Here is a 57671-nt window from a genome sequence, read left to right on the forward strand (position 1 = left end):
ATTCGCGCTGGAATCCGGCCGCGCGAGGCGGATCATGATCTCCTCGAAAGGAATGCCAAAGTGCTTGAGCACGAGCCACGGCCGCATGGACCACGACGACACATTCTTGTCACCAATAACGAGTTTCATCGCAAATATTTTTGGTTAAGGCACTGCTTAAGGAACACAACATTCAACGCCCGGCCGACGCGCGAAACGTATTGAAGCGCGAACGCGACGACGAACCCGTGAGGTACATGGGCGCAATGGCTTCAATACTCGCCGGTTCAATGCCGAGTTCCGGCGCCATTGGCCCGCTTGCTATGTTGGGCGTTTTCATCGAATCGAGATTATCGCGCGACATCATGGGTTCACCGGGCGCGAGTTCTAGCGACATCGCCTGGAGACGGCCGAGGCTGTCGGGCAAACGGATAATCCTCGCGTTTTTGCCGATTGCCGCGCCGCTGAACCGGACCAGTTCTTCGAGTGTGTACACCGTCGGCCCGGCAAGCTCGTATACACGGCCGGCGGCGGCATCGAGATCGAGCACGTTGGCGAACGCCTTGGCTACATCGCCTACAAAAATCGGCTGGAACTTTGCCTGCGAACACGCCAGAGGAATCACCGGAAAAATCCGCTCGAGAAACGCGAACTGGTTCAGGAAATTGTCTTCGGGACCGAACACCACGGAGGGACGAAAAATCGTGGTCGCCAGATTCGATTCGCGCACCGCCTTTTCGCCGTCGCCCTTCGAACGCAGATACATGCTCGGCCCTTTCGGATCCGCGCCTAGCGCGCTCATGTGGATCAAGCGCCGCACACCTTTCCCCTGACACGCGGCCACAATCTTGTTGGGCAGCTCAACGTGCGCCTTGGCGAATTGTGGACCGTAAGGATCGCCGCGCTTGCCTTGCAGAATGCCGACCAGGTTGATGACTGCGTCGGCTTGGGAGACGAAGGCAGCAAGCTGGACGGGATCGTAGACATTGGTTTCGATCACATCCACAGGCAGCAGCGTCAGATGCGCCGCATTCTCGCGACGCCGCGTGGCAATGCGCACGTTCTTGCCAAGCTCGACAAGCGCATTCACCAGATGACTGCCGATAAACCCTGATCCGCCGATCAACGCAATGGTTTGATGTCGCATGTTCGCCTCTGTAAGTGGCGGTCCGCGAAAGCGTCAGGGCGGCAGCGCCGCGCGTGACTTTCGACTAACCGCATATACCGGAAAGCGAAACGCGCGGCGCCTCTTGTTGCAGGCCGCTTACGGCGCGATATAACCGAGCCGCGCTTTCAGCGATTGCGGACGGCCTTCGAACAACGCCGCGTAGTACACGGTGTTCGAGAGCACGTTCTTGACGTAATCGCGGGTTTCGTTGAACGGAATGGTTTCAGCAAAAATTGCGCCCTCCACCGGCGCGCTAAGCGTGGAACGCCACTGCGTCGGGCGTCCCGGGCCCGCGTTGTAGCCGGCGGTAGCGAGGACGGCGGAATCGTCGAACTGGTTATAGACCATGGCCAGATAATTCGTGCCGAGCAAGATGTTCGTGTCGAGGTCATTCATCTGTTCACGCGATATGGGTCCCATGCCGATTTTCTTCGCCACGAGCTGCGCGGTGCCGGGCATCAACTGCATCAAGCCACCTGCGCCCACTTCCGACTTCGCATTGATGATGAAACGCGATTCCTGACGAATCAAGCCATACGCCCATTCGACATCGAGTCCGGTGTTCTTCGACTCACGCTCGACCACATCACGATACGGCGCCAGATACCGCAGCGAGAAATCGTGTTCGGTCTTGGTTTTGTCCGCCGTGTTCACCGCGCGATCGAACAATTCGATGCTCTTTGCGTACTGCGCGGCCGCGATCAATTGCCGATCCGTCATGGTGCGCAGCGGCCAGTTCCATTCGCGGTTGCCTTCTAGCCGGAGGTTCATGGCGTAGAACTTCTGCGACAGCGCAAAACCCGGTACGGCTGAAGCCTGCGCAATTTCGGCGGCGGTGACTTCCGTGCGCGGCGGCACGGTGATCTTCTGGCCGAGTTCTTCAGACGCCAACTGACCGTAGAAGTTGAACTGATCCGCGATGCTCGTGAATTCCTGGTTGGCGGTAGCGGTGTCACCTGCTTGCTTCAGTGAGCGCGCGTGCCAGTAGATCCACGCGGGCTGATTGCGCAGCGTGGGCGGCATTTGTTCGATCGACCACCGCACCATGGTCCAGTCGCCGGCGAGCAATGCGCTGCGCGTGCGCCATTCATAGGCAGGATTCGACAACTGCGCATTCACCGAAAGCCGGTACCAGTCGACCGCGCTCGGCATGCGCTTCGCTGCGGCCTGAAAACCAATCGTGCCCCAGCCGACAGCGCGTTCCGACGGCGTCAACGCCGGCGCGACCGAGCTAAACGATGCTGCTGCCATGGCCGGATCGTTGCGCGCCATGCGCGTGATGGCGACGAGCGCCAGTTGATGCGACGACGTGTCACGGCCTATTCCGCGTGCGAGATACAGCGGCGGGGTGTTGGCGGCGCTGTCGAAGACGCTTTGATCCGGGCGTTGCTGGCCGAGCGCGTCCGCGATCTTGCTGGCGGTGTTCGTGTAGTTCTGCTCGTAGGCGAGGCGAATTTGCTGCCAGACGTCGTCGGATGTGAATTGCTGCGAGACGGCCAGTGCGTTGATCAGGTCGACGCAACCATCGCCATACCATTTGGGATCGACGAGCAAAGCGCGCGCGGCATCAGCGACATTTTCTCCGCGCGATGCCCGTGCTTCGAGCGCGTAGCATTTCACCTGCGTGTCGTCATTCAGTACGAAACGCGAGTATTGATCGAGGAAATTGCGCCAGTCGTGGCGGGCGCCGAGCACGGTCAGATAGTCGTTGCGCATGCGGTCGGCAATAGCCTGGCCGTCGTAGCGCTGCAGGAACGCGAGAACCGGTTCGTCCGGTGCGTCCACGCGCGCGTGTCCTTGCGAGTCGAAGAGTTGCGGCTTGATGGTGAAGTAATCGACATAACCCGGCGCCGGATAATTCGGAATTTGCGCGGCGAGTTGCATGGCGCGGCCGACGTCATTCGAGCGCGCGGCTTCGCGTAACTGGATGAAAATGCGGTCGTCGGACGAGAGCGAATAGTCAGCTGTCGGACGCACTGCGGAGGCGGTGCCGCATCCGAACAGCGTGATCGCAGCGAGCGCGGTTGCGGCTGCGAGATATACTCGTTTGAGACATTTTGACATCGTTATTTCTATCGTTATTTCTGGAGCGCGAAGTGATGCAAAGCATAGCACGCAACCCTCTGCTGGAAACCAAAAGCGCGCTGCGTGCGAACCTCCTTGCAACCCGCGAGGCGCAAGGCGTTCGAGCCGATCAGGACGCACGCAGTGAAGCGTTGGCGCGGCGCTTGATGGAAGCCGTCGCGCGCTATCCAAAAGCGTCATGCATTGGTTTTTATTGGCCGGTTGCCGGGGAGTTCGATGCGCGTGATGTGCTGACTGTCTGGCTGGCGCTGGATGCTTCGCGCAAGGCTGCATTGCCAGTGGTGGTTGCGCCGAGGGCGCCGCTGATTTTTCACGCGTGGCAGCCGGGCGCGGCGATGAAGAAGGGGCGGTACGGCATTCCCGTGCCGGCGGAGGAACGAGTGGTTGTGCCGGACTTGCTCGTCATCCCTTGTGTGGGTTTTGATGCGGATCGATATCGGCTGGGATATGGCGGCGGGTATTACGATCGGACGTTGGCTGATTGGCCAGGGGGCCTGACGCCGGCGACGATTGGGGTAGCTTTTGAATCCGCGAAATGCGATGCCCTGCCGCGAGGGGAATTTGATTTGCCCCTTGCGGCGATTGTGACCGAATCGACGGTTTATTGAGCGTTCGCACCGGTGGACGGTTTTGGGGTTTTGGTCGGGCGGGAGCGGTGGTCGGAGTCGATGCCGGGATGCCAGGGTCTTGCGTTAGCGTTCTGAGTCAATGCCGGGTTGTTGCTTTCGGCCTTAGCGGTCTGTATGAGTCGGATTTTCTCTCTATCACTATTAGCCACTGCGCGTGGCGGCGCGTCATTTCTTTGTCCAAAGCGACAAAGAAACGAAGCAAAGAAAACGCTTTCAGAACGAGGGCACATAAGTGTCCACAGCGTGCAGTTCCCGTTCATGGGTACCCCAAAAGCACGGTGCTCGCCAGAACCACGGATGTGTGAACCCCTCCTTCTCCGAACACGGATACCCACACGCTTCGCCACCAGTGACTGAACCTGCCCAAGGTTCACCCCGCGCTATCCGCGGACAACCGCCCTCAAGTAAGTACGCGCAACGGACCTCGCAGGCAACCCGCCTCCGAACCAGGCCACTCGGATAGATGAGGTTCTACCCACAAAAACAACCGTGCTGACTAGGCAGCTAACCCGCGAACGAGCGGAGCGGAAAATACCTGTGAGGTCGTGCTGGTTCCTGGGCGACTCGTGCTTGCCCGAGAGCGTTGGGGGCGAAGCGTGTGCGTGTAAGGATTCGCGAGAAGGAGGGGTTCACACATCCGTGGCTCTGGCGAGCACCGTGCTTTTGGGATACCCATGTATCAGAACTGCACGCTGTGGACACTTACGTGCCCTCGTTCTGAAAGCGTTTTCTTTGCTTCGTTTCTTTGTCGCTTTGGACAAAGAAATGACGTGCCGCCACGCACAGTGGCTAATAGTGATAGAGAAAATAGCTCACTCAAGCGGACCGCTAACCTTGAAAGCAGCAACCCGGCAATGACCCCGACCACTAACACTGAAAGCACCAACCCGGCATTGACCCAGACCGCTAACCCCGGAACCCCGAAACCCCGAACCCTGGCATCCCCCACCACCGCCAACCGCCCCCCCAAAAAAACCAGTGCGAACGAAAACCCTATAGCGAGGCTGCGGCCCGTGCCGCCGTATCGTAGAGACCGGACGCATTTCGCAGCAGCTGCGCCGCCTCGCCTATCTGCTCATTGGTCAGCCCGCTCTCCTTCAATGTGCTGATCAAACAACTCTCCCGCACTTCACGGTACTTCACGCACATCTCCCGCCCCGCCAGCGTTGCGGAAAAGAACACCTCCTTGCCCACTTTTTCGCTCTTCACATACCCCCGCGCCATCAGCTTCTTAATGGCATAGCTGGCGACGTGCGTGTCCTCTATATTGAGAACAAAGCAGATATCGGCAATCTTTTTCTTCCGGTCACGATGGCTCACATGATGCAGCAGCGATACTTCCACCGCCGTCATGTCTTTCGCGCCCGCCGCCGACATGCATCGAACCATCCAGCGGTTGAACGCATTGCTGGCCATGATTAAGCCGTACTCAAACTCGGACAGCTCGGCACTCGTTTCCGAGACGAGATGCTCGGACGAAACGATCTTGGTCGGATGACGGGGCATGGATATCTATACGGAACAATATGTCGGCGAGTGTAGCGTATTGAACGAAATTCACCTCTACGTCTAAATTCTTATTGATAATTTGTCGATAAATTATTGACAATGTACATTCCCGAGCTAGCGTCGAGACGGCTTCTTTTTCGCCTTTCGTTCAAGCGCGCGCTCGATTACCGGCAAAACCCAGCATGACACCACCCAAAATTCACCCACTCGGCGACACCGCGCTTGTTTGCGAAGCGCCGCCGCCCGCCACGCTGGAATGCCAGCGCCGCATATGGGCGCTCGCCGACGCGGCGCGCCTGTGGCCGCACGTCGTGGAAGTTGTGCCGGGCATGAACAACCTCACGCTCGTCTTCGATCCCCTCCAGGCCGACTCCGCCGGCCTCGCCCTGCAAATGAAAACTGCGTGGGAGCAAGCAGCCGAAGTCGACGTGGGCACCACCGAAATCAAAATCCCCGTGCGCTACGGCGGCGCTGACGGACCCGACCTTGCGTCGCTGGCGAAGTCGCTGAATCTGAGCATCGATGAACTCGTGAAGCGTCACACCCAAGCCGATTACATCGTATTTTTCCTCGGCTTTCAGCCCGGCTTTGCCTACCTCGGCGGCCTCGATCCCACGCTGCACGCGCCTCGTCATGCCAAACCGCGGCTGGAAGTGCCGGCGGGGTCGGTGGGGATCGGCGGGGAGCAGACGGGCATTTATCCGGCAGTGTCGCCGGGTGGCTGGCAACTGCTGGGACGCACGGATCTCAAGCTCTTCGATCCCGCCCGCAACCCGCCCACGCTCATGCAGCCCGGCGATCACGTGCGTTTTACCGCGCTGGAGGTGCTCGCATGATCGACGTTATTCGCGCCGGCATGCTCTCCTCCGTGCAGGATCTCGGCCGCACGGGGTATAGGCACCTGGGTGTCAGTTCGGGCGGCGCACTCGACGCGCTGTCGCTGGAAATCGGCAACCGGATCGTGGGCAACAAGCCCGACGCGGCAGGCATTGAACTGACGCTCGGACCCACCACCCTGCGCTTCACGCGCGCCACGCGCGTGGCGATCACCGGCACGGATTTCGCTGCAACGCTGGACGACAAACCCGTCTACTCTTGGTGGAGCCTGCCGGTGCAGGCCGGCCAGGAACTGACGCTGCGCGGCGCCAAGCACGGCATGCGCGGTTATGTGTGCGTGGCTGGCGGTATCGATGTCCTGCCCATGCTCGGTTCCCGCAGCACCGACCTCGGCGCGTGTTTTGGCGGTCTCGGCGGCCGTGCGTTACGCGACGGCGACCGTCTGGCTACCGGCGTGCCGCAGCCGAACAAGAGCGCGGTGTTTTCATCGGCGGGAACGGCCTTTGGCGTGAAAGCGCCCGCGTGGTGCAAGTTCGTTTATGTAGAAGAACCCGTGCGACGCGGCAAGCACACGCCGGGCAATTCATGGTCGCTGCCAATCCGCGTCCTGCGCGGTCCCGAATACGAGACTTTCACGCAGACCGCTCAGCGCGACTTCTGGAACGAGGAGTGGACGATCACGCCGAACAGTAACCGCATGGGTTTCCGGCTTGCCGGCACGGTGCTGGAACGCGGCGATAAAGCCGACCTGCTGTCCCACGCCGTGTTGCCCGGCACGATTCAAGTACCGCCGAACGGTCAGCCAATCGTGCTGATGGGCGATGCCCAGACCACGGGCGGTTATCCAAAAATAGGTTCGGTTATCAAGGCCGACTTGTGGAAGCTCGCGCAAGCGCGGCTCAACAGCGGTGTGCGCTTTATCGAAACAACGGTGGAAGCCGCGCGTCACGCGCTGGCGGAAGAGCGCATGTATGTGAAACAGGTCGAATCGGCTATCGCGATGCACGCGGAACGTCTCGACCGGTAAGTGAACAGGGAACGAAGATGGAAATCGATCTGAACGCCGATCTCGGCGAAGGCATGGGCACCGACGAAGCACTGCTCGATCTCGTGAGCTCCGCGAATATTGCTTGCGGCTGGCACGCGGGCGGAGCAACCGCCATGCGTGATTGCGTGCGCTGGGCGGTCGCGAAGGGTGTCGCCATTGGCGCGCATCCGAGTTTCAACGATCCCGCGAATTTCGGCAGGAAGGAGATGGATCTTCCCGCATCGGAAATTTACGCGGGCGTGTTGTATCAGCTGGGCGCGCTGGCCGCGATCGTAAAGGCCGAAGGCGGTCGCATGTCGCACGTGAAGCCGCACGGCGCGCTTTATAACCAGGCCGCGAAGAATCCGGAGATCGCCGAGGCAATCGTCGCGGCCATTCGCGATTTCGATCCTTCTTTGCTCGTGTTCGGGCTGGCGAACAGCAATCTAGTCGATGCCGCGCGCAAGGCGAACATGGTGGCGATCGAAGAGGTGTTCGCCGACCGCGGATACCGTGCAGATGGCTCGCTCGTCCCGCGCAAGGACCCCGGCGCGTTGCTCGAAGACGAGGAAGCCGTGCTCACCCGCACGCTGGAAATGGCAATGGAGCATCGCGTCCAGGCAGTCAGCGGGGAGTGGGTGCCGATCAATGCGCAGACGGTTTGTCTTCACGGCGACGGCGCGCACGCGCTCGCATTCGCCCGGCGGATTCGCGGGGCGCTTGAAACTGCGGGTATCGAAGTTCGCGCTGCGCACGCGGCCGAGGTTTGATGAGGGGTCTCTAGCGGTTTTTTGCCTCAATCGAACGGCTGACTCGCCGCCGCTTGCGCCAAGTCACGCAGCGAGTCGAACGGACACCTCAAGGAACCTGAATGCCTCGCGAATTGGCGGGGCGTTTTCGTAAGCGGCCGCCAGAGCCGTTTTATCAAGCCAATGGAACGGCCCGCTCGAAGCAAGCGGTCCGTCCAGCGGTGGAAGAAGCCCTTACCGGGGCGTTACCCCGACCACTTGGAGATCTTATGGGAACCGCTGTCAACCTATGGCCACTGATAGGTGTGGCCGTCATCATCGTGGGGTTTATCCTGCGCTTCAATCCGATGCTGATCGTGGCCGCCGCAGGCATCATCACCGGCCTGGCGGCGCATTTCCCCATCGATCGCATCCTCACCGCGATCGGTACGGGCTTCCTCAAGACGCGCAACATCCCACTCATCATTTTGCTGCCGCTGGCTGTGATCGGTTTGCTGGAACGGCACGGTCTGCGTGAACGCGCGCAAATCTGGATTTCGGGCATCAAGGCGGCAACCGTGGGACGTCTGCTGATCGTCTATTTGCTGATTCGCGAGTTGACGGCGGCAGTCGGGTTGACCGGTCTCGGCGGACATCCGCAAATGGTGCGGCCGCTGCTCGCGCCCATGGCCGAAGGCGCAGCGGAAGCACGCTTCGGCAAGCTCTCCGATGAAACCCGCTTCAAGCTGCGCGCGTATTCCGCCGCGACCGATAACGTCGGCCTGTTCTTCGGCGAAGACATCTTCGTCGCGTTCGGCGCGATTGTATTGATGACAACCTTCCTCAAGGAAGCCGGGATCGTGGTCGAACCGCTGCACGTCGCCGTCTGGGGCATCCCCACCGCGATCTGCGCCTTCCTGATTCACGGCTTCCGCTTGTGGCTGCTCGATCGACGGCTGAATCGCGAACTCGGCGCGTTGACCAAAAACGTTCGCGGAGAAACCGCATGACACTCACGCTCAACTATCTGTTCTATCTGCTGGGCATCGTGCTGGTGGTTGTCGCCGGGATGATCTACGTCGACAAGAAGCATCCGCGCCGCTTTTCCACGGGAACGTTCTGGCTCGTGTATGCGCTGATATTCCTGGTCGGCGACTGGCTGCCGGCCAATGTAGTCGGCGTGCTGGTGATTGCCATGGCCTTGATAGCAGGCTTTGGCGGCGTCACGGCCGGCAAGCCGAAAATGCTGTCCGATGAAGCGCGCCGCAACAGCGCCATGCGTCTTGGCAACAAGCTGTTCGTGCCGGCGTTGACCATTCCTGTGGTGACAGTGGTCTTGACGCTGGGAGCCAGTTACCTGGTGTTCGGCGGCAAGCCGCTGCTCGATCCGAAGAACGTCACGCTGATGGGTTTTGGCATCGGTTGTATCGTCGCGCTGGGCGTGGCCTGCGTGATGACGCGTGACACCGTCGGGCAATCGATGAAAGAAACGCGCCGGCTAGTCGACGCGCTTTCGTGGGCCGCCGTGCTTCCGCAAATGCTGGGCATGCTGGGTCTGGTGTTCTCGGACGCGGGCGTGGGCAAGGCGGTGGCGCACGTGACCACGGCCTATGTGAATCTCGACTACCGGCTGGTCGCGGTGGCCGTGTATTGCATCGGCATGGCGCTCTTCACGATGGTCATGGGCAACGGCTTCGCGGCGTTCCCGGTGATGACTGGCGGCGTGGGCGTGCCGATCCTGGTCGGCGTGTTCCACGGCAATCCGGCAACCATGGTCGCAATCGGCATGTTTTCCGGCTACTGCGGCACGCTCATGACGCCAATGGCCGCGAACTTCAACATGGTGCCGGCCGCGCTGCTCGAATTACCCGATAAAAACGCGGTGATCAAAGTCCAGATTCCGACGGCGCTGTCGATGCTGGTGGTGAATATCTTCTTGTTGAACTGGCTGATGTTTCTTTGAGCTAATGCGATTGCGACTCGGCCGGCTTGAAGATCTGACGACTCAAGCGGGCCGCGCAATCGCCCTGATTCCCTCGGGCTCAGCGAAGCCAAACGGCGCCTTCCAACAGTGCTGTGCAGAGAGTCACCCACACGGCAAGCATCCGAAGACGCTGTTGACCTAACCTGAATAGGTTGGTTGTGACGAGATCGATCGAAACGGGAATCCACATCGCGATAACGGCCAACGGGGTGAGGCTGATTAAGCTTGCCGCGACTGGAAGCGCAAACGCAAGCATTCCAACGGTCCGGCGCAACACGTCATCGAAGCGTGCAATGCGCATCAGGTACGGGTACACGAGCGAATAGCCGGAGCGCACCAATCGCTCGACAACCGCAAGCGCTGGCGACGCCGCCGCGATGTTCGAGACAATAGACGCCTGCATAAAAAAGAGTCCCGCGCTGGCCACGGGCAAAAACAGAAAAACATCGAGCGTTGAACCGCCAGTCCCGACGCCGCGCGCTAGTTCACGACCCAACGGTTGCCTTGCCCAGTCGTCGAAGTGAAACAGGTAAAGCGCGAGCGCGTAGAGAATGCCGGGAGCGAAGTACACCGCGAATGTCATGAATGGTGAAAGCGTCACGCCAATGCACACCGCGCAAGCAAGCAGCCGGGCGCCGACGAGCAAGACGACTGCCCGCTTTTTCGCCCCGAAAACGACCGGGAAATGCGCGGGCGTCAACAACGACGGCGCCACGCCGATCACCCATTTCCATTCCATCCATCCACAGGACGCGACCAGCGTCATCGCGAAAAGCACCGCCGCGCGCGCGGCAACGAGCGTGCGCGCCTTCACGGCCGACTGGAAGCCGATCCTGAACGCGATCGTCGCGAAAGTTGTCCCAAAGAACGCGGATGCCGTTTCGACGAACGCGATATGTGCGAGCGCCCCGTGTAGCGCGAACGCGCCAAACACCGCGAAGAGCACCTGACCCGACAGCCAGTTACCCACCTGGAACAGCAGCAGGTCGCTGTGAGACCGTATTGCTTTCGCCGATACCGCACGCAGCAACCCGTTCACTTCGCCGCACCGATGCGGCGCACGCAATACAACATAAAGCCGCAGATGATCGTAAGAACGGCGATCCTGTCGATGAGATACGTAAAGCTGGTTCGCGGCAGAAACACAATCTTGCTGACAATATCAAACAGCGCCAGCGAGAGCAGCACCGGCAATCGATACAAGCTGCGTGCGCAGGCCAGCAACGCGCCAATCACGATCGAGCCGGCGACGAGTGCCGCCATGCCACCGAGCACCAGCAAGTCCGCGACATAGACCGACCCGGGCCCTGTCAGCGAATAGAAGCCGATGCCCTCCAGCTCAGCGAATGCCCGGTCAAGCGTAAGGGGAGCGCCTTCCTGCCCCCAGATATCAATGCGCTCTTCCGCGGACAGCAAGTTCGGAGCAAACGGTCCGACCAGACCGGTCATCAGAAAATTGACGTTGGGATAGGCCTGTTCCACGTCTTCGACCTGCCCCACAAGATGCACCGGACCGCCTCCCGCGATGAAACGCAAGACACTCTCTGTGCCCTGGCCTCCCACGTCGTCGCCGCGAAGCCATGGTAGTACGAAATAGATGCAACCTGCGCCCAGGACGATGATCAGCACATGCCGCATCCGCACCATGACATTGCCGCCCACGAGCAGCGCGAAGACGAACGGCAGCATTGCCTGGCCGACGAAAAAACGGCCCCAGTGCGTCGCGATCAAAAGACGCGGCAGCAACACCGCTAGCGACAGCAGCAAGAAACGCCGGGACTTCACCTCTTTTTCGTCGACGAATCGAAGGTAAAAGAAGAACGTATAAAGATGCGCGTACAAGAAAATCTGGAAAACGTACGGCATGCTGTCGCCTTCGCCGTATTCGGTGCCCCAGCGCATGCCGATGAAAGCCACGGCGAGCAACATGCAAACAGGCGCGAGATAACCGATGACCCGCGCTGACAAGCGGAGTGCCACATCGCGATCGGCGGGTGGCCGCGTGTCGGCGGCCGTCCTGCCCAACCAGGCGGCAGCGAGCAAATAGCTCACGGCAACCACGCAAGCCGACAGTGCCAGGTAGCCGTATACGGCGTCGTCCTGGTACGTGTTGAAGTACACGATACGGATACCTTCCGGAACGACCCAGAAGGCCGCGACACCAATCAAGAAGATGAAAAGAGGATCAACGATCCGTGAACCCTTGATCACAGCGCACCCGCTTCGTTTGCGCGGGCGCGCACCAGGACGTAGAGACGGCGACGCACGCCTGCGGGCACGGATCGGAACAGCAGATACAGCATCGCAACAAGATAGAAACGCGGTCCGCCGGACAAAAGCCTGCGCTTCACGGCGTTCATGCGAAAGGCAAATTCGCGGCGGGCATAGCTCAGACCTCCTCGCCTTTGATAAAGCGCGGAAGAAACGCTGACTCGCACAAGTGGTACTTGAATACAGCGATAACGGACGCCTTGTGATGTCCATCGAAGGTGCAGCTCGTAATCTTCGAGCAGCGGCACAGTTTCATCGTATGCACCGTGCCGGCGAAAGACATCGGCGCGAATCATCATGCTTGGCTGGCAGATGGGATTGCGAAGCTGTAGCAGTGCATTTATCTGGTCAGCGTATTCGGGGCATTGATTGACCGCCACGATCTTTTTCTCATCGAGGCTGAAATCATGCTGCCACGCGGTAACAACGCCCACATCCGGATGCTCTGCCAAGACCGCTTTTTGCAGGCGAAAACGCTCTGGATAAGAGATGTCGTCCGCGTCTGCGCGTGCGATCAGCTCGCACCGGCAGCACGGAATGCCCTGATTCATGGCAGCCGCCACACCACGGTTTTCCGGCAACCGGAGCACGGTCATGAAGTCGGCTCCGCGACACGCATCGAACGCGACGCGCGCGTCTTCGAGCACCGTGTTTATTGCGTCACTGACCGGTCCGTCGACCACAACCACGAGCTGATCCGGCATGTCAGTTTGTCCAAGCACATTGGAGTGCAGCGACTCGCGGAAAAGCTCGGGATCGTCTTTGCCATAGACGGCGATCAGTACAGATATCGTGCTCATGAACGGCCGCCGTTTGCTTGCTGCGCAACGGCGAGATACTGACGCGCGATGAACTCCGGCATAAACTCCGCGTCGGACAAGTGCACGCACGGTGCGGCCAGCGCGGACGTAAGCGCTACTCGACAGGACTCGCGTGTGAAATTGGGGGATAGCAGAAAGGTCGTCTTGTTGATCGCGTCGAGGACAACTTCCACAAAGCCGCCCGAACCGGTCGTCACCAGATTGCAACCCGAGACAGCAGCCTCAAGCAGCGAAATGCCAAACGCTTCGGTGTCGCATCCGGAGAAAAACACTTTCGTTTTTCCCAGGACCTGCATGACTTCAGCGGAGGACATCGACGCGACGAAGTGCACGCGCGAATGTCCGTTCGCTATTTGCTTCAGTTCGGTTTCGCATTCTCCCGACCCAACGATCATCGCTTCGAGCGAGGCGTCGGCATCAAGTACATCGATCACCGCGGGCAAGAACTCGCTGACACGTTTGACCGGATGAAGGCGCCCCACGTACGTGATCAAATTTCGCATCGCGAAGTCATCACTCTGATGAGACGCCCAGCATGGCGGCAACGGATTGTGCACGGCAGCGGCGCACTGGATATCGAAAAGGCCGGCCAGATGCCGCTGCACATACGCCGACACAGCGACCAGTCGTGCGTACCGTTGCGCCATCCGGAAACTCGCGAGGATGGCAAGAAACTTGAGCGTGCCTTGCGCGTCGATTCGCGGGAAGCCATGCGCTACGCCGATCGCGTTGCGTGCAAACGGACACAGGAATATGGCCCAGGTGCTGAAAATCTTCAGCACTGTCGGATCGCGCAGGTCTTTCCAGCGCCGCAGCATGTCGAGCGGCCGGCCGACGACCTCTGCGGGAATGCCCAGTGCGTCGAATCCGGCTGCCACATTGGTCGCGAACGACTGCAATCCGCCGACTTCGCGGCCACCGCTCAGGCATACCCGCCGCACGCTCTGCACCGGACGAACGGTTGCTTGCCGGGCATAGGTCATGTGCGCTCTCCCGAAGTCGCTTGAGCGCGTGCTTGACGTGTAACGAACCATGCGAGCAGCGTCAATCCGATACCCAAGGCGAGACCCGTGCCAAGAACGAACAACGCGCTAGGCTTGCTCTTCTTTTGCGGTACGACCGGGAAATCGACGATTTGCAGTGAGCTGCCGTCGCGAGCTTCATCAATACGCGCTGACGCCAGTTGTGTGGCGAGCAGTTCGAGCAATGCGCCGTTGTACTTGTAATCGCGATAGAGCCCGGTGTATTCGTCGTCGACTGTATTCTTCGCACCGGCCTGCATTTCGCCCAGACGACGCCTGAGCGCGGCCAGCTCACTCTTCGCGGCCAGCGTCGCCGGATTCGCCTCGCCTGCCACGGAGCGTAATGTGGTCAGCTTGATGTCCTGCGCGACGATGTTCGCGTTCATCTGCGCGACCATACCGACGGCCGCGCCCGGTTCGAGCTGCGCAGCCGATGGGGACACGCCAGCGCCGCGCAACGACTTTTCGGCTTTATCAAGTGCTGCTCGCGTCTCGTCGACCTGCTTTTCGAGGAAGATACGGCGCTGCCTTGCATCCGTCACGGCAACACGGCCGAGCAGGTTAGTCAGCGACTCGACGTAATAGCTTGCCATTTGCGCCGCGCGCTGAGGATCGAGGTCATCGACGCTGACTTCAATCAAATCGCTTCGCGACGACAGGTACACATTCGTCTGCTGAGCGAGCTTGCGTCGCACGTCTTCGGGCAGCTTTAATCCGTAGACGCGCGGGAGATCGAATCGTGTTATTTGAGAGTCGGCAACCGACCGGCTCTTCAGCATGGCGACGTACTGCTCAGCCTGCGTCTTGGCTGCGCCCGCACCGCTGACACCAAGTGCATTCAACTGGTTAAAGAGCCCGGAAGCCGCACTGGGCGATTGAGCGGGCGGGAAAAAAGAGGTTTTTGCAGTGTACGTAGGCGGGATAGCGAAGAACACAGCCATGGCCGCAATGAACGCCGCGCACGGCAGCACAAGCACACGCCAGCCTCGCGCGAACCACGCGCAAGCCGATACGACGGATAAGGGAAGGAAGGTTGAGTTCACGGTATGGACTTCAGTTGATCAGGAATTTGAGCGCGGCAGCGCCCAGACCGAACTGGTAAAGAATCGTCGTAAGTTCCTTCGTGCCTTGCCACCAGGTGATGCGCTCGAGATCTTCAGGGACGAAAACGGTGTCACCAGGCATAGCCTCCAGGGACGAGATGGAGTTGAACCATCCTTGCTGGTTCGAGCGCGTTGTCCCGTTCGCACGCAACACGAACTCGCCGCTCTTATATGCCGTACGCTGCTCGCCGCCGGCGAGACTCAGATATTCGCCTAACTGCGCTGTCGGCTTGAAAAGGTAGGAACCCTGATTGAAAACGCTGCCGTATACACCCACGGTGGTGGGACGCGGCGGGATCACCAGCCGATCGCCATCTTCCAGCGTAAGCGGTGGCAAGCTCAGGTCGTCGGGTTTGGTTTCGAGAACGATTCGCCCGCTCGGATGAAGCTCGCGCATTTTTGCGATAAAGCGCTGGCCCGCTTCAAGTTGCTGCCGTTGGTCGGCGGTGTCTTCTTTCGCGTTCGCTTGTTGGGACGCCCGCGCCGTGACAGCCCGATCCATGTCCTGTAGCGCGCGCTCATAGTTCACCTGCTGCGTGCGGCGCACCGACTCGCGTACAAGCTCACTGCCGTACAGGAAAGCGTCGGCAGTCATTCCGCCCGCTCTCTCGATCAGTTCGGGCAAGGTCTCGGTACCTGCGACGAGATAGTCGCCGGGACGCGCTACTTCCCCTTCGATCCGTACCCGCCGCATTTGCCGGGCGATCGGGACCATGTAGTCTGCCGTGGAGTAGATGCGATATATATCGCCTGCGTCCAGCAATGCGTCGCTCCGGCTGCTGAGCGGGGCTTCTTCAACGCCAGTCGTCGCTCGTTGACGCAGCGTGGCGACCGTGATGCGCTCACTGTCGGCCACGGTATTGAGACCGCCGGCAAAACGGATCACATCGCGCACGTGCTCGCCGGGCTTCAGTTCAAAAATGCCCGGGGCGTTCACGCTTCCATAAATGGCCGCCTGCGGGCCGAGCGGTCCAATGTTGACGATGTCGCCTGGGCGCAGCGAGACGTCATTCGAACGGTCACCGCCAAGAAGTAACTGATAGCCGTCGAAAGTCGCGACGAGCGCGCCGCCGCGACGCAACTCGATATTACGCATGCTGCCGCCCGAGTCGGGCCCCCCTGCTTCGACGAGCAGATTCAACAGCGTTGCAAGACTGTTGACCACGTAGGCGCCCGGACGCACGGCGAACCCCGTGACGTACACCGTCACGCCGCGCAGGTTACCCAGTGAGACCGATAGATCAAAATTGGCGTAATAGCGGCCGATTTCCGAGCGGAAGCGGCTAGGCAGGTCAGCATAGTGCGCGCCCGACACGGCAATGCGGCCGACGCGCGGCACGTTCACGTAGCCTTCCCGATCGACCACGAGGCGCAAATCTGAATCGACACTGCCCCAGGTTCGCAGCAGGATTTCATCGCCGACATTGATTGCGTAGTCGGGCGGCACCGAATTCACCGAGGCTCCCGACAACCTGGAGCTTCCTGCGAAAAACGTTGCGCCGAAGCGCGGTAGCTTCTTGCCCGTTGCTTCCTCGACGAACTTCTCGTACTCGTTGCGCTCCGGCACCACGATCTTCGCATCGAGTGCGTCACGATCGGCCTTGTCCGGAAAGCTGGCCTGCTGGGCGGCAGGTGGCGCGACAGCTGCCGGAGCATTGACGCGCGGCGTCAGGCTCGAACTCCAGCTTTCAGCCTGAAGGCCGGGGACGCTCGGGATCGGCGGCACAACGGTAGAGGCGCTCAAGAGTGAATCCACTGTCTGGGGCGCCGCGTAAGCGCCATGCGACTGGGTCAGCACGAGCCCGACCGCAACGGCCAAGCGCGAGACAATGAACCGCGTTGGGCGCTTGCACGCCGTCACGGGCGCGAAAGGAACAAGAGTGTTACGGGTAGACACAGTGGATGACTCAATGGAAAAAGTAAGGATGGAGCTGATGCAACATGCCGAAACGCGAGCTGTTGGCAGCGCGGCAATATGGGTGTGGTGCGTCAGACGAGGGCTGGTAATAAGTACGACCTAGTAGGCGCCGTCCCGCTTGAACACCGTGCGCACCGTCATGAAGAGAATGGCAATGTCGTACCAGAGTGACCAGTTGCGCACGTACCACGCATCCAGATACACGCGGGTGGTGTAATCGGCGTCGTTGCGACCGCTCACCTGCCACAGCCCCGTCATGCCGGGCCGGGCCATCAGGTAATAGGGAACATCAGCGGCGTAACGCTCGAGTTCTGCTTGCACAATGGGCCGGGGACCGACCAGGCTCATGTCGCCACGGATCACGTTCCATAGCTGCGGTAGTTCGTCGAGACTCGTGCGCCTCAGAAAGCTGCCGATCCGTGTCACGCGCGGGTCGTTCTTCAGTTTGAAGTCACGCTCCCAATCGCGTTTCGCCTCAGGATCGCGCTCAAGCAATTCGGCTAGTTTCGCGTTCGCGTCCACGACCATCGAGCGAAACTTGTAGCAGTTGAAAGGGCGGCCATTGTGTCCGATACGCGGGTGGCCGTAGATCGCCCTACCACCGTCCTTGCGCACCTGCCACGCGATATAAAGAAGGAACGGCGCGAGCATCATCGAAATGGAAATCGCTCCCGCCAGGTCGAGGCAGCGTTTGAAAAAGCGGACGTGCCAGCGGCTCAGGTTGTCCCGAACCTGCATCAGCAGAAGTTCGTGCGACTTCACGTAAGTCGTGCGCATGCCGTGAAGCGGCACGCCGGGGACATCGGCCACAAGCACTACGCTCGCCGCCACTGAGCCGAGTGCGCGCAGCCAGGCTTGTTGCAAGACAGCGTCGTCTCGATCGAGGGCGACCATGACGACGGACCCGGCAAGCGACGGTGCATCGAGCGGACTCAGCGAGGCAACGCGCGCGTCGCGGGGCAGAAGGCTTTTTCCTGCCGGCACGAAGGCTTTCAGTGCCAGCCCCATGAGCAGTTCGGTCTCCACTGCGGTCGCGGCATCAAGCGCCAACTGACCGCTTCCGATCACATACAGATCGCGTTGCCAGAAACGCATCTTCATCAACCCGAGTTTGACCGCGAGCCGTGCGGGCGGCACCAGGGCGGCGGCATAGACCCACATCAACACCGCGGGTACGATCTCCGCCGCATAACCGCGCAGAAGCAGCAAACCAACATGGCAGGCGCAGCCGAAGATGAGCGTGCCAAAGAGTTCACGCAACTCGCGCAACATGGGCAGACGATTCGAGTAATGGCGCAGTGCCGCGAATCGCAGAATGGCGAGAGCAGCCGCGATAAACGCCGCAACCGGCGCGTGATCGAAGCGCTCGAATAAGTGAGAACCGGGCCAGGCACCCGGGCCGTTGAATACATGTCCGGCCACCGCAATGGCTAGTACATCCGATGCCGCCAGTGCGACCCCGCAAATTACTGCGTGCGCGTGGGCCGGATAAAACTCGGTGCGGTCCGTGGCTGCGGAATTGGTCTTGTCGCGATTCATGACAGATAGCTTGTGTGGTTCAGATGGGCTTATTGTGTTTACTACTGGATACGATTTTTGTTTTTAACGAAAACAAGTCATTTCAATAAATCACACGTTCGGCAAAGCATACAAACTCAATGCAAGAACGGAGATAGGGAAACTCTTAAAAAAGATTTTTAAACAATTCCGGATAATTCTTAATAATATTAATGAAGAATTAAAATTCAAAGCAATTTGAATTGCAGGCATCCTTGTCCGTACATGAGGAATCTTTTATTTTTTCGAACGAATAGAGACGCGCTTGCCGCGTGCCCACAGGCAGGTTCGCGAGCGTTTTGTACTGTCCTTGTGGGCGAAATATTCGCTTTGGCCAGGCGATTGATTTTCTACAAACAGCAATGTCTTGAAAAACGATCCCGGAAGCAAGCAGCCGGGAGGCCAGCGTGGCCCCAACCTGTTGACCACTGGGAACGAGCCGGATTGCCGGCGTTTCAAGTCATTTCATTAAATTACGCATTGCGCGAAGCATACAAACACAATGCAAGAACAAAAAATAGGTTTTTTCCTAAAAGCCTTTATACGATCTAAAATATTTCGAATTATATTAATTTTCGATTGAAAATTCGACATTATTTAATAATGCAAAATTATCACGCACACGTGAGAAATTTTCATTTTCGAGTAAATTTGAACACACGCGCCTTGCGCCGGCAGACAGCTCTGCGAGAATTTTCAGCTAGCCTGCGGGAGAAAATACTCGCCTCGGCAAATAATCGAAGTTCTGCAAGCCGCAATGTTTCGAACGATCCGGAGGCAAGTAGCCGGGAGAGCGGGGTGGTCCCAGCTATTTAGTCGACCTTGCTCCAATGGCGCCCAACTACTTGCGGGTATGCGCCAAGCGTTACTGTCTGTCGAACGCACGGAACTTCACGCCGGGTCCACCACGAACCCACGTTTTCTAAGCAACGCCAGCACCCCTCTTCGCCCCCCAAGATGCAACGCGCCGATAGCCACGAACACCGGCTTGTTCGGCGCGGCCATCGCCACCATCCGCGCCGCGAACCGATAATTCCGGTCGACCACCACGCGATTATCGATCTGCGTGGCAAGCTGCTTCGATCGCGCCAGTTTCTCCGTCTTGGCGTCGTCCCAGGCCTTCAGAGCATCGGCGTCGCCAATCCGCCATAAGCGGTGAAGCTCCTTCACATCGGCGACATTCTCCGCCGGCGTCTGCACCAGATCCTGCGCGAGCATTTCCCGCTGCTGCGCCTGCGTGAGCCGCGTGAACGCAGCAATCTGCTCGTTGAGCGTCTCCAGCCCGATCACCCGCCCGCGCGGCCGCAAATACACGTTCTGCAATTGCGTTTCCGTACCGAACTCAGTCTGGAATCCGGCCTTCAAGGTATCGACGGTTTCAACCAGCATCGACGCCAGCCACGGTCGCGACCGGCTGATATCGGCAAGCATGGCGGGGTTGCCATGCATACGTGTTTCGAGCTTTTTCCACAGCGCATCGGGCAGATATCGCGACAAGCACGGCGTCCGGCACGCACCGTATTTGCTGACTTCATCCGCCGAAACGAGCAGGTCGTCGGGCGAGACTTCCAGCGCGAGAATAGGCGATGCGTCGAGTGCGCCGAGAATCGGCTTGCGAAATGGCTGGCTGGCGGGATAGTCGTCGGCATAACCCACGTGCAGCGTACCCAGCACGTAGATGGTGACCTGGCCTTTGGTCGCGACGTAAAACGGCATATGCGCCGGCTGCGCCTGCACCGGACCACTGGCGGTGGTTCCGTCGGAACGGTCTGTATCTGGAGGAGCCGGACGCGCAGGCGGCACGCTCAAGCCGGGCAACGAGCCGGAAGGCGTGGGCGGCGTCGCGGCGCCCGGCGGCGAGCGCGCGCCGGTCACAGCGAAAGCTAAACGCGGCGCAAGGCAAAAAACGGCAAGGGTTGCCGCCACTGCCACCGCAAAACGGCGCGCAAACTGCCGCGCCGTTTGCGTTTCAGGCGTCAATCTCCCCGACTTCCTCGGCGCGGTGACAGGAGACGTGCCGCCCATCGACGAAACGCAGCGCCGGTTCTTCCACGCGGCATTTATCGATTGCATACGGGCAGCGCTGATGAAATGTGCAACCTGATGGAGGGTTAAGCGGCGAAGGCATTTCGCCCTGCAGCCGGATCTTGATGCGCCGATCTTCTTCGAACAAGGCAGGCGTCGCTGACATCAACGAGCGCGTGTACGGATGACGCGGCCGTGCGTAGATCGTTGCCTTGTCGCCCAGTTCGGCTACACCGCCAAAATACATCACCATGACGTCATCGGCGATATGTTCCACCACCGACAAGTTATGCGAGATGAACACATAGCTTGTACCGAACTGCTGCTGCAGATCCATGAACAGATTCAGAATCTGCGCCTGAATGGAAACATCCAGCGCGGACACGGGTTCATCGGCCACCAGGATCTGCGGATCGAGAATCATCGCACGCGCGATAGCAACCCGCTGGCGCTGCCCGCCCGAAAACATGTGCGGATACCGCACGGCGTGCTCGGGCCGAAGCCCAACCGTGCGCATCATGTGCGCGATACGCTCAGCGCGCTCGGCAGACGACAGCTTCGTGTTGATCGCCAGCGGTTCGCCCAGAGTCTGCTCGACGGTTTTGCGCGGATTCAGCGAAGCAAACGGATTCTGGAACACCATCTGCACGCGTTGGCGCAACTCGGCCACCTTCGCGCGGTTCGCGTTCGCCACGTCTTCGCCGTCAATCAGCAAACGCCCGGAGGTGGGCGCTTCGATCATCGTCAACTGACGCGCCAGCGTCGATTTGCCGCAGCCGGATTCGCCCACTACGGCAAGCGTCTTGCCACGTTCAAGCGAGAACGACACACCGTTCAACGCCTTCACGGTGCCCTGCTGGAACATGCTGCGCTTGACGTGGTAGTACCTCGTCAGTTTATCGGCGACCAGGACGATGTCTTTAGCGAAAGTCTCAGGAACGGCATTCATCGCGCGCCTCCATTTTCTGCCACGAGTTCCATGTTCAGCGGCTTGATGCAACGTGCGCGCACTGCCGGATCGTTGGGGGCGAGTTGAAAGAGCGCCGGCCGCGCCTTGCGGCAATCGTCGACGGCGTAGCTGCAGCGGGGTGCGAACAGACATCCGACCGGACGATCGTCGCGGCCCGGCACCATGCCCGGCAACGCAGCGAGACGCGCGGCGCCTCGGCTATGTTCGGGAATGGCCGCGAGCAACGCTTCCGTGTACGGATGATGCGGTTCACTGAAAATAGTCGGCACGTGATTCGTTTCGATAATCTCACCCGCGTACATCACGGCCACGCGCTGCGCGACTTCGGACACGACCGCGAGATCGTGCGAAATCAGCACGAGCGCCATGCCGCGTTCCTTCTGCAGCTTGACCAGCAGCTCCATGATCTGCGCCTGGATGGTGACGTCGAGCGCGGTGGTCGGTTCGTCGGCAATCAGCAGCTTCGGATTGCACGCGACCGCCATCGCGATCATTACGCGCTGGTTCATGCCGCCGGACATCTGGTGCGGGAAGGCGTTGATACGGCTCTTCGCGTCGGGAATGCCCACTTGATCGAGCAATTCCAGCGCGCGTTGTTGCAGCTTCGCGCCTCTCAGACCTTCGTGAAGCTTGAGGACTTCCTTGATCTGGTATCCGACGGTGTAGCTCGGATTCAGGCTCGACAGCGCATCCTGGAAGACCATGGCAATGTCTTTGCCGATTATCTTCCTGCGTTGCCGCGCCGACGCCTTCAGCAAGTCGACGCCGTTGAACGTGACCTGATCGGCGGTGACAATACCGGGCGCATCGATCAGGCCCATGAGCGCCATCATGGTGACGCTTTTGCCGGAACCCGATTCGCCGACAACGCCGACCACTTCGCCGGGTTTAACGGATATATCGATTCGATCAACCGCCGGGAGTCCGTTGAAACTCACGGCGAGATTGCGGATGGTTAGAAGATCGTTCATGTCAGTGCGTGCACGGCCGCCCGAAACGTATTGACCAGCCCCCTCGGGGGGCAGCGAATGAAGTGAGCGTGGGGGTTGTTCCATCACGCCATCCGTTTGAGTTTGGGATCGAGTGCGTCGCGCAGCCCGTCGCCGAGCAGGTTGATCACCAGGACCGAAATCAGAATGGAAAGCCCGGGCATGGTCACGATCCACCATGCACTTTCGATGTAATCCCGCGCCGACGCGAGCATCGCGCCCCACTCCGCTGCAGGCGGTTGCACGCCGAGGCCGAGAAAGCCGAGCGCGGCGGCGTCCAGAATGGCCGATGAAAACCCGAGCGTCGCCTGCACGATCAGCGGTGCGGCGCAGTTCGGCAGCACTTGCGAGAACATCAGCCGCACAGTGCCAGCTCCGGCCACGCGCGATGCCGTCACATATTCGCGCTGCAATTCGCCCAGTGCGGCGGCACGTGTCAGACGTACATAACCCGGCAACGCGACGATCGCGATAGCGAGCATGGTGTTCACCAGCCCCGGCCCGATGATCGCGACCACCGCGACCGCCAGCAGCAGCGAAGGCAGTGCGAGCAGCACGTCCATGATGCGCATGATCGGCGTATCGAGCCATTTCTGGAAAAACGCCGCGCACAAACCGAGCACGATACCCGGAATCAACGCCAGCACCACCGACACAAAGCCGATCCAGAACGACAGCCGCGCGCCGTACATCAGGCGGGAGAGGATGTCGCGGCCGGCTTCGTCGGTACCCAGAACGAAGCGCCAGTTGCCGCCATCGAGCCACGCCGGCGGAATCTTGACGTTGTCGCGATATTGCTCGATCGGGCTATGCGGCGCGATCAGCGGCGCGAAGATGGCGATGAACACAAGGATCAGCACGATCGCGCCAGCGACTACGGCGCCGCGATTGCGCGAGAAATTAGCCCAGAATTCGCGGCCGGCGAGGAATCGGCCACTCGGGACGGGGATCAACGCCCCAGGATTGTTTTGGATATCGGCCATGGGCTTACCTCGTGTGGCGAATGCGCGGATTCAGCACGCCGTACAACAAGTCGACGACCAGATTCACAAGAATAACGAGCGTCGCGATCATCAGGATGCCGCCCTGCACGACGGGATAATCGCGCCGGCTGATAGCGTCGATGAGCCATTTGCCCACGCCCGGCCAGGAGAACAAGGTCTCGGTGAGCACGGCGCCTGCGAGCAGCGTGCCGACTTGCAGGCCGATCACGGTCACCACGGGAATGAGCGCGTTACGCAGTGCATGCACGATCACCACGCGTCCCGGCGCGAGCCCTTTGGCGCGTGCGGTGCGGATGTAATCCTCGCGCAGCACTTCGAGCATGGACGAGCGTGTCATACGCGCGATCACGGCGAGCGGAATAGTGCCCAGCACAATGGTCGGCAGAATCAGGTGACTGACGGCGGACTTGAACGCGCCTTCATCGGTGGAAAAGAGTGCGTCCCACAACATGAAGCCGGTGCGGTGCGGAATGTCGTATTCCACCGCGATACGCCCTGAAACCGGCGTCCATCCGAGCTTGGCCGAGAAGAACATGATGAGAATCAAACCCCACCAGAAGATCGGCATGGAGTAACCGGTGAGCGCGGTACCCATTACGCCGTGATCAACGACCGTGCCGCGCTTCAGCGCAGCGGCAACGCCGGCCGGCAATCCGATCACCAAAGCGAAAATCATCGCGCAGATCGCGAGTTCGAGCGTCGCGGGAAACCGCGCCAGGAATTCGCCCATCACGCTGGTATTGGTGATGATCGACATGCCGAGATCGCCTCTCAGCGCGTGTCCGACATAGTGGAAATATTGAACAGGTAGCGGCAGGTCAAGCCCGAGCCGCTTCATTGCTTCGGCATGCATTGCCGGATCCACGCCGCGCTCGCCCATCATGACTTCAATGGGATCGCCCGGGATCAGGTGGATTAACGCGAACGCCAGGATCGTAATGCCGATGAACGTCGGGATCACCATACCTATGCGCCGCAGAACGAATCGGAACATGGTTCGTCTCTTTGGGGAGGAAAAATGCGACCGGCGACTCGGGCTTGTGACCCTTGTCGCCGGACCTTTTCGACTAGTTATAGTTTTGGTGCATAAAGCGTACCGCTACCAGCTTACTGCACGCCGACACCGTCGAAACGCAGGTAACCCAGCGGCTCGATCTTCATGCCAATCACCTTCTTGCTCGTCGGCTGATAGACCGTGGAGTGAGCAATCGGCGAGAACGGCAGTTGATCAGCGAAAATTTGCTGCGCTTGCATATAAGCCTGCGTGCGCTGCGCCTGGTCCGACGTATTGCGGCCCTTGATCACCAGGTCGTTGAATGGCTTGTAGCACCAGTGCGAGAAGTTGCTGCCATTGACCGCTTCGCAACCTAGCAGCGTGCCGAGCCAGTTATCCGGATCGCCGTTGTCGCCGGTCCAGCCGATCAGCATTGCGTCGTGTTCGCCTGCGTGGCCGCGCTTGATGTACTCGCCCCATTCATACGTCACAATATTCGCCTTCACGCCAATCTTCGCCCAGTCGGCCTGGATCATCTCGGCCATCAGACGTGCGTTCGGGTTGTACGGACGCTGGACCGGCATCGCCCACAGATTCATTTCGAAGCCATTCGGGAAACCTGCCTTCGCGAGCAGCGCCTTGGCTTTGGCGGTGTCGTACGGTTGAACCTTCAGGTTCTTGTCGTAGGACCATTCGGTCGGCGGCATTGGAGCGGTGGCGGCCTGACCTGCGCCTTGATACACCGAGTCGATGATCGCCTTCTTGTTGATCGCCATATCCAGCGCGCGGCGCACCTCGACGTTATCGACGTTCTTCTTCGTCGTGTTGTACGCCACGTAGCCTTCGTTGAAGCCCGGTTGCGACGGCGTATCCAGGTTCGAATCGGCCTTCAGCGGTGCAATGTCAGCTGGACGCGGATAGCTCATCACCTGGCATTCATTGCTCTTCAGCTTCTGCACGCGCACGGCGGCGTCCGGCGTGATCGAGAAAATCAGCTTCGAGATTTTGACTGCGCCTGGCTTCCAGTAATCAGGATTGCCGTCGAAACGGATGGTCGCGTCTTTCGTGTAGCTGCGGAAAATAAACGGACCCGTGCCGACCGGCTGCTGGTTGATGTCCGCTGCCTTGCCCGCTTTGAGCAGTTGCTGAGCGTATTCATCCGATTGGATCGACGCGTATTCCATTGCCATGTTCTGGATAAACGGCGCGTTGACTTCTTTCAGCGTGAACTTGACCGTGTACGGATCGACTGCTTCGACCTTCGTGATCAGCTTGTCCAGGCCCATGTCCGTGAAGTACGGAAACGACGTGGGGTAAGCCTTGCGGAACGGCTGGTTCGGATCGAGCATGCGGTTGAACGTGAAGAGCACGTCGTCCGCGTTGAAGTCGCGCGTGGGCTTGAAGAACGACGTGGTCTGGAACTTCACGCCATGGCGCAGGTGGAACGTGTAGGTCAGGCCATCGGCCGAGACATCCCACTTTTCCGCGAGGCCCGGTTCCACTTTCGTGCTGCCGCGCTCGAATTCCACGAGGCGGTTGTAGACCGTGAAGGTGTTTGCAGTGAAATCCGTACCTGTTGTGTATTGCGCGGGATCGAAACCGGCCGGGCTGCCTTCTGAGCAGTAGACGAGCGTTTTGTTGGGAATGGGTGCTGCATGAGCGACGCTCGCGGTTACGAGCGATGCCGCGATGGCGGCGCTTAATGCCATCGAGAGACGAGCGGCTCGTAACAGGCCAATTCTTTTCATGTTTCCTCCAGGATCTGTGCCGGCTAAAACCAGCGTAGCGCGATATTACTGAGCTTTGCCGGGGGGAACAAGGCGACGAAATTCCCTATGGGAAATAGCTTCTGCCCGTGCGTCCGGCAAGCCAAGCGACAGGGTTGAAAAGGCCGTGTTTTCGCTTAACTTCTTCGAGTTATCGGGGTTTTTGGTCGATTCAGCGCGTTTTTCATCGATCTACGCCCTGTCGGAAAACTCACGCGCGACGGCAAATTCGGGCGCTACCGTAGCACGAAAGAAATGTAAATTGAAATTATCGATGCTGGATTGTTGCGCGTTGAAAACATGAGTCCATCATGTTTCGTTATGCACAATGTTTCAAGGTAATTAAACAGGGGGAGGGGAAACACGGAAACCGCGACGAGAACCGCGCGGCGAATGCCGCGCGGGTTATTCGATCTTTAGACTAGTTGCAGTCGCGCTATGGCGAGAGCAAAGAGGCTCACGACTCCACGTCGACGCGCACTTCGTAGTCGAGTACTGGATATGGGGATTCGTCAATCAACGCTGTTTCGAAGGCGGGCGAGCGTGATGCCCATTCCAATCGGCGAGTCACTGCCTTTAAGTCGGGGGCACCAAACACATAGCGCTCCTCGTACCGCAAATAGAGCGCCTGAAAAAATTGCTCGATCCGAAGCGGACTATCTTTAGGCGGGAAATCGCCGAGAATGTAGCCGGCGCGGCCTTCCGCCATGTCGACCATCGCTAACGTGACCGCTTCATAGCCGCTCACATCATCTCGAATTCCACGACGACCTGTTAGTTCTCGAAGCGCTGAATGAAAGCGGAAAATTGACTCTACAGGTTCGCCACCCTCTCGAACCGCAATGTCATTCGCGAGAAGTTGGCGCGCGGGGGCCTCTGCCGACTCGATACCCTCCGCCAAAGCTACCATCGTACGATTCGCACGTATCACGAACATGTAACCGAACACCATGGCGGGATACGTAATGTGAAGGTTCGTGCATTCCCCGATGGTCTCTTCCATGCGATTGGTTAGGTTGCGAAACGCACCCATCATTCCTTTGCATGAAATCGCCAAAACCGGACCAATCCCGTCCTTAGTCACGACCACGTCGACGTTTTTCGTTTTCAAGCCCCCGAGAATCGTTCTTTCGGAGCCGGTCGCCAAGGTCGGATCAAAATGCAAATAAGATCTGCCGCTCCGCGTGACCACGGAAAAAGGCGGCCGAGGCGTGATGTCGTCTGGATGGAAGCCCCCTTCAAGCACCAGTCGACACGCAACATACCAATGCAAAGGTTTGATGTGCTGCTGGCTTTGCGTCATTCCAGCATAAGTTGCAAAGTGATGCAGCGCTTCCCTCTGGTTTATCCATTGGCAGATTCGCGAGTCGCCATTTATCGCATTTCTACGCAGCGGCATAGTGTCTCCACTCGCGCAGCGTCATAAGCGCCTCTTCCACAATGGCAGCGTCCACGTGCTTGAGCGCCGCTTTCTCTGGGAAGGCAATTCGGCCGGCTTCGCGAGGCTCAAGTTTTAGCATTCCCCCACCGAGCGGGTGTCCCTCGAGCTCGGAGCTTAATTTGATAAACGGCGACTCCCAGACATCGAGAAGATTCGACGAATCGACCCCTTGCCGTAATCGAACGCTATGAACGGAGTTCGTGCAAGTGCACCCTGCCTCGTTTCGAACCAGATTAGCTTCCAGCCCCGACATGTATGAAAGGAAAAAATCGGGAATCTGTACGTCGGGCACTGAATACCAAGGGTCACGAACACGGCATTTGTAGGCCTCTCGCGCTACGACGCCAGCCTCGGAGTCAAGATATCGCACTACCGAGGCGGGAACCGATCCCGACTTCGGCATGCGTAGGAGCAAAATTGGCTCATCGTTTTCTTTCCAGACCCCTACTGTGGACTCGGTTAGCCGTTGCTTCGGAAGTGCGCGGCCGTTGCGAACAGTTGGATGCAACAATTGCTTCGGAATGCGAAGACGACTTGCCTCCGACGGACGCAGGTGAAAAAAACTGTTGGCTCCTGTTACGTAGCCAATGCCGATATTCGCCAACTCACCGAAGCGCTTCGTTTTATCGTCTTCCACTACACCGCGGTATAGCCTGCGAGCGTTGGCATGCATCAGGAAGGGGCGAAGCCGACAGCCCCAGGCACGCCAGTCGGTCATTGACACGCCAATAAACGTCTTTGGCGGTACGCCCATCCGCTTGAAACGCGGCATAGATGAGAACCGAATTTCCGCCGTGCTCTGACCGAAGCCTTCGGCAAAAATCAGCCAGCAGTCTTCCGAAAGCTCAGGAAAGAGCTTGTCCTTTACGGCTACGACGTGCAGTACCGCAAAATGCGACGCCAAATACTCGATCAGGGGCGCCGAATATGGCGCGTGTCCGATTTCCGCCGGGACGACGAAAGCCATCCGGCCGCCTTGTTTCAGTAACGTTGCCGTTGCAACGAGAAAAGGCGCCCATGATGAGCTAAGGCCGCTAAAGTGGGCTCCGGCCCGGGCACAGAGTGCCGTGGCCCGGTTTCGAACTTCACCTTTGAAAGTTTGATACCGAATGAACGGTGGATTACCCGCCGCGCAGTCGAAGCGCTCTTTCGTGGTCGATGCCCATTCGAAAAAATCCCCCTCGTGAATCGATGCCCAGGGAGCACGCTGAGAAGCTCGTTTTCCCGCAGCCGGGTCTTGCTCAATGCCAACACTATTGCGATGTCCGGCAATGAATTGTCCATCGCCGCAGGATGGATCAAGCAGCCTGTCGCTCTCGCTGCGCAGTGCCCAATGAAGCAGAGTCTCGGCAACTCCGTCAGGGGTGTAATACGCGCCCGAATCCTTTTGAGATAGGGGCTTTACGGATGGTCGTTCTTCCGCGCCACAAAGAGTATCGCGGGTTGCGGCGGCGGTGTCGCGTTGGCGGCCGCCTGCTGCTGATTTTTTGTTCGTAACGGTAAGTTGCAAGGTGCAATACGCCTCGGTTAATAAGTCGGCAAGCTAGTTCAGCGAGCATTGACCCTTCAGCGTTTGCCCAGCTGAAAAATCGCCTGGGCGGCCTGACTTGTTCGGTACTTTACAACACAAAAATGTGTTTGGTTGTCGGCTTGAGTCGTCAAAGTTTCTAATACCCGGTACTGACAATTGCTCGTCACTTAGCGTTTCGCGTGCGCGCCTAGCCGCGTACGAAGATTGTCAGTTGCCGACGGTTTTCATTGCCACGAAAAAAAACGATCGCGATTTGCAAATCGCGATCGCCGGCCTTCAAATTTCGCTGCACCTGCAGCGGCGCCCGAGAAGCCGAGGCGTCGTTACTTTCCCGGTAATGCCAACCGCTCGCAGATCGTCTTGCTCGCGGCTGCGCCGTTCAGCGTATAAAAATGCAGCCCGGGCGCGCCTTCCTTGACCAGCCGTTCGCACAAACCGGTCACTACATCCAGTCCAAACGCGCGGATCGCTTCTTTATCGTCACCGAAACTCTCCAGTCGACGTGCAATCCACTTCGGCACTTCCGCGCCGCACATCTCGGAGAAACGCATCAACTGCGAGAAGTTCGTGATCGGCATGATGCCCGGCACGATAGGTACGTCCACACCCAGCTTGCGGGCGTCATCGACGAAACGGAAATAGGCGTCCGCGTTGAAGAAGTACTGCGTGATCGCCGAATTCGCGCCAGCTTGCACCTTGCGCACGAAGTTATCCATATCGGATTTGGGCGAACGCGCCTGCGGGTGATATTCCGGATACGCCGCGACTTCAATGTTGAACCAGTCGCCATGCTCGGCGCGGATGAAGCCGACCAGTTCCGATGCATACCGCAACTCGCCGACTTCGCCCATGCCCGAGGGCAGATCGCCGCGCAACGCGACAATGTGACGAATGCCATGCTCGCGATACGCGCCGAGAATCCCCCGCAAACTATCCTTTGAGGACCCGATGCACGACAAATGCGGCGCGGCTTCGAGTCCCTGCTTCATCATCTCGACAACGGTATCGAGCGTGCCTTGCTGCGTGGAACCGCCCGCGCCGAACGTCACGGAGACGAACTTCGGGTTGAGCGTCTTGAGCTGCGCGCCAGTCGCGCGCAATTTCTCGATTCCTTCCTGCGTTTTCGGCGGGAAAAACTCGAATGAGAGTTCGATCGGTTTCATGGGAAGAGTTGAACGCGCGCGCAAGGCACTCGCGTTCTTAGAAGTTGCGCTGACCGAGGATCACCGCCGACAGCAGCCAGGACACGATGCTGTACAGAATCGAGCCAATGAACGCCGACCAGAAACCCGACACCTCGAAGCCTTTCAGCAACGAAGCGCACAGCCAGAAACACAGCGCATTCACCACGAGGATGAACAACCCGAGCGTGAGAATGGTCACCGGCAGCGTAAGCAGCACCAGCAACGGACGCAGGAACGTATTAATCAGCCCGAGCACGATCGCGACGATCAGCGCGGTGCCGAAACTGCGAATGTGAATCGACGGCACAAGGTAAGTGATGATCAAAAGCGCGAGCGCGTTGATCAGCCAGGTCAGCAGCACGGACATCGATGGTCTCCTGGTACTTGAAGTTTCACGCGCATGGGCTTTTCCAAACCCATGCGCGTGCTGAGAGCTACAAAAACACAGCCGCGCTCAATAACCGATTAATAGCGGTAGTGGTTCGGCTTGAACGGACCCATCTTGTCCACGCTGATGTAGTTCGCCTGATAGTCCGAAAGCACGGTCAGTTCAGCGCCAATGCGTCCAAGATGCAGGCGCGCGACCTTTTCATCAAGGTGCTTCGGCAAAACATAGACCTTGTTTTCGTACTTGTCGCCGTGCACGAACAGTTCGATCTGAGCGATCGTCTGATTCGTGAACGATGCCGACATCACGAACGACGGGTGGCCCGTTGCACAACCCAGATTCACCAGACGCCCTTCGGCCAGCAAGATCACACGCTTGCCATCGGGGAAAATGATGTGATCGACTTGCGGCTTGATGTTTTCCCACGTGTACTGGCGCGTGGAGGCAACGTCGATTTCCGAGTCGAAGTGACCGATATTGCAGACGATTGCGTTGTTACGCATCGCCTTCATGTGGTCATGGCCGATCACGTGGAAATTGCCCGTAGCGGTCACGAAAATGTCGGCCTTGTCGGCGGCATATTCCATGGTCACCACGCGGTAGCCTTCCATTGCTGCCTGCAGTGCGCAGATCGGGTCGATTTCCGTGACCCACACCGTTGCGCCCAGACCGCGCAGCGATTGCGCGCAACCCTTACCCACATCGCCGTAACCGGCCACGACCGCGATCTTGCCGGCGATCATGACGTCGGTCGCGCGCTTGATGCCGTCCACCAGCGATTCACGGCAGCCGTACAAGTTGTCGAACTTCGACTTCGTGACCGAGTCGTTCACGTTGATGGCGGGGAACGGCAGGCGCCCTTCCTTTTCCATCTGATACAGACGATGCACGCCCGTTGTGGTTTCTTCCGTCACGCCCTGAATATGCACGAGGCGCTTGGAATACCACGTCGGGTCGATATCGAGGTGAGCGGCGATCGACTTGTACAGCGCGACTTCTTCTTCGTTTTCCGGCTTGGCAATGACCGAGCGGTCCTTTTCTGCCTTCGAGCCGAGGATCAGCAGCAACGTGGCGTCGCCGCCGTCGTCGAGGATCATGTTGGCGAATTCGCCGTTCGGCCATTCGAAGATGCGGTGGGAGAATTCCCAGTATTCGTCGAGCGATTCGCCCTTGAATGCAAACACCGGCACGCCGCCTTGCGCAATGGCCGCGGCAGCATGATCCTGCGTCGAGAAAATGTTGCACGATGCCCAGCGCACGTCCGCGCCGAGAGCGGTCAGCGTTTCGATCAGCACGCCGGTCTGGATGGTCATGTGCAGCGAACCGGCAATACGCGCGCCCTTCAGCGGCTGCGATGCCTTGTATTCCTCACGCGTTTGCATGAGGCCGGGCATTTCCGTTTCAGCGATGTTCAGTTCCTTGCGGCCCCAGGCAGCAAGAGACATATCGGCGACGAGGAAATCTTTGTTCGAGTTTGAATCGAGAACTGCGGCGTTCATCACGCCCTCCTTTCTAATGGAAAAATATAGAAATTTGACGTGAGCGCCGTTCGATGCGGTGGTTCAACAAGCGCTTACTGGTCTGAAAGCGCTGTCACTCCGTCCGATTGAATGCTTCGAGCCTGGCGGCCTTCGTTGTTGAAAGCCGTCGCAACGCTCCTCGAAGCGAGTTGGGATTGTAGCAAATTGGGATGACGGAAGCGCGTTTGAGCATGGGCTTTGTTTTACCCGCGCCCACGGTAAATCCTCATGCGCGGGCGAGAATCCCGCGCGCCTCAGAAAGGCAAAAAGGCCAATGCCGGAGCCAGTAACACCATGACGACGCCGGCGATCATCATCGTCAGGCTGGCGACTACGCCCTCTTCACTGCCGAGTTCGCGCGCTTTCGCCGTGCCCACGGCATGGGCCGCAGCGCCAAAAAGCGCACCGCGGGCCAAGCGCGATCGTAGAGGCATGAGCGCCAGGACAATTTCGCCAAACAGCATGCCGACCACGCCCGTCGCGATCACGAATAGCGCGGTGAGATCTCTGGGCGCATGAAGCTTGTCGGAGACAGCGAGCGCAAATGGCGTCGATACGGATCGAGTAGCGAGGCTACGCTGCAGTTCCGGCGACAAATGCAGCAATTTCGCCAGCATCAAAGAACCGCCGACCGCCACCAGAATCCCAACCGTCACTCCCACCGATAACGACAACCAATGCTTCCTCAGCAATTGCCGATATTCGAAAATCGGCACGGCGAACGCAACGGTGGCGGGGCCGAGCAGCCACATGAGCCAGCGGGTATCGGCGAAATAAACGGGGTACGGAATGCGCGCGCACAGCACCACAGCCACCAACGCCGCCGGAACCGTCAGCAAGGGCGAGAGCCAGGGGCGCGGGAAACGGGCATAAAGTCGCTTCGACGCGAAATACAACACCACGGTCAGCACGAAACATCCCGCCGCGATCGGACGCGCGGCGGCATCGGCGAATAGGAAGTCGTAGAAATAGGTCATCGCGATAGCACCAAAACGGTCAGGCGCGGGCCGCGTGACGAGCGCTCCGCGCGCCCGTCAGGCGGCGTAATTCCAGCCAGCGTTCGAACTTCGAAGCCCGTTCCACGGCAAACGCCACGGCGACCATCACCATCAGCGTGCCGACCACCACGACCAGCGCCAGACGCCAGCCGTCTTCACGGAACAACCCACCGTACTGAACGGCCGCAACCGTGGCCGGAATGAAGAACAGCAACATGTCGGTGAGCAGCCAGTCCGCGCCGGCCTTGACCCAGTGCGGCGCAACGCCGCCGCAGAACAGCAGCGCGAGCAACATCAGCAACCCGACGACACCACCCGGCACTGGCAAGTGGAAGGTGCGTGCAACGAAATCCGCAACCAGCCAGATTGCGGCAAGTCCGGCACTCTGCAGCGTGATGCGCACCAACTTGCCAAGCGCGCTACGCGACTGAGCGGTAACGCCCGCGTTGGCGGAACCTGTTGATGAAGGAAAAACGTCGGCAGGAAGCGACATGACAGACCTTTGAACTCACCAATAAGGGTTAACCTTCACCCAAATATAGCGCGCGCCACATCATAATAAAAATGACTTAAACTAATAAAATGCATTCCAATCTGGAATTCAAGGATTTGTATGGAATTGCGATCGTTGCGGTATTTCGTCGAAGTCGTGAAGCAAAAAAGCTTCACCGGCGCGGCAGAAAAAATGTTCGTCACGCAGCCCACCATCAGCAAGATGGTGAAGTCGCTCGAGGACGAAATAGGTTCGCCACTGCTGCTGCGCGAGAGCCGCCAGATGGTTCTCACCGACGCCGGCCAGATCGTCTATCAGCGCGGACTGGAAGTGCTTGCGGCGCACGCGCAACTCGAAGCCGAACTCAACGATCTCGGCAAACTGGGGCGCGGCACGCTCACGATCGGGATTCCGCCCATGGGCGGATCGCTGTTCACGCCGGCCATTGCCACATTCAAGAAGCGCTATCCAAAAGTGGAGCTGAAGCTCTTCGAGCGTGGCTCAAAGGCGATCGAGGCGGCGCTGATCGACGGAGAACTGGAGCTTGGCGGCGTGCTGCAACCAGTCGACCTCGCCATGTTCGACGTACTGCCGATCAGCCGCCAACTGCTCTGGCTCGTCGCGCCAAAAGGCTCGCGCTGGGATACCGTGGCGGACGTGACGCTCGCCGATCTCGCGCCAGAGCCGTTCGTGTTCTACGGCGAAAGCCTGGCTTTGTCCGATCTCGTGCTCACCGCGTGCCGCGAAGCGGGGTTCACACCGACTATCGTGGGGCGTAGCGGCCATTGGGATTTCATGGCGGCGTTGGTGCAGGCGGGCGTCGGTATTGCGTTACTGCCGGCGCCGTATTGCCGGCGGCTCGATGTCAACGCATTCACCTGCCGGCCGGTGGTCGCGCCTGAAATTCATTGGGACATGGCGGTGGGCTGGCGGCGCAACGGCTATTTGTCGAACGCGGCACGGGCGTGGCTGGAGGTCGTGCGGCAAACACTGCCGGCCAATCTCGGCGATGACTTCCTGCAAGGCCCGGCTGAACGATTTCCGGCGCGCGTGCGCAACGCCGCGCCAAGGTAGCCCGTCACCAAGCGCCATAAAAAAAACACCCTGTCTCGCTCGCGCGGGACAGGGTGTTTTTGTTGCTACGTTAGTACCGAACCCTTCGTGGCGTCCGGTCAGTCGATCATTCCTGCACAGCGAAGTCGATCCGGCGGTTCGCGAAACGTCCGCTGGCCGTTGCGTTATCGGCGATCGGGTGGGCATCGCCGAAACCTTGCGCCGTCAGCGAATCAGCAGAAACGCCATGCTTCACGAGGAACGCGCGAACTGCTTCCGCCCGCTTCTTCGACAGCGCCAGATTCGTGCTGGCCGGGCCGACATTGTCCGAGTAACCCCCCACGCTCAACTTCACGGTCTTGCCCTTTGCTTCGCACGCCTTCAGCACTTCTGCCGATTTCGCCAACGCCAGTTGCGCGTCTTGCGGCGGTACGTCGGAACCCGTGCGGAAATTGACGACTTGCAGGTTCAGCACCTTGGCGACATCGGCGGCCGAGCAATCATCGCTCAACGAGGCGAACGCGCTCATGAACGATTCCTTCGCGTTTTCGACCGCTTGCTTGACGTCGAACGTGCCGATGGTAAAGCCAGCGCCGAACAACGTCTTCAGCTTGTCCATCCAGCCGTTGCGCACGTCGGCAGCCGAGCCGCTCAGCTCGATCTTCTCACCCGACAACTTGGCTTCCGCGCCCGGCAATTGCATCAGCGGCAACAGGCCGTCGAGCTTGTCGAGCCAGCTAGCCGGCTTGGTGTCCGGATCAACGGAAATGGTTGCGTTCAAATGGTCCGCGCCGAACTTCGCCGTCAGTGCGGCGAGCAGCTTGGCCTTCTCTTCTTCGCTGCCGACCGTTGCTTGAATAGTCGGTGCGCCGAGCTTGTCGACGGTGAACGTCAGCAGTGCGTCCTTGGTAGGCGCAGGTGCGGCAGCGGGTGCCGACGCCGGGGCGGGTTCTGAAGCGACCACCGGAGTCGATGAAACCACTGCCGCGGCGGCGGACGCTGCAACAGGAGCCGCAGCGGGTGCCGGTTCGACTGCAGTCTGGTTGCCGCAGCTACGGCCGAACAGCAACGCGAGCAACGCAAGAGCGGCGGCGACAGCCAGCCACCACCATTTCTTCGATCCAGCCTTCTCTTCCATCACGATCTTGTCGAGCGAAGGGTTGATACCGGACGATGCGCCGACAGTTGACGGGTGTTCAAGATGCGACGACACCGCTTTCATCTGCGCCGCGACGCCGGACAGGAAACTGCCCGCGCCGCCCAGACCCAGCGCGCTGGCGACTTCTTCCGTCATGCTTGCCTTCACCATTGGCAACTGATGGCCGAGGAGCGTGGGCAACTGGCCCACATTGCCGCCGGACTTCGTGAAGTAATGCTTCAGCACGCCGAACAATGCGGTCGTGACGATGCCGCCCAATGCATGCGTGGCGCCAACCGATACGCCGGTCTTCGCTGCCACTGCATTGCTCAGTGCGTTCACGCGCTCTTCCGATGCCACGCCGGTCGCGAGCCGCGTACCCGCCGCGAGCAACGACTGCAGGCCGTCGCCGTGGACGAGTTGCGGAAGCATTTCGACGATATTGGCGTTCGCATCCGGCGACATGATCGACGCGAACAAGCTGCGCGCGCCTTCAGGCGATGCGGCTTTGTTCATCAGCGACCCGACGAGTGCCGGCGCGATCATGCCGACCACGCGCTTCGCCGCTTCGGGAGCGACGCCCAATTTTGTAGCGAGTTGTTGCAACACGCTTTCGGTCAAAGCGCCCTGTACTAGCTGAATAACATTGATGCTCATTTAAATTGCCTTTTCCTTACTTGCGTGAATTGCGCTAACTGCCCAGAGTGAGCGAAGCGGATTATAGGTTCGGCATTTAACAAATAAGGACTTCGGATTAAAAATCGGAAATACCTCAAAGAAGAATGTTTGAGACGGTTCTCAAAACGTCTTGGATTACTCATGAATGTCGTCGCATTGATGCGGTAATCGAAGCACAAACCTTGAATGAACGTTAATTCGCACTATTCGGTTTAATTGACGAAAGCGTGCTACATGACGGCGATCAAGGTTTTTGCAAAAATTGAGACAAGCGGGCAAACTGAATAAACGCATGACGGAGGCAACGCGATGCCCTCATCCAGCTACGGCCAAACGCACGAAGTCACGAACCAGACCCCGCCGCTCGAGCGTTACAACGCGCTATCGAGCGACCCGGCGCTGGTCAGCGCTATCCAACGCGAAGGCGCGGCGTGGCACCTCGACACACTCACCCGCGACGGTCTGGCGCTCACCCATCCCGATATCCTTGCGCTCGCCGACCTGGCCAACCGGCATACACCCGAACACCATCCGTTCAGCGCACGCGGCGAGCGTATTGATGCAATCGAATTCCATCCGGCGTGGCATACGCTGCTTTCAATGTTGCGCGAGCAGGGCCTTCATTCGCTGCCGTTCGAAACCGCTTCGCCGAAACCCGGCTCCATGGCTGCGCGCGCCGCCGGATATTTTCTCCACGCGCAACTGGAAAGCGGTTCGCTGTGCCCGCTGACCATGACCTTCGCCAGCATTCCCGTTCTGCAACAGGAGCCTGCGTTGTACTCGAGCCTGCGAGAGCAATTGCTCTCCCGCCAGCACGATCCACGCGATATTCCGCTCAGCGCCGGCAAGCAGTCGATGATGATCGGCATGGGCATGACCGAGAAACAGGGCGGCTCGGACGTGCGCAGCAATCGCACCCGCGCGATCGCGACGGGTGCGGGCGGCCGAGGCGGCGAATATCGGCTGATCGGCCATAAGTGGTTCTTCTCGGCACCTCAATGCGACGCCCATCTCGTCCTTGCGCGCACCGGCGATAACACCCAGGAAAACAGCCCGGTTTCCTGCTTCTATGTCCCGCGTTTCGCGCCGGATGGATCGAAGAATGCCGTGCAGATCCAGCAGCTCAAGGACAAGCTCGGCAACCGCTCGAACGTCAGCAGCGAAGTCGAATTCCTCGACGCCTACGGCGTCATGATTGGCGACGAAGGGCGCGGCGTACCCACGATCATCGAAATGGCGAACTTCACGCGTCTCGATTGCGTGATCGGCAGCGCCGCATTGATGCGCGCCGCGCTGATCCAGGCGGTTCATCACGCGCGGCATCGGCGGGTGTTTGGTGCAAAACTCATCGACCAGCCGCTGATGCGCAACGTTCTTGCCGATCTCGCGCTGGAATCCGAAGCGGCCACCGTGCTGTTCATGCGGCTCGCGGGCGCATTCGAGAATTCCGCAAAGCCGGAAGAACGCGCGTGGCGTCGCATCGTGACGCCGGCAGCGAAGTTCTGGGTCTGCAAGCGCGCGCTGGAATTCACCGGCGAGGCAATGGAGGTCTGGGGAGGGAACGGTTATGTCGAAACGGGGCCGATGGCGCGGTTTTATCGCGAGGCCCCGGTGAATTCGATCTGGGAAGGGTCGGGGAATGTGATGTGCCTGGACGTGCTGCGGGCGTTCGAGCGCGAACCCGATGCAGCCCATGCGCTGTTCGATTCGTGGCAGGCGGTGGCGGGTGAGCATCGCGTGCTCGGTGACGCGCTGAACACGCTGCACGCCATGCTGCGCGGCGATCCGGCCACGCGTGAAGCATCGGCGCGGGGAATCGCACAGCAACTGGTGCTCACCGCGCAAGGGATTCTGCTCGCGCAGCACGCGCCAGCCGATGTGGCGGCGGCGTTCATGGAGACCCGTCTCGGCGATGCCCGGGGTTCTGCGAATTGCGTGTATGGAACGCTGCCGGCAACGTTCGTTTTCAAAGCGGTGATCGAGCGTGCGTTCGCGGGGTAGCTAGGGGGATAGTTTCGGGGAATAGCTTGGGACAGTGCGGAAACGCAACGCTCGATGAATCAAGCCGCGCGGCTACGCCCCTTGCGCACTGGAATTGCCGGGTCCACTTCGGGCGGCGGTCCCACCTCCACTCCGTTTTCCAGCCGATACAACCACGCGAGCAGTTCTGCCACCGCCTGATAAAGCGCCGGCGGGATGCGCGAGTCCAGGTCGACCTGCATCAGCAGCGACACCATCTCCGGCGATTCGTGCACATACAGCCCCGCGTCCTTTGCGCGCTGCACGATCATTTCCGCCACCAGCCCGTAGCCCTTCGCGACCACGCGCGGCGCGGCATCGGGGTTTTTGGTGTCGTAGGTGAGCGCGGTCGCCTGTTTGCGCGAATCGTTGCGCAGACTCACGTTTCGCTCCCGGCCGACGGCGCTGCGCCTGCGACATCAGTGACCTTGGCGACATCGGTGAAATGGGGGAACGCCGGATCAGCGGCCAAGTCGGCCAGCGCGTCGCGTGCGTGCACCGTCAACCCGGCAAGCTGCAATCCCGCGGCGTCGAGTTGTTGCCGGAAATGATCGCCATCGGCGGCAAGACGGGTGGCGCCGCCCTCGCTTGCATTCAGCCGCACCACCAGTTGCTGGCCGGTGAGCACCAGATCGGCGTCCACATTGCCGAGCGTGGGCAAGCTCAGCGTGACGCGCGTGTGCCAGGCGCGATCAGTATCGGCCGAACTTGTCCCCGCGCCGCTATCCTGAAACGCATCACGCCCATAGGGAGCGCGGTTCTGCGGCTGGATTTCCCACTCGAACTTCGCGCCCGGCCACGCTTCGCCCGACCAGCGAAACTGATCGGAAGCAAGCATGTCGAGCTGCTGGCGGACCAGCGGAATAGTCGATGGATGAATGCCTGAGGCAATCGCAGCCTGCACGGCCGAATCCTGCAAATGCGCGGCCGATGGCAACGTGCCCATTCCCGCTGTCCCGGCCCCCGGCGCCGCTGATGAAAACACGCTCGTGGGCATCTCGCGCACCGATGCCGCCAGCGCCGCCGCCTGCTGCGGCGTTTGCGGCGTGGGCACGGGACGCATGGAATTGGGCGCGTCGGGGGTATCGGCAGCGGCGAAAGTGGGCGGCAGCAGCGTTTCGTCGATCCAAACATTGGGCGCAGCGTCGCCCGAGCCCGCAGCCGGGAAAGAATCCGACGGCAATTCGCTTGCCAGTTTGTCCACGCGCGCCTGGGGCTCATTTCGCAGCGACGCAAGCGAACGCTGTCCGCCCAGCCACAGCGCGATATGGTTTTCGTAGAAAAGGCCGCTATCCACGACAGTCCGCGCCAGCATTGCCGCCAGCACAGGCGCGGGCAAAGGCGGCGCAGGCGGGTTGACCGCGCTCGCGGCACTCGCGGAACTGGAGGAAAACAACGACCCGGACAGGCTCTCGAACGCACTGGCGGCCACGACCAGGCGCGGCGCGGTTGGCCACAACGGCGAGCTGCCGAGCAAAGCGGGCGTTGCGCTGCCGCCGAACCGCGAAATGATGTCGAGCGTACGCGCGATCTCGCTCAACGCGGTTTGCGTCGACGGGCCGGCCGCGGCGTACGCGCTGATAACAGCCGCGGGCGTGGCGACCCGCGGGGTATCGACGGAAAGTTGCGTGGTATTGGCTTGGGGCGCGGTAGAACTGGTCTGCGTATTGAGCGCGGACAACAGCATGTCAGTGCGGCTGGCGAGCAGCGCAGAGACGGCGGAGTCCAGTCCAGTCATGCCAATATCCTCGGGGCAGCAGTCCAGCCGAACGGCCGGCCACCGGTTTCATCGAGCCGCAAACGCATCAACCACGGTCAACCACGTCTAGCGAAACCCGACCATCTTCTTCAAAACTCGCACGGGCCTGTTCACGCTGAATAACGCTGCGGACAAACGCGCGAGGCTGGGGGTGCTGAGGTCACGAATAGCGGCGTCGTCGGCCAGAATCCGGCGCACCAGTTCGAGCTTGCGGGCACGCGCGGTGTCGTCCAGTTCGGAACTGGGGTCGACTTCTCTCAAGCCGTCGACCAACTCCCGGTACGTGCTCTGCATGGTCTTCAGTTCGCCCCATTCTCCACTGCGTGCTGCGGCCAGCATGCACGCAGAAAGTGCGGCAATCGCTTCATAATGAGCGAAATATTCTTGTGTGGTTTTCATTATGTGCAAGCATGTTTCGCGGCTTCACGCCGCAGCCATTTTTGCTGCATCGGGTGCAATCGCCATCCAGGCTTCCTCCAGGGTCGCCAGCAGGCCATCGATCTCCACCAGCACCTCTTCGCTCTGACGCACATTCGCTTCCAGTAACCGGTGCGCCATGTAGGTGTACAACGCGTCCAGGCGTGCCGCGATATCCCCGCCGACGTCCAGGTTGAGCGATTGCTGCAAACCGCTTTCAATAATGCTGATCGCTTTCGTGATCGCCTCGCCGCGCGCCGGGATATTGCCCTGTTGCAGGTGCATCCGCGCCTGGGCAATTGCCTGTCTCGCACCCTGATACAACATGGCGACCAGCCTGTGCGGGCTCGCGCCCATTACCCCTGTCTGAACGCCGACGCGCGCATAAGCGTTGGCTCCACCGTGTGCCTGGGAAAACATCCGACCCTCTCCTTTGTCGTGCTTTGCGGTTTCCGTCGTTTCATGGGCGTTCGCACGAAGCCGCTGCACGCCAGCGCACTCAGTGACGGGAACCGTGATGAACCGGTGCCGATGAACTGATCAGGACCCTTCTATTTGTCTGACCGTTTATCGCGCTGCTATCCGGGTTATCGGAGAAAGCGGCAAAAGCTTTAGGCGTGCTTTGCGTCACAACGAATTCCAGGAAGGGAAATAGTCGGCGGATCGATGATCTGGAGAGCCGCGGGCGCGGCGTTCATACCGAGATGTTCATGATGTCGTTGTAGGCCGACACAAGCTTGTTGCGGACCTGCAGACCAAACTGGAAGCCCACGTTCGCCTTCTGCATGTCGATCATCACGTCGTTCAGCGAAACGTTTGGCGCGCCCACTTCGAACGCGTGCGCCTGGGTGATCGCGGTGTTCTGGCTGCTGCTGATGCTGTCGAGAGACGACTTCAGCGCGTCGGCGAAACTGCCGGTGCTCACTGCACCCGATTCGGGCACGACGCTTCCGCTCGCGACCTGGCCGGCACCGCCCGCAGCCTGCGTCGACATGGTCTGTATTTGCTGGAGCGCCGAACTCAGCGGGCTGATAGGAGCATTCATGGGGTCTCCAGAAGGAACGGAAAGGAACTGAAAATCGGCGGCAACATATGGATTGCGACACTTCTGGGACAATCCGAACCGGGGCCTGTCCCGGGCCACAGGCTGGCGTCTGCGCCGGAGCCTGAGCGGTTCGCCACATGGCCTGACCGATTAGGAAAAAGTCTAGCAGCAGCGCCATTTCGCAAAGCGGGGAAAGGAAACCAAAACTCGCTTCTGTTCGCTGAATCGACTTACCTCTCCTTACGGATAATTCCTCTCATGAAAGTGCCTGCAGTGCGCACGGCCGTCGCCGGCGCACCTCGCAGAAAACGCAAGACTCGGAGAGTTTCGAAGCATGGATTCCACAACCAACCTGATCAACCCGGACGCCCGCATGGGTCTGACTGGCGCGCAGCCAGGCGCCGCCGGGTCGATCGCCGCAGGTGCGGGCGGAGCCGGCTACGCGGGCGGCACGGACTTCGGCGGCAGTGGCTTCGGTCCGCGCATGCCGATGCTCAACCAGTTCCGCAACAACCCGCGCATGCCGCTGATCATCGCCGTGGCCATCCTGGCCGTGGTGGTGGCGGGCCTCGTGATGTGGTCGCGCCAGCCGGATTACCGGGTGTTGTTCAGCAATCTCTCCGACCGCGACGGCGGCGCGATCATCGCTGCACTGCAGCAAGGGAATATTCCTTACAAGATCGCCGAATCCGGTGGCGCGATCCTGGTTCCCAGCGACGCGGTGCATGAAACCCGCCTGCGCCTGGCGTCCCAGGGCCTGCCGAAGAACGGCTCGGTCGGCTTCGAATTGATGGACAACCAGAAGTTCGGTATCAGCCAGTTCGCCGAGCAGGTCAACTATCAACGGGCGCTTGAAGGCGAACTGGAAAAAACCATCGCGTCGATCTCCTCGGTGCGCGAAGCCCGTGTTCATCTCGCCATTCCCAAGCCCACCGTGTTCGTGCGGGAAAAGGAACTGCCGACCGCGTCGGTCATGCTGAATCTCTACCCCGGCCGCGCGCTGGACGAGGGTCAGATCCTCGCGATCCAGCACATGGTGTCTTCCAGCGTGCCGGACCTGCCGGTGAAGGGCGTGACGATCGTCGACCAGGACGGCAACCTTCTTACGCAGCAAAGCTCGGCGAACGGCCTGGACGCGTCGCAGCTCAAATACGTCCAGCAGATCGAGCACAACACCCAGGGACGTATTGACGCCATCCTCGCCCCGCTGTTCGGTGCCGGCAACGCGCACTCGCAGGTGAGCGCGGATATCGACTTCTCGAAGCTGGAGCAAACCGCCGAAAGCTACGGTCCGAATTCCAACCCGCAAAACACGGCGATCCGCAGCCAGCAGTCGAGCGTTTCCAATGACAGCGGCGGCGCGAGCGTGGGCGGCGTGCCGGGCGCGCTGTCGAACCAGCCGCCGGCCGCGGCGTCCGCGCCTATTGACGCAGCCGCCAGCGGCGTTGACGGAAAAGCCGCACCCGTCAGCATGCACAAGGACACCACGACCAATTACGAAGTCGACCGCACCGTGCGTCACTACGAGCAGCCGATGGGCGGCATCAAGCGCCTGTCCGTCGCCGTGGTGGTGAACTACCAGAAGCAGGTCGATGCCAAGGGCATTGTGACCATGCTGCCGCTGCCCGCCGACAAGCTCGAGCAGGTGCAGCAACTGGTGAAGGACGCGATGGGCTACGACGAAAAGCGTGGTGATTCGGTGAACGTGGTCAACAGCACCTTCCTGGTGGATTCGACCGTGATTCCCGACGTGCCGTGGTGGCGCACCCCGGACATGATCGCGCGCGCCATCCAGCTCGCGAAGTACGCGGGGATTGGTGCGGTGGCGTTGTTCCTGTATTTCAGCATGGTGAAGCCGGCGCTGCGCCGGGCATTCCCGCCGCCGCCGGAGCCTGCCGCGCTCCCCGCGCCGGGTGACCTGTCGCTGCTCGACGGGCCGTCCATGCCGAAGTCGCAGGTAGAAGAAGAAAAGGATGCCGAGGTGAGTTTGCTCGGTCACGAAAGCAACAAGGCCAAGTTCGAACGCAATCTCGACTACGCGCGCATGGTTGCGCGCCAGGATCCGAGAATCGTCGCGACGGTCGTAGAACTGGGTGTCCGATGAACGCTGAAGGCCTCAATAAAGCCGCGCTCCTGCTGATGTCGATTGGCGAATCCGAAGCGGCGGAAGTGTTCAAGTACCTTGGACCGCGCGAGGTGCAGAAGATCGGCGCGACCATGGCGACGTTGAAAAATGTGACGCGTGAACAGCTCGATAACGTGATGACCGAGTTCGTTCAGGAAGCCGAGCAGCACACCGCGCTGTCGCTTGATTCGAGCGAATATATCCGGGCGGTGCTGACCAAGGCGCTTGGCGAAAACAAGGCGGGCGCGCTGATCGACCGGATCCTGCAGGGCAGCGATACCAGCGGCATTGAAGGGCTAAAGTGGATGGATTCGGCCGCCGTCGCCGAACTGATCAAGAATGAGCATCCGCAGATCATTGCGACCATCCTGGTTCACCTGGACCGCGACCAGGCGTCCGAGATCGTGGCGCTGATGACCGAGCGTTTGCGCAACGACGTGCTGCTGCGCATTGCCACGCTCGACGGCATCCAGCCGGCCGCGCTGCGCGAACTTGACGATGTGCTGACCACCCTGCTCTCCGGCAGCGACAACCTGAAGCGCGCACCAATGGGCGGTATCCGCACGGCGGCGGAAATTCTCAACTTCATGTCGACGGCGCACGAGGAATCCGTGATCGAAAACGTGAAGGAATTCGATGCGGAACTGGCGCAGAAGATCATCGATCAAATGTTTGTGTTCGAGAACTTGCTCGAACTCGACGACCGCGCAATCCAGTTGCTGCTGAAAGAAGTGGAATCAGAAACGCTGATCATCTCGCTGAAGGGTGCACAACCGCCGCTGCGGCAGAAATTCCTCGCGAACATGTCGCAGCGCGCCGCCGAACTGCTGGCCGAAGATCTCGACTCGCGCGGCCCGGTGCGGCTCTCGGAAGTCGAAACGCAGCAGCGCAAGATCCTGCAGATCGTGCGCAACCTGGCCGAATCGGGTCAGATCCAGTTAGGCGGCAAGGCCGAGGACGCATATGTCTGACGCTGCCGAAGCCGCCAAGAAGGCTCACGCTGCCGATGCGGCCAAAAAGGCCCGCATGTCCGCTTATCAGCGCTGGGAGATGGCGTCGTTCGATCCGGTTCCGGTCGATCGCAGCGGCGCCGATCAAGCTGCGCTGGAAAAGCACTTGCGCCGTGTTCGCGATGAAGCGCACGCGCAGGGGCTGGCATCGGGCCATGTGGCGGGTCAGGCAATGGGCTACAAGGCCGGTTACGACCAGGGTTACGAACAAGGCGTGGAAGAAGGCCGCCGCGCCGCACGGGCGGAAGCCACGCGGCTGGCGCAGATGGCCGATACCTTCAAGACCGCGCTGCAAGCCGCAGACGCGGTCGTTGCCGAGGCGCTGACGGCGCTGGCGCTGGACATCGCGCAGCAAGTGGTTTCGCAGCATCTGACACTCGATCCGACCGCGGTGCTGGCGGTCGCGCGCTCGGTGATCGCGGCCGAACCGGCGTTGGCCGGCGCGCCGTATCTGACAGTGAATCCGGCGGATCTGCCGATTGTCGAAGCGTATTTGCTGGAAGAGCTTCAGGCGGCGGGATGGTCGGTCAGGACCGATCCGGATATTGAGCGCGGCGGTTGCCGGGCGCACGCGGCAAGCGGTGAAGTCGATGCAACCAATGTCACGCGCTGGGAGCGTGTGGCGGCGGCGCTCGGGAGGTCACAGCCGTGGTGAACTCGACCCATGTCAATGCGAGCGCTGTGCGCCGCGTCACGCAGGAAGGCTTGAGCGAGCTCGAACAGGAACTGGCGCGCGCGTCGTTCGGGCCGCTCGCTGCGGACGACAACGCCGAACCGACGATCGAAGAAATCGCGGCCCAGACCATTGTCGATCTCGCCGATATGGCGAACAACCCGCATCTGGATGGCTGGCGCGCGCAACTCGAAGCCAGCAAGGCGCGCAGCCAGATATCGAAACCGTTGCGTGCGTGCGGGCGTCTCACGCGTGCAGCCGGCCTGGTTCTGGAAGCCGTGGGATTAAAGCTCGGCGTGGGCTCGGAATGCATGATCGAGTTGCCTGCCGGCAGTTCGATCCCGATGGCCGAGGCCGAAGTCGTCGGTTTCTCCGGCGACAAGCTGTTCCTCATGCCGACCACTGAAGTCTCCGGCCTGTTGCCCGGGGCACGCGTGTATCCGCTGGAAAGCGCACCAATCAATGACCCGATGGCCGGCGCCAAGCGTTTGCCGGTCGGTTGGGAAATGCTTGGCCGTGTGGTCGATGCGTCGGGCAAGCCGCTTGATGGGCTTGGGCCCCTTGGCTCGAAGGTCGATGCGCCGCTGACCGCGCCGACCATCAACCCGCTCAATCGCGAACCTATTCACAAGGTGCTCGACGTCGGCGTGCGCGCGATCAATGCGTTGTTGACCGTGGGACGCGGCCAGCGCATGGGCCTGTTCGCGGGCTCGGGCGTGGGCAAGTCCGTGCTGCTCGGCACCATGGCGCGTTATACGAGCGCCGAAGTGATCGTGATCGGGCTGATTGGTGAACGCGGCCGCGAGGTGAAGGAATTCATCGAGCAGATTCTTGGCGAAGATGGGCTTGCGCGCTCGGTCGTGGTGGCGGCACCGGCGGATGTGTCGCCCATTTTGCGGATGCAGGGCGCGACCTACGCGACCTCGCTAGCCGAATATTTTCGGGATCAGGGCAAACACGTACTGCTGCTGATGGATTCGCTCACGCGCTACGCCATGGCGCAGCGCGAGATTGCGCTCGCGATCGGCGAACCGCCCGCCACCAAAGGGTATCCGCCGTCTGTGTTCGCCAAACTTCCTGCGCTGGTTGAGCGCACCGGGAACGGTCGGGAGGGGGCGGGATCGATCACGGCTTTTTATACGGTCTTGACTGAAGGGGACGATCAGCAAGATCCTATCGCCGATTCAGCGCGCGCCATTCTCGACGGCCATATTGTGTTGTCGCGTTCGTTGGCGGAAGCGGGGCATTACCCGGCCATCGATATTGAAGCGTCCATTAGCCGGGCGATGACGGCGCTGATCGACGACAAGCATCTGGACCGGGTGCGTTTATTCAAGCAGATGTTGTCGCGCTACCAGCGCAACCGCGATTTGATCAATGTAGGCGCGTATTCCACGGGGCGGGATGCGTTACTCGATCGGGCGATTGCGCTGTACCCGCGGATTGAAGCGTTTTTGCAGCAAGGATTTCGTGAGCAAGCCATGTTTGAACCGAGCCTGGCCCAACTCGATGCGTTGTTCGAATAAAGATAAAGATAATTTAGGAATCTGACGTCCATGTCCAAGCATCTGCCGATCAATACCCTGATCAACCTCGCGGAAGAAGAATTGGAGGCTGCCACCAAAAAGCTTGGCAGGCTTCAGCAAGAACGTGACGAGGTGGAGACGCAGTTGAACTCGCTGATTACGTATCGCGACGAGTATCACGCGCGTTTTACCGCGTCGGCGCAGGAAGGCACGACCGCGCAGACGCTGCGCAATTTCCAGGCATTCGTCGATACCCTTGATTCCGCCATCAGCCAGCAGCGCGTGTTGCTCGTGGGCGCGAACCAACGGCTGGAAGCGGCCAAGCCGGAATGGCAGCAGCGCAAGCAGAAGCTGGGGTCTTACGAAGTGCTGGCCGCGCGTGGCGAGATGGTGAGGGCGAAGCAGGAGTCGCGGATCGAACAACGTGATTCCGATGAACACGCTTCCAAGATGTTGCGGATGCGCGCCGAGAAAGCGTGAAACCCGCGTAAATTTTTTAGCGATATTTATCGTATACAAGATACAAGAGGCCATGAATGTCGACCGTTAATTCTGCCAGCACCATGCTTGGCTTGAGCGCTGCCCAATCGCGGAATGCGGCGGCAACGTCGGCGCGCGATGACGCGGCGGCATCGTTTGTATCGACGCTGCATAACATAACCACCAAGGCTAACGAGGAAGCGGTCGCGCAGGCGCGCGTGCAAGCGCAGGCGCAGGCGGCGAAAGCTGCTGCGGCGGCATCGGCGGCGCGCGGCGGTGTTCACGACGCGCCCAAGCCCGACGACGCTTCAACTGCGCAGGCTAAATCAGCGGCGCAAGCCGATAGCGCGGATCAGGCGGCGGCAGCGGATCAGACGGGGTCGGCTTCCACGGCTTCGTCTGCTTCATCCTCCGCTGATCAAACACAGGCCGCGACCGCTTCGACGGCGGCGAACGCATCTACGGCGGCGGCTAACGCGACGGCGGCGGATCAGGCGACTCAGACGGATGCGGATGCAGCAAAGGCGCAGCCCGAAGCCACAGCGGCTGCTGCGGCCGCGACTGCAGCGGCGACCGCAGCAGCCATGTTGAAAGCACGAGGTGGTGCGGCCGCCGATCCTGCGGCGGCTTCGACTGACCCGGCTACTGCCGCGATGGATGCGGACGCGATGGGTGCGGACGCGATGGGTGCGACGTCATCCACGCAGTCGAAGAACAAGTCGAGCGACGCCAAGGCTGCGGATGATGCGCTTCAGGCTGCGCTTGCGCAGTTGGCGAATACGCAGGGTGCTGCAACGCCGTCGCCTGATGCAGCGGCGGTGGCAGCCGCTGCAGCGGCGAATGGTGCGAATGCGGCCAACGGTGCGAATGCGAACGCGGGTGGCAAGGGTGGTGGTTCGAGGCCGTCGAACCGGGCGATATCGCTCACAACCTCCTCGGGCGATGGGGCGAGCCGCACATCGACGACGCAGCAAGCTGGCGCGACCTCGGCTACGCAACAGGCCGATGCAACGGCGCAGGCGACCGCGACACCGGCTGATGACGGCAGTGCTGCTTACAAGGCGACTGCTGAGGCTGCTGCACATTCGGCTTCGATGCAGGCTGCTTCGGCGACGGCCAGTAGCGCTCCGGTGCAGAGTGCGGCGACGGCGGCTGGCAGTGCGGCTATTGCGCCGCATGTCGGATCGAGTGGATGGGATGAAGCGTTTAGCCAGAAGGTGGTGTTTCTGTCGAATGGTCATCAGCAGAGTGCTGAATTGACGTTGAACCCGAAGGATCTGGGGCCGTTGCAAGTGGTCTTACAGGTCACGGACAACCATGCCCATGCGTTGTTTGTTTCGACGCACGCGCAGGTTCGGGCGGCGGTCGAGGCGGCGTTACCGACTTTGCGTGAAGCGATGCAAGGCAGCGGGATATCGCTAGGCAGCACGAGCGTAAGCGACGGTTTCGTGGGTCAGCAGGCGAGCCAGCAGGGTGGCGGGGCGTCGTCGAATGCGGGCAGCGGTGGCCGAGGCGCGGGTGGAGTGAGCGGCGCGGATGACGGCGGAAGCGTGGATGCGCTGAGCGCGATCAGCATGCCGGTGCGCAGGCAGGTTGGATTAGTGGATACGTTTGCTTGAAACAAGGCGAGCGCGAGGCTTTGCCGCAAACCGCTTACCCAGCGGGGTTTTCAAGAAAAGTCGCTACGCCTACTCCCTTGGTTACCCAGAGATCAATAACGTTGTTTTTCATCGGCAATTGCACCCTCGCACAACTCATGGCTTGCAGCGACCACCCCGAAAGGCGCGAACAAGCCGCGGGGGTGAGCGACGTAATACCAACATGAAAACGTCATAACCCGTCGACGTCACTCCACGCGGGTGTTACTGCGTCCGGCATAGGGCACAAAATGCCATTGCTCGAACTCGGGATCGTACAGTGCAATCTGCTTGTAATCCTTTGGCTCACCGCGCGTTAGCTCTATCGACCCAAGGGCGCGTTCGGCCAGCAGGTCGATGCGTCTCTCGGACCAGGACAGGATATTGGCGGCGGTTTCCTGCCACGCATACAGGCCCGCGAGTTCCCGATACTGGGAGTATTCGGCAAGCATGACGGCATCGACTTCGAACCGTGGGGGATAAGCCGCCCAATGATGCATGACGGTGCAACTTCTGCCGAATGCGCCGCTTGGCCGCGTGAGAATTCGGCCATCACACGCGGGCCATCCAACATGGATATCGGCTATGAGCCCCTCTTCGTCAGGATCACAGAATAGATTTTTATCGATTTCGGATGCGGCTATGACTCGATAAGACGGCCCATTTCTCGCCAAATGGGCCGCTTCGATGATGGCATCGAACGGTGAAAGAAAACATGTGACGGCACGACCAAGTTCCGTCTGTGCCGCGTCTATGCACCAATCGCCACCACTGTCTTTCAATAGCAGGACATAGGCGGGCAAGGTACAGAAAATGGCCGTCCAAGGTTTCGTTTTTTCCGCATCCGTATCGGCTCCGGCACCGGCATCAGACTCACATCGTCATGTCATGTTGAGAAGCAAGGACAAGCGGCTTCGGCTCGCATTTGCATTCGCAAATGTCAAATTCGAGCGCTGGCCGTTGGTTCATCATCATAAAATCGTCGTCGGAGCGCGCGCCACTCGGAGCTATTATTCCCTCCGTCTTGCAGACAGGACACGAAACTTTCGCATACAGAAAGCTCAGGCGTGTCCCTTCATGTTCCATGTCTTCGACCCCTTCGGTCACGATTCCGCCAACCGTGGTCCGGTCCCACTGCTTGATAAGAGCGCGATTCATGTCACGCTCCTAACCAGTACCAGGTGTACTGATAGCGTCCCCCGCCCTGAAAATCAGGCATTAACTCACCAGCAACAAAACGGCGTAAATCGCGGGGATTGACTGCGTTCGTCTTATTGCCGACTGCGTCCGATGTTGCCGATATCCATCGCCCTTCACGGGGACACGGATCGCCCACCTTGCAAAACGTGTGGAGAGCGTCGTCCGCTTCCCATTGCCAGCGCAACATGCCGTATAACTCCTTGCCGTCTTCGTCTTGTACGTTGTCCCATTGCGGCGCTATTGCGTCCTTGCGGAATGTGAAAACAAAGCGGCTCGTCTGGCCGCTATTGGAGACAAGGCGGTAATGTCCAGCTTCTGGAAAGGCTTCGCTAGGTTTAACGGGGAAGCTGGACATTTTCGCGCGGTGACGCGCTTCGTAGTCCTTCCATTCCTGAGGGGTGGACGGATAGTCACGGTCGAAAGTGACGCGGGAGGGCTTGCTAGTGTCCGAACGAAAATTAACTTTGCCCATAGTCGCGACGACGCCATCACCTGTAATACCGGTATTTACCAGTGCATATAGCTGATATGTTCCGCGCGGCACTTTCCCCTCAGGGACGGTCAGAAACTTAAATGTCACCGAGTCACCAGCAGGTATCGTGACGATTTCTTCAGGAAATTCAGACTTATTGACCAGCGGTAGACCTGCGAGACGTGCGTTCCATCCATCTTTGCTTTCTACGCGAGAACCGCCGACGTCGAGTTGATCGCCGAAGTTGGCCGACCAACGATCGGGGGTAAACATTTTAATCGGATATTGCCCGCTATTGATGAAGGCCACGGATATCAAATAATTCTCTTTTTGCGGAACAACACTTGTAACTTTTGCGTCAAGCTTGACTATTGCTCGACCGTTGTGCATATACGCGTTACGCGTTCTGAGGTAGAAGTGATCAACAAGAGTGCAAAGCTCGGCAGGAAGTTCATATGTTTTACCCTGAGAGGTTTTGACCTGTCCGTCCCGCACACAGTCGACCGAATAAACCGTGGCCGGCTCCACCGGTTCAACTTCATTTTTCAGACCACCCTCAGAAGCCATGCATAGTGCCGTAAATATATGGTTGCTGATATGTTGTGGGGTCGGCGGGAGCAACATTCACTTCAGCTTTAAGCCGTTCCCATGCCAAATCAGGGTTGTAATCCGCCACAAGGATGGAGTTTGGAACCATGTTAGTACGCGTATGCAGTACGGACACGGATTGCTCGGCGGCATCTAGCCCGGAAATTTCACGGTAAGGCGCGGTGAGCGTGGGCTGATAAATGTAATGGTCTATATCGTCACCGAACACCACAACGTCCCCATGCTTTCCCTGCATGTTGTAGCTATAAATGCCTTCTTGCTGCATTAAGATCTGGATAAACTGCCAGTCCCCCACGTCGTACTGGAACCGGAACGCGTGCCGCGGGTACTCACGACGCAGCGTGAAAATGAACTGGTGGTCCATGAGTTCATTACGCAGCAAGATTTCTTTGATAACGTCCGGCCCGCTCTTGTGTTGGTACGTCTTGGTTGTACGCGGATTAAGGCAACCAATATGCGCCTCGATCACGATTTCATAGATATTCTGATCTTTCGTCGTCTTCAGGTGGGTGAAGTGCGTAATCCGCCCACCCCATATGCGAGGTTCCACGCCGTGAAGCGCTATCTTGAACTTGGCCTCATGGCCGAGAATCAAGTCACGTTTGAACTTGGTAGGGTGTGTCGCAACGATTTCAATGCGGTATGGCTCACCGGCTTTTTCGGCGAGCATGAAGGACATAACTGAAATGTCCTTGATTTGTTCTTCTCCCACGACCTGGAGAAAGTAGGTCGCGTGTCCTGAAAGCGGGCCTTGTGGTAACTCCGTGCGCGTGGTACCCATTGCGTGCGTCTCCCTCTGATTTTTTCGTAAAAGTTATGATTTGTCGCAGAATGCAGAAGAGCATTGCGGCTTTACATACGAAAACTCTTAATTGGTCGGCATTCGCGCGTAAACCCTAGCGCAATCGCATGGAAGCTCATTAACAAGTGCGATCGCCCTGCGCGTCTGTCGGAAGCGCTCGGGCAGGGTGGCTTCGTTTTATTTGCTATCGCTCAGTCGTTTTCGGATTCATTTTTCTGTTCCCACTCTTCAAGCGCGCGTCATGCAATCAGCACGCATCGCGGCGACGGTCGCATTTCCTTTGGCACGTTACCTCGGCACCGCATGCGGAAATACGACGCTCGTGAGAGCTCATAGCGTCGGCAAAACTCATCGATCGAAATTGCCCCATTCAGATCGAGAGAGGTTTCCTTATGTTCTTGGGTGTGAGTCAGGTTGGCGCTGCCTGGTGTGTCATCCGTTCTCTCGCAGAAAGTGTTCACGGGCGCTATCAGGTTGCCGGGTCAATCCATGTCGTTTTCAATCGGCAATGATGGAGACGACTCCCCGTATATCTCGCTCCCGCCCCCACATGAGACAGGCTGCTGGCAGCCCGACCACACTTGTAACCTGTAACCGCTGTCTCATGACAGCGTGGCGAGCTTGTGCGGCTTTGCTAGCGTCATCATCGTTCGCGGGTTGCTTCTCAAACCACCGTTCCCAGGCGTGTGGCTAATAGTGATAAAGAAATTAGCCAACTCAGGCAGACCGCTGACCTTGAAAGCAGCAACCCGGCACCAACCCCGACCGTTACACCCTCCGAACCTGACAACCTGGCATAGACTCGGCTCGCCAGGCCTTCACCCACGCAAGCCCCGCCGGCCCCCGTCCCCCCGCACCCCCAAGCCCCACCCAAAACCGTCCACCGGTGCCAACAAACCCCAAACTCACGAGTTAGCCCTAATAACCCCTTCTGTTCGGGCCATCACGGAACCTCACTTTCGCCAACAATTCAGGCTACAGAAAGAGGTCCGCAATCATGGCAAGCACCACCGCAACTCAACAACCCATCGTCACCGTGAAAAGCGGCAGGATGAAGCGCATCTTGCTCATCGCGGCGGGTCTTATCGTTTTGCTGGGCGCCGGCGGGGCTGGTGCTTACTACTACTTCCTGCACAAGCCCGGTTTGGGTCAGCTGACAAAACTGGCGCCCTCCGCGCCCCCGGTGTTCTTCCCGCTGGAGTCGATGACGGTCAATCTCCAATCCGACGACACCATGCATTACTTGCGTATCGGCTTGACGCTGAAGCTGCCGGACCAGAAGGCGCAATCCGCGCTGACCGAACGCATGCCAGAGGTACGCAGCCACATTCTGATGTTGTTATCGGCGAAGCGGCCGGACGATCTGGCCGGGATCGACGGCAAGCGTGAGCTTGCGAAGGAACTGCTGGAGACGGTCCAGAAGACGGGTGGCACGCCGGACAGTCCGGCGCGTGTCCAGGAAGTGTTGTTCACGGAATTCGTCGTTCAATAATCCGCGCGATCACCCTCGCCTTCAGCCGCTCAAGCTAACGCAAACGCTAGCGCAAACACGCAAACGCTAACGCGGTCGCCAAAGCAACAAGACGCAACCGCCAGGCATCAAGCAACCGCGCACAGGAACCAAGGAACACTCATGGGCCACGAAGAGTTCATGTCGCAGGAGGAGGTGGATGCCCTGCTCAAGGGCGTCACCGGGGAAGTCGACACAGTCGCCGACGAAACACGCTTCCACGGCGTGCGCCCCTACAACCTCGCGACGCAGGAGCGCATCGTCCGGGGCCGGATGCCGGGCCTGGAAATCATCAACGACCGCTTCGCGCGCCTCTTGCGCGTGGGCATCTTCAACTTCATGCGGCGCTCGGCGGAAATCTCGGTCGGCCCGGTGAAGGTGCAGAAGTACAGCGAATTCACCCGCAACCTGCCGATCCCGACGAACCTGAACCTCGTCCACGTGAAGCCGTTGCGCGGCACCTCGCTGTTCGTGTTCGATCCGAACCTGGTCTTCTTTGTCGTCGATAACCTCTTCGGCGGCGACGGCCGTTTCCACACGCGCGTGGAAGGCCGCGAGTTCACGCAGACCGAGCAACGCATTATCAGCAAGCTGCTGAACCTCGTGTTCGAACACTACGCGGCATCGTGGAAAAGCGTGCGGTCGCTGAACTTCGAATACGTGCGCTCGGAAATGCACACGCAGTTCGCCAACGTGGCCACGCCGAACGAGATCGTGATCGTCACGCAGTTTTCCATCGAATTCGGATCGACCGGCGGCACGCTGCATATCTGCATGCCGTATTCGATGATCGAACCCATTCGCGACATCCTCTCCTCGCCCATTCAAGGCGAAGCGCTGGAAGTGGATCGCCGCTGGATCCGCGTGCTGTCGCAACAAGTGCAAGCGGCCGAAGTGGAGCTCACGGTGGATCTGGCGGAGATCGGCACGACGTTCGAAAAGATTCTCAACATGCGAGCAGGCGATGTCCTGCCAATCAACGTCCCCGAATTGGTCACGGCAAAAGTGGACGGTGTGCCAGTGATGGAATGCGGCTACGGAATTTTCAATGGTCAATACGCGTTGCGCGTCCAGAAGATGATCAGCGCAACCGACACGATGAAGGAAGGTGGATATGAGTGACGTAACTGAACCGGGCACAATGCCGTCCGATCCGCTCAAGGGCGAGGACTTCGGCATGGACGACTGGGCGAGCGCGCTGGCCGAGCAGAACGGCAATGAAACGCCGGCAACGGCTTCATCGGCGGGCGTGTTCCAGCCTTTGTCGAAAGTCGCGGCGCCCTCTACGCGCAATGACATCGACATGATTCTCGACATCCCCGTGCAGATGACGGTGGAACTCGGGCGGACCAAGATCGCGATCCGCAACCTGCTGCAACTGGCGCAGGGGTCGGTGGTGGAACTCGACGGCCTGGCCGGCGAACCGATGGACGTGCTGGTCAACGGCTGCCTGATCGCGCAGGGCGAAGTCGTGGTGGTCAACGACAAGTTCGGTATCCGTCTCACTGACATCATCACGCCGTCCGAACGCATCAGGAAGTTGAATCGATGAAACGCATTGCCGCCGCGCTCGCAGCATGGGCAGCGCTTGCCATGACGCTTACCGCCCGCACAGCCCACGCCGCCGACATGAACGCCGTCAATCATGCGGCGCAGATTGCATCGGGTGTGGGCGCGGGCACGGCCGTGCCGTCACTCGGCGTGGGCGCGGTGCTGCAGACGCTGCTCGGCCTCGCGATCGTGATCGCGTTCGTGTTCGGCTGTGCGTGGCTTGCGCGCAAGTTCGGCGTGGCAGGCACCAAGCGCACGGGGCTGGTGAAGGTGATCGGCGGAGCGTCGCTTGGCAACAAGGAGCGCGTCGCGGTGGTGGAGATCGGCGATACATGGCTCGTGCTCGGCGCAGCGCCCGGCAACGTGCGGCTGCTGCACACCATGCCGGCGGGATCGGCGGAACTCAGACACGACGGCACGGAAGCGGGGGTCACACCCGAAGGTCAGGCGCTGCAAGGCAGTTTCGGTCAACGTTTTCGTGATGCCCTCGCCGGTGAAGCGACCAAACGTCTGCAAAAATTTGCGGGCGGGAGCAAGTAATGCGGTTCAAGTCTTTGGCACGATGCGCAACGCTGTTGCTGCCGGTCGTCATGCTGGCCCTCCCCTACACCGCTTTCGCCCAAACCACCGCAGGACTTCCGGCGTTCAACACCAGCCCGGGTCCGAACGGCGGCACGACATATTCGCTCAGCGTCCAGACGATGCTGCTGCTTACCATGCTGTCGTTCCTGCCGGCCATGCTGCTGATGATGACGGGCTTCACGCGCATCATCATTGTGTTGTCGCTGCTGCGGCAGGCGCTGGGCACGACCAGTACGCCGCCGAATCAGGTGCTCGTCGGACTCGCGCTGTTTCTCACGCTGTTCGTGATGTCGCCGGTGCTCGACCGTGCTTATGTCGACGCGTACAAGCCTTTCTCCGACGGCACCATCACGATGGACCAGGCCATGACGCGCGGCGTCGCGCCGTTCAAGCAATTCATGTTGCGCCAGACCCGCGAGGCCGATCTCGCGCTGTTCGCCCGGATCGCAAAAGCGCCGCCAATGAACGGTCCCGAAGACGTGCCACTCTCGCTGCTGGTGCCCTCGTTTGTGACCAGCGAGCTTAAGACGGGTTTCCAGATCGGCTTCACCATCTTTATCCCGTTCCTGATCATCGACATGGTGGTGGCGAGCGTGCTGATGTCGATGGGGATGATGATGGTGTCGCCCACCACCATTTCATTGCCGTTCAAGCTGATGTTGTTCGTGCTGGTGGATGGCTGGCAGTTGCTGATCGGCTCGCTCGCGCAGAGCTTCGTTTCATAGAGCAGAGAAAGAGACCCCTACGATGACACCCGAATCCGTCATGTCGATCGCGCACCAGGCCATGTATGTGGCGCTGTTGCTAGCGGCTCCGCTGTTGCTGGTCGCGCTCGTGGTCGGCCTGGTGGTGAGCCTGTTCCAGGCCGCTACCCAGATCAACGAAAGCACGCTCTCGTTCATTCCAAAACTGCTCGCGGTGGCGTTGACGCTCGTGATCGCCGGGCCGTGGATGATGGAAACGCTGCTCGACTACATGCGCCACGTTTTCACCATCACGCCCGCCATTACCGGCTAACAATGTTCTCCGTCACTTACGCGCAGCTCAATGTCTGGCTGACGTCGTTCCTCTGGCCGTTCACGCGCATCCTCGCGCTGATTGCAACGGCGCCAATGCTCAGCCATCAGGCCATTCCGATCCGCGTCAAGGTGGCGATCGCGGCGTTCATCGCGCTGATCGTGGCGCCGACTATCGGCGCAGTGCCGCAGGTGACGGTGTTTTCCGCCGATGGCGTGATGATCATCATCAATCAGTTCCTGGTCGGCGCGGCGCTCGGCATGACCATGCAGATTGCATTCGGTGCCATCGATGCCGCCGGCGAGTTTATCGGCATGCAAATGGGCCTCGGTTTTGCGACGCTTTACGACCCGCGCGCCGGGGGCAATTCGGTGGTGATATCGCGGTATTTGAACACGATTGCCATGCTCGCGTTCCTTGTGTTCGA

The 57671-nt window shown here is 59.8% G+C and carries 54 protein-coding genes, 1 pseudogene and 1 riboswitch (2 of these 56 only partly in view); of the genes and pseudogenes, 21 read left to right on the plus strand and 34 right to left on the minus strand.

The window, feature by feature from the left end; translation table 11 throughout:
- The 3 genes from SBC1_RS16945 to SBC1_RS16955 all read right to left on the minus strand — a co-directional run.
- On the minus strand, window positions 1–129 hold the 5' portion of the coding sequence (locus SBC1_RS16945) for a glutathione S-transferase family protein (protein WP_165092826.1). The gene continues 492 nt to the left of window position 1, outside the view; only the first 129 of its 621 coding nucleotides appear in the window; it begins with the start codon at window positions 127–129; its stop codon lies off the left edge, out of view.
- 43 nt (window positions 130–172) lie between these two features.
- Window positions 173–1126, minus strand: coding sequence for a complex I NDUFA9 subunit family protein (locus SBC1_RS16950; protein WP_165092827.1), 954 nt, complete (start codon window positions 1124–1126; stop codon window positions 173–175).
- Window positions 1127–1243: 117 nt separating this feature from the next.
- A complete protein-coding gene (locus SBC1_RS16955) occupies window positions 1244–3211 on the minus strand; it encodes a lytic transglycosylase domain-containing protein (protein WP_165988608.1) in 1968 nt (655 codons plus the stop codon).
- A gap of 35 nt (window positions 3212–3246) precedes the next feature.
- Between SBC1_RS16955 and SBC1_RS16960 the strand changes: the two genes are divergently transcribed.
- On the plus strand, window positions 3247–3840 hold the full coding sequence (locus SBC1_RS16960) for a 5-formyltetrahydrofolate cyclo-ligase (protein ID WP_207958415.1): 594 nt from the start codon (window positions 3247–3249) through the stop codon (window positions 3838–3840).
- Between the two features lie 1014 nt (window positions 3841–4854).
- Here SBC1_RS16960 and SBC1_RS16965 read toward each other — a convergent pair.
- A complete protein-coding gene (locus SBC1_RS16965) occupies window positions 4855–5367 on the minus strand; it encodes a winged helix DNA-binding protein (protein ID WP_165092829.1) in 513 nt (170 codons plus the stop codon).
- 185 nt (window positions 5368–5552) lie between these two features.
- Between SBC1_RS16965 and pxpB the strand changes: the two genes are divergently transcribed.
- The 5 genes from pxpB (at window position 5553) to SBC1_RS16990 (ending at window position 9925) form a co-directional block, all read left to right on the plus strand.
- Entirely contained in the window at window positions 5553–6206 is a 654-nt protein-coding gene (gene pxpB / locus SBC1_RS16970) for a 5-oxoprolinase subunit PxpB (protein ID WP_165988610.1), read from the plus strand.
- Window positions 6203–7234, plus strand: a complete 1032-nt coding sequence (locus SBC1_RS16975; RefSeq protein ID WP_165092831.1) for a biotin-dependent carboxyltransferase family protein — start codon at window positions 6203–6205, stop codon at window positions 7232–7234. The genes pxpB and SBC1_RS16975 overlap by 4 nt, the downstream gene beginning before the upstream one ends.
- Window positions 7235–7251: 17 nt before the next feature.
- Window positions 7252–8004 (plus strand): 5-oxoprolinase subunit PxpA, encoded by a 753-nt coding sequence (pxpA, locus tag SBC1_RS16980; RefSeq protein ID WP_165988612.1) that lies wholly within the window; start codon window positions 7252–7254, stop codon window positions 8002–8004.
- 248 nt (window positions 8005–8252) lie between these two features.
- Entirely contained in the window at window positions 8253–8972 is a 720-nt protein-coding gene (locus tag SBC1_RS16985; RefSeq protein ID WP_165988614.1) for a DUF969 domain-containing protein, read from the plus strand.
- Window positions 8969–9925 carry a DUF979 domain-containing protein gene (locus tag SBC1_RS16990; RefSeq protein ID WP_165988616.1) on the plus strand — a complete coding sequence of 319 codons (957 nt, stop codon included), beginning with the start codon at window positions 8969–8971 and terminating at the stop codon, window positions 9923–9925. The genes SBC1_RS16985 and SBC1_RS16990 overlap by 4 nt, the downstream gene beginning before the upstream one ends.
- A gap of 79 nt (window positions 9926–10004) precedes the next feature.
- Here the strand turns inward: SBC1_RS16990 and SBC1_RS16995 are convergent, their stop codons facing one another.
- The 20 genes from SBC1_RS16995 to SBC1_RS17090 form a co-directional block, all read right to left on the minus strand.
- On the minus strand, window positions 10005–10985 hold the full coding sequence (locus SBC1_RS16995; protein ID WP_165988618.1) for a hypothetical protein: 981 nt from the start codon (window positions 10983–10985) through the stop codon (window positions 10005–10007).
- Window positions 10982–12157, minus strand: coding sequence for a hypothetical protein (locus SBC1_RS17000; protein ID WP_165988620.1), 1176 nt, complete (start codon window positions 12155–12157; stop codon window positions 10982–10984). Before SBC1_RS17000 ends, SBC1_RS16995 begins: the two co-directional genes overlap by 4 nt.
- Complete coding sequence (locus SBC1_RS17005) at window positions 12154–13017, minus strand: glycosyltransferase (protein ID WP_165988622.1); 864 nt, start codon at window positions 13015–13017, stop codon at window positions 12154–12156. Before SBC1_RS17005 ends, SBC1_RS17000 begins: the two co-directional genes overlap by 4 nt.
- Window positions 13014–14021 (minus strand): glycosyltransferase family 4 protein, encoded by a 1008-nt coding sequence (locus tag SBC1_RS17010; protein ID WP_165988623.1) that lies wholly within the window; start codon window positions 14019–14021, stop codon window positions 13014–13016. Before SBC1_RS17010 ends, SBC1_RS17005 begins: the two co-directional genes overlap by 4 nt.
- Window positions 14018–15103, minus strand: coding sequence for a lipopolysaccharide biosynthesis protein (locus tag SBC1_RS17015; RefSeq protein WP_165988625.1), 1086 nt, complete (start codon window positions 15101–15103; stop codon window positions 14018–14020). The genes SBC1_RS17010 and SBC1_RS17015 overlap by 4 nt, the downstream gene beginning before the upstream one ends.
- Before the next feature lie 10 nt (window positions 15104–15113).
- A complete protein-coding gene (locus SBC1_RS17020; RefSeq protein WP_165092840.1) occupies window positions 15114–16907 on the minus strand; it encodes an SLBB domain-containing protein in 1794 nt (597 codons plus the stop codon).
- Between the two features lie 273 nt (window positions 16908–17180).
- Window positions 17181–18620 carry an undecaprenyl-phosphate galactose phosphotransferase WbaP gene (gene wbaP / locus SBC1_RS17025; protein WP_165988627.1) on the minus strand — a complete coding sequence of 480 codons (1440 nt, stop codon included), beginning with the start codon at window positions 18618–18620 and terminating at the stop codon, window positions 17181–17183.
- Between the two features lie 909 nt (window positions 18621–19529).
- Window positions 19530–20663, minus strand: a complete 1134-nt coding sequence (locus SBC1_RS17030) for a TraB/GumN family protein (protein ID WP_165093467.1) — start codon at window positions 20661–20663, stop codon at window positions 19530–19532.
- Window positions 20608–21612, minus strand: coding sequence for a peptide ABC transporter ATP-binding protein (locus SBC1_RS17035; RefSeq protein ID WP_165988629.1), 1005 nt, complete (start codon window positions 21610–21612; stop codon window positions 20608–20610). Before SBC1_RS17035 ends, SBC1_RS17030 begins: the two co-directional genes overlap by 56 nt.
- Window positions 21609–22604: an ABC transporter ATP-binding protein gene (locus SBC1_RS17040; RefSeq protein ID WP_165092843.1), complete on the minus strand. Its 996-nt coding sequence runs from the start codon at window positions 22602–22604 to the stop codon at window positions 21609–21611. The genes SBC1_RS17035 and SBC1_RS17040 overlap by 4 nt, the downstream gene beginning before the upstream one ends.
- A gap of 83 nt (window positions 22605–22687) precedes the next feature.
- Window positions 22688–23605 (minus strand): ABC transporter permease subunit, encoded by a 918-nt coding sequence (locus SBC1_RS17045; RefSeq protein WP_165988631.1) that lies wholly within the window; start codon window positions 23603–23605, stop codon window positions 22688–22690.
- 4 nt (window positions 23606–23609) lie between these two features.
- Window positions 23610–24620 carry an ABC transporter permease subunit gene (locus SBC1_RS17050; RefSeq protein ID WP_165092845.1) on the minus strand — a complete coding sequence of 337 codons (1011 nt, stop codon included), beginning with the start codon at window positions 24618–24620 and terminating at the stop codon, window positions 23610–23612.
- A gap of 113 nt (window positions 24621–24733) precedes the next feature.
- The gene (locus tag SBC1_RS17055) at window positions 24734–26368 is read right to left on the minus strand and encodes an ABC transporter substrate-binding protein (protein WP_165988634.1); all 1635 of its coding nucleotides are present in this window, start codon (window positions 26366–26368) and stop codon (window positions 24734–24736) included.
- Window positions 26369–26843: 475 nt separating this feature from the next.
- Window positions 26844–27785, minus strand: coding sequence for a hypothetical protein (locus SBC1_RS17060; protein WP_165988636.1), 942 nt, complete (start codon window positions 27783–27785; stop codon window positions 26844–26846).
- A complete protein-coding gene (locus SBC1_RS17065) occupies window positions 27772–29337 on the minus strand; it encodes an Eco57I restriction-modification methylase domain-containing protein (protein WP_206365973.1) in 1566 nt (521 codons plus the stop codon). Before SBC1_RS17065 ends, SBC1_RS17060 begins: the two co-directional genes overlap by 14 nt.
- Window positions 29338–29681: 344 nt before the next feature.
- Window positions 29682–30521, minus strand: a complete 840-nt coding sequence (gene metF / locus SBC1_RS17070; protein ID WP_165092849.1) for a methylenetetrahydrofolate reductase [NAD(P)H] — start codon at window positions 30519–30521, stop codon at window positions 29682–29684.
- A 37-nt stretch (window positions 30522–30558) separates the two neighbouring features.
- A complete protein-coding gene (locus SBC1_RS17075; RefSeq protein ID WP_165092850.1) occupies window positions 30559–30909 on the minus strand; it encodes a phage holin family protein in 351 nt (116 codons plus the stop codon).
- A 98-nt stretch (window positions 30910–31007) separates the two neighbouring features.
- The gene (ahcY, locus tag SBC1_RS17080) at window positions 31008–32429 is read right to left on the minus strand and encodes an adenosylhomocysteinase (RefSeq protein WP_165092851.1); all 1422 of its coding nucleotides are present in this window, start codon (window positions 32427–32429) and stop codon (window positions 31008–31010) included.
- A 34-nt stretch (window positions 32430–32463) separates the two neighbouring features.
- A riboswitch (S-adenosyl-L-homocysteine riboswitch) is annotated at window positions 32464–32597 on the minus strand.
- A gap of 107 nt (window positions 32598–32704) precedes the next feature.
- Window positions 32705–33427 (minus strand): LrgB family protein, encoded by a 723-nt coding sequence (locus tag SBC1_RS17085; protein ID WP_165988638.1) that lies wholly within the window; start codon window positions 33425–33427, stop codon window positions 32705–32707.
- 19 nt (window positions 33428–33446) lie between these two features.
- Window positions 33447–33941, minus strand: coding sequence for a CidA/LrgA family protein (locus SBC1_RS17090; RefSeq protein WP_165988640.1), 495 nt, complete (start codon window positions 33939–33941; stop codon window positions 33447–33449).
- A gap of 120 nt (window positions 33942–34061) precedes the next feature.
- Here SBC1_RS17090 and SBC1_RS17095 point away from each other — a divergent pair, with 120 nt between their 5' ends.
- On the plus strand, window positions 34062–35015 hold the full coding sequence (locus SBC1_RS17095; protein ID WP_165988641.1) for a LysR family transcriptional regulator: 954 nt from the start codon (window positions 34062–34064) through the stop codon (window positions 35013–35015).
- Between the two features lie 106 nt (window positions 35016–35121).
- Here the strand turns inward: SBC1_RS17095 and SBC1_RS17100 are convergent, their stop codons facing one another.
- Window positions 35122–36789, minus strand: coding sequence for an OmpA family protein (locus tag SBC1_RS17100; protein ID WP_165988643.1), 1668 nt, complete (start codon window positions 36787–36789; stop codon window positions 35122–35124).
- A gap of 330 nt (window positions 36790–37119) precedes the next feature.
- On the opposite strand from SBC1_RS17100, the gene SBC1_RS17105 reads away from it, so the two are divergent.
- Window positions 37120–38811, plus strand: a complete 1692-nt coding sequence (locus SBC1_RS17105) for an isovaleryl-CoA dehydrogenase (RefSeq protein WP_165092856.1) — start codon at window positions 37120–37122, stop codon at window positions 38809–38811.
- A 59-nt stretch (window positions 38812–38870) separates the two neighbouring features.
- Here SBC1_RS17105 and SBC1_RS17110 read toward each other — a convergent pair whose 3' ends face one another.
- The 5 genes from SBC1_RS17110 to fliE form a co-directional block, all read right to left on the minus strand.
- On the minus strand, window positions 38871–39206 hold the full coding sequence (locus SBC1_RS17110) for an EscU/YscU/HrcU family type III secretion system export apparatus switch protein (protein ID WP_241202126.1): 336 nt from the start codon (window positions 39204–39206) through the stop codon (window positions 38871–38873).
- A 2-nt stretch (window positions 39207–39208) separates the two neighbouring features.
- The gene (locus SBC1_RS17115; RefSeq protein WP_165988645.1) at window positions 39209–40567 is read right to left on the minus strand and encodes a flagellar hook-length control protein FliK; all 1359 of its coding nucleotides are present in this window, start codon (window positions 40565–40567) and stop codon (window positions 39209–39211) included.
- Between the two features lie 87 nt (window positions 40568–40654).
- Window positions 40655–40987 carry a flagellar protein FliT gene (locus tag SBC1_RS17120; protein ID WP_165092859.1) on the minus strand — a complete coding sequence of 111 codons (333 nt, stop codon included), beginning with the start codon at window positions 40985–40987 and terminating at the stop codon, window positions 40655–40657.
- Between the two features lie 24 nt (window positions 40988–41011).
- Complete coding sequence (gene fliS, locus SBC1_RS17125; RefSeq protein ID WP_165988647.1) at window positions 41012–41425, minus strand: flagellar export chaperone FliS; 414 nt, start codon at window positions 41423–41425, stop codon at window positions 41012–41014.
- A gap of 274 nt (window positions 41426–41699) precedes the next feature.
- Window positions 41700–42050, minus strand: coding sequence for a flagellar hook-basal body complex protein FliE (gene fliE / locus SBC1_RS17130; protein WP_165092861.1), 351 nt, complete (start codon window positions 42048–42050; stop codon window positions 41700–41702).
- 334 nt (window positions 42051–42384) lie between these two features.
- Here fliE and fliF point away from each other — a divergent pair.
- The 6 genes and pseudogenes from fliF (at window position 42385) to SBC1_RS17160 (ending at window position 49483) form a co-directional block, all read left to right on the plus strand.
- Window positions 42385–44161: pseudogene (gene fliF, locus SBC1_RS17135) on the plus strand (flagellar basal-body MS-ring/collar protein FliF).
- Window positions 44151–45146, plus strand: a complete 996-nt coding sequence (fliG, locus tag SBC1_RS17140) for a flagellar motor switch protein FliG (protein ID WP_165092863.1) — start codon at window positions 44151–44153, stop codon at window positions 45144–45146. The pseudogene fliF and the gene fliG overlap by 11 nt, the downstream one beginning before the upstream one ends.
- Window positions 45139–45840, plus strand: a complete 702-nt coding sequence (fliH, locus tag SBC1_RS17145; protein WP_165092864.1) for a flagellar assembly protein FliH — start codon at window positions 45139–45141, stop codon at window positions 45838–45840. Before fliG ends, fliH begins: the two co-directional genes overlap by 8 nt.
- Window positions 45837–47384 carry a flagellar protein export ATPase FliI gene (gene fliI, locus SBC1_RS17150; protein WP_255540186.1) on the plus strand — a complete coding sequence of 516 codons (1548 nt, stop codon included), beginning with the start codon at window positions 45837–45839 and terminating at the stop codon, window positions 47382–47384. Before fliH ends, fliI begins: the two co-directional genes overlap by 4 nt.
- A 30-nt stretch (window positions 47385–47414) precedes the next feature.
- Window positions 47415–47864 carry a flagellar export protein FliJ gene (fliJ, locus tag SBC1_RS17155; RefSeq protein WP_165092865.1) on the plus strand — a complete coding sequence of 150 codons (450 nt, stop codon included), beginning with the start codon at window positions 47415–47417 and terminating at the stop codon, window positions 47862–47864.
- A gap of 56 nt (window positions 47865–47920) precedes the next feature.
- Window positions 47921–49483, plus strand: a complete 1563-nt coding sequence (locus tag SBC1_RS17160) for a flagellar hook-length control protein FliK (protein ID WP_165988649.1) — start codon at window positions 47921–47923, stop codon at window positions 49481–49483.
- Between the two features lie 227 nt (window positions 49484–49710).
- On the opposite strand, the gene SBC1_RS17165 is transcribed toward SBC1_RS17160, so the two are convergent.
- The 4 genes from SBC1_RS17165 to SBC1_RS17180 all read right to left on the minus strand — a co-directional run bounded on the left by SBC1_RS17165 (window position 49711) and on the right by SBC1_RS17180 (window position 52563).
- Entirely contained in the window at window positions 49711–50001 is a 291-nt protein-coding gene (locus SBC1_RS17165) for a hypothetical protein (protein WP_165988651.1), read from the minus strand.
- A 373-nt stretch (window positions 50002–50374) separates the two neighbouring features.
- Window positions 50375–50659 carry a PAAR domain-containing protein gene (locus SBC1_RS40600; RefSeq protein WP_165988653.1) on the minus strand — a complete coding sequence of 95 codons (285 nt, stop codon included), beginning with the start codon at window positions 50657–50659 and terminating at the stop codon, window positions 50375–50377.
- A 1-nt stretch (window position 50660) separates the two neighbouring features.
- Entirely contained in the window at window positions 50661–51740 is a 1080-nt protein-coding gene (locus SBC1_RS17175; RefSeq protein WP_165988656.1) for a hypothetical protein, read from the minus strand.
- Window positions 51730–52563 (minus strand): phage late control D family protein, encoded by an 834-nt coding sequence (locus tag SBC1_RS17180; RefSeq protein WP_165988658.1) that lies wholly within the window; start codon window positions 52561–52563, stop codon window positions 51730–51732. The genes SBC1_RS17175 and SBC1_RS17180 overlap by 11 nt, the downstream gene beginning before the upstream one ends.
- 1018 nt (window positions 52564–53581) lie before the next feature.
- Here SBC1_RS17180 and fliL point away from each other — a divergent pair.
- The 7 genes from fliL to fliR all read left to right on the plus strand — a co-directional run.
- On the plus strand, window positions 53582–54076 hold the full coding sequence (gene fliL / locus SBC1_RS17185) for a flagellar basal body-associated protein FliL (RefSeq protein ID WP_165092867.1): 495 nt from the start codon (window positions 53582–53584) through the stop codon (window positions 54074–54076).
- A gap of 141 nt (window positions 54077–54217) precedes the next feature.
- On the plus strand, window positions 54218–55216 hold the full coding sequence (gene fliM, locus SBC1_RS17190; RefSeq protein ID WP_165092868.1) for a flagellar motor switch protein FliM: 999 nt from the start codon (window positions 54218–54220) through the stop codon (window positions 55214–55216).
- A 19-nt stretch (window positions 55217–55235) separates the two neighbouring features.
- Window positions 55236–55646 (plus strand): flagellar motor switch protein FliN, encoded by a 411-nt coding sequence (gene fliN / locus SBC1_RS17195; protein WP_370469635.1) that lies wholly within the window; start codon window positions 55236–55238, stop codon window positions 55644–55646.
- Window positions 55643–56185 carry a flagellar biosynthetic protein FliO gene (fliO, locus tag SBC1_RS17200; RefSeq protein ID WP_165092870.1) on the plus strand — a complete coding sequence of 181 codons (543 nt, stop codon included), beginning with the start codon at window positions 55643–55645 and terminating at the stop codon, window positions 56183–56185. The genes fliN and fliO overlap by 4 nt, the downstream gene beginning before the upstream one ends.
- The gene (gene fliP / locus SBC1_RS17205; RefSeq protein WP_165988660.1) at window positions 56185–56952 is read left to right on the plus strand and encodes a flagellar type III secretion system pore protein FliP; all 768 of its coding nucleotides are present in this window, start codon (window positions 56185–56187) and stop codon (window positions 56950–56952) included. The genes fliO and fliP overlap by 1 nt, the downstream gene beginning before the upstream one ends.
- Window positions 56953–56974: 22 nt before the next feature.
- Window positions 56975–57244 carry a flagellar biosynthesis protein FliQ gene (gene fliQ, locus SBC1_RS17210; RefSeq protein ID WP_031364176.1) on the plus strand — a complete coding sequence of 90 codons (270 nt, stop codon included), beginning with the start codon at window positions 56975–56977 and terminating at the stop codon, window positions 57242–57244.
- Window positions 57245–57246: 2 nt separating this feature from the next.
- Window positions 57247–57671: the 5' portion of a flagellar biosynthetic protein FliR gene (fliR, locus tag SBC1_RS17215; protein ID WP_165092872.1), read on the plus strand. 367 nt of this gene lie beyond the right edge of the window; only the first 425 of its 792 coding nucleotides appear in the window; its start codon is at window positions 57247–57249; its stop codon lies off the right edge, out of view.

Origin of the sequence: Caballeronia sp. SBC1, from assembly GCF_011493005.1 — a bacterium.
Taxonomy (GTDB): Bacteria; Pseudomonadota; Gammaproteobacteria; order Burkholderiales; family Burkholderiaceae; genus Caballeronia.

What these genes read in the sequence shown, in the direction of transcription:
- SBC1_RS17030 (WP_165093467.1), bottom strand. Translation starts at nt 20,663, where the DNA reads ATGGGCGGCACGTCTCCTGTCACCGCGCCGAGGAAGTCGGGGAGATTG.
- SBC1_RS17005 (WP_165988622.1), bottom strand. Translation starts at nt 13,017, where the DNA reads ATGAGCACGATATCTGTACTGATCGCCGTCTATGGCAAAGACGATCCC.
- SBC1_RS17160 (WP_165988649.1), top strand. Translation starts at nt 47,921, where the DNA reads ATGTCGACCGTTAATTCTGCCAGCACCATGCTTGGCTTGAGCGCTGCC.
- fliJ (WP_165092865.1), top strand. Translation starts at nt 47,415, where the DNA reads ATGTCCAAGCATCTGCCGATCAATACCCTGATCAACCTCGCGGAAGAA.
- fliP (WP_165988660.1), top strand. Translation starts at nt 56,185, where the DNA reads ATGCGGTTCAAGTCTTTGGCACGATGCGCAACGCTGTTGCTGCCGGTC.
- SBC1_RS17060 (WP_165988636.1), bottom strand. Translation starts at nt 27,785, where the DNA reads ATGCCGCTGCGTAGAAATGCGATAAATGGCGACTCGCGAATCTGCCAA.
- fliG (WP_165092863.1), top strand. Translation starts at nt 44,151, where the DNA reads ATGAACGCTGAAGGCCTCAATAAAGCCGCGCTCCTGCTGATGTCGATT.
- SBC1_RS17165 (WP_165988651.1), bottom strand. Translation starts at nt 50,001, where the DNA reads ATGCATCATTGGGCGGCTTATCCCCCACGGTTCGAAGTCGATGCCGTC.
- SBC1_RS17035 (WP_165988629.1), bottom strand. Translation starts at nt 21,612, where the DNA reads ATGAATGCCGTTCCTGAGACTTTCGCTAAAGACATCGTCCTGGTCGCC.
- fliE (WP_165092861.1), bottom strand. Translation starts at nt 42,050, where the DNA reads ATGAATGCTCCTATCAGCCCGCTGAGTTCGGCGCTCCAGCAAATACAG.
- fliL (WP_165092867.1), top strand. Translation starts at nt 53,582, where the DNA reads ATGGCAAGCACCACCGCAACTCAACAACCCATCGTCACCGTGAAAAGC.
- ahcY (WP_165092851.1), bottom strand. Translation starts at nt 32,429, where the DNA reads ATGAACGCCGCAGTTCTCGATTCAAACTCGAACAAAGATTTCCTCGTC.
- SBC1_RS16955 (WP_165988608.1), bottom strand. Translation starts at nt 3,211, where the DNA reads ATGTCAAAATGTCTCAAACGAGTATATCTCGCAGCCGCAACCGCGCTC.
- fliM (WP_165092868.1), top strand. Translation starts at nt 54,218, where the DNA reads ATGGGCCACGAAGAGTTCATGTCGCAGGAGGAGGTGGATGCCCTGCTC.
- SBC1_RS16965 (WP_165092829.1), bottom strand. Translation starts at nt 5,367, where the DNA reads ATGCCCCGTCATCCGACCAAGATCGTTTCGTCCGAGCATCTCGTCTCG.
- SBC1_RS17045 (WP_165988631.1), bottom strand. Translation starts at nt 23,605, where the DNA reads ATGGCCGATATCCAAAACAATCCTGGGGCGTTGATCCCCGTCCCGAGT.
- SBC1_RS16985 (WP_165988614.1), top strand. Translation starts at nt 8,253, where the DNA reads ATGGGAACCGCTGTCAACCTATGGCCACTGATAGGTGTGGCCGTCATC.
- SBC1_RS16950 (WP_165092827.1), bottom strand. Translation starts at nt 1,126, where the DNA reads ATGCGACATCAAACCATTGCGTTGATCGGCGGATCAGGGTTTATCGGC.
- SBC1_RS17100 (WP_165988643.1), bottom strand. Translation starts at nt 36,789, where the DNA reads ATGAGCATCAATGTTATTCAGCTAGTACAGGGCGCTTTGACCGAAAGC.
- fliH (WP_165092864.1), top strand. Translation starts at nt 45,139, where the DNA reads ATGTCTGACGCTGCCGAAGCCGCCAAGAAGGCTCACGCTGCCGATGCG.
- fliS (WP_165988647.1), bottom strand. Translation starts at nt 41,425, where the DNA reads ATGTTTTCCCAGGCACACGGTGGAGCCAACGCTTATGCGCGCGTCGGC.
- pxpB (WP_165988610.1), top strand. Translation starts at nt 5,553, where the DNA reads ATGACACCACCCAAAATTCACCCACTCGGCGACACCGCGCTTGTTTGC.
- SBC1_RS16975 (WP_165092831.1), top strand. Translation starts at nt 6,203, where the DNA reads ATGATCGACGTTATTCGCGCCGGCATGCTCTCCTCCGTGCAGGATCTC.
- SBC1_RS17010 (WP_165988623.1), bottom strand. Translation starts at nt 14,021, where the DNA reads ATGACCTATGCCCGGCAAGCAACCGTTCGTCCGGTGCAGAGCGTGCGG.
- SBC1_RS17040 (WP_165092843.1), bottom strand. Translation starts at nt 22,604, where the DNA reads ATGAACGATCTTCTAACCATCCGCAATCTCGCCGTGAGTTTCAACGGA.
- SBC1_RS17120 (WP_165092859.1), bottom strand. Translation starts at nt 40,987, where the DNA reads ATGAAAACCACACAAGAATATTTCGCTCATTATGAAGCGATTGCCGCA.
- SBC1_RS17055 (WP_165988634.1), bottom strand. Translation starts at nt 26,368, where the DNA reads ATGAAAAGAATTGGCCTGTTACGAGCCGCTCGTCTCTCGATGGCATTA.
- SBC1_RS40600 (WP_165988653.1), bottom strand. Translation starts at nt 50,659, where the DNA reads ATGAATCGCGCTCTTATCAAGCAGTGGGACCGGACCACGGTTGGCGGA.
- SBC1_RS16990 (WP_165988616.1), top strand. Translation starts at nt 8,969, where the DNA reads ATGACACTCACGCTCAACTATCTGTTCTATCTGCTGGGCATCGTGCTG.
- SBC1_RS17105 (WP_165092856.1), top strand. Translation starts at nt 37,120, where the DNA reads ATGCCCTCATCCAGCTACGGCCAAACGCACGAAGTCACGAACCAGACC.
- SBC1_RS17085 (WP_165988638.1), bottom strand. Translation starts at nt 33,427, where the DNA reads ATGACCTATTTCTACGACTTCCTATTCGCCGATGCCGCCGCGCGTCCG.
- fliN (WP_370469635.1), top strand. Translation starts at nt 55,236, where the DNA reads ATGCCGTCCGATCCGCTCAAGGGCGAGGACTTCGGCATGGACGACTGG.
- pxpA (WP_165988612.1), top strand. Translation starts at nt 7,252, where the DNA reads ATGGAAATCGATCTGAACGCCGATCTCGGCGAAGGCATGGGCACCGAC.
- metF (WP_165092849.1), bottom strand. Translation starts at nt 30,521, where the DNA reads ATGAAACCGATCGAACTCTCATTCGAGTTTTTCCCGCCGAAAACGCAG.
- SBC1_RS17175 (WP_165988656.1), bottom strand. Translation starts at nt 51,740, where the DNA reads ATGGCTTCTGAGGGTGGTCTGAAAAATGAAGTTGAACCGGTGGAGCCG.
- SBC1_RS17075 (WP_165092850.1), bottom strand. Translation starts at nt 30,909, where the DNA reads ATGTCCGTGCTGCTGACCTGGCTGATCAACGCGCTCGCGCTTTTGATC.
- SBC1_RS17115 (WP_165988645.1), bottom strand. Translation starts at nt 40,567, where the DNA reads ATGACTGGACTGGACTCCGCCGTCTCTGCGCTGCTCGCCAGCCGCACT.
- fliQ (WP_031364176.1), top strand. Translation starts at nt 56,975, where the DNA reads ATGACACCCGAATCCGTCATGTCGATCGCGCACCAGGCCATGTATGTG.
- fliO (WP_165092870.1), top strand. Translation starts at nt 55,643, where the DNA reads ATGAAACGCATTGCCGCCGCGCTCGCAGCATGGGCAGCGCTTGCCATG.
- SBC1_RS17180 (WP_165988658.1), bottom strand. Translation starts at nt 52,563, where the DNA reads ATGGGTACCACGCGCACGGAGTTACCACAAGGCCCGCTTTCAGGACAC.
- SBC1_RS17050 (WP_165092845.1), bottom strand. Translation starts at nt 24,620, where the DNA reads ATGTTCCGATTCGTTCTGCGGCGCATAGGTATGGTGATCCCGACGTTC.
- wbaP (WP_165988627.1), bottom strand. Translation starts at nt 18,620, where the DNA reads ATGAATCGCGACAAGACCAATTCCGCAGCCACGGACCGCACCGAGTTT.
- SBC1_RS17095 (WP_165988641.1), top strand. Translation starts at nt 34,062, where the DNA reads ATGGAATTGCGATCGTTGCGGTATTTCGTCGAAGTCGTGAAGCAAAAA.
- SBC1_RS17090 (WP_165988640.1), bottom strand. Translation starts at nt 33,941, where the DNA reads ATGTCGCTTCCTGCCGACGTTTTTCCTTCATCAACAGGTTCCGCCAAC.
- SBC1_RS16960 (WP_207958415.1), top strand. Translation starts at nt 3,247, where the DNA reads ATGCAAAGCATAGCACGCAACCCTCTGCTGGAAACCAAAAGCGCGCTG.